The sequence below is a fragment of the Stenotrophomonas sp. ZAC14D2_NAIMI4_7 genome (genome assembly GCF_003086675.1).
In the GTDB taxonomy this organism is placed as follows: Bacteria; Pseudomonadota; Gammaproteobacteria; order Xanthomonadales; family Xanthomonadaceae; genus Stenotrophomonas.
Map to the genome: position 1 here is coordinate 1,871,125 of NZ_CP025995.1, position 57,671 is coordinate 1,928,795.

A 57,671-nucleotide genomic window follows, 5' to 3' on the forward strand; every position below is an offset into this window, starting at 1 on the left:
GGCTGACCGGGACTGTCAGCGGCATGGATGCCGCTGCCAAGCCCCCATGGGTGAGGGCGCTTTGCTTGCGAAGCACTGCTTCGCAAGCGCCCGAACGCACAGCCGCCAGCGGCTGGGCCGGACCCCGGAGGGGGGTTTACGGCGTGTCCCGGGCAGCCTCACCTACCCGGGCCCCGCAGCCAACCAGCAGTCAGCCGACAACGCTTTGAACCTTACAGCGCTTCGAAAATACCCGCCGCGCCCATGCCGGTGCCGATGCACATGGTCACCATGCCGTACTTCTGCTGGCGACGGCGCAGGCCGTGCAGCAGGGTGGCGGTACGGATCGCGCCGGTTGCGCCCAGCGGGTGGCCCAGGGCGATCGCGCCACCCAGCGGGTTCACCTTGCTCGGGTCCAGGCCGCAATCGCGGATCACCGCCAGCGACTGCGCGGCGAAGGCTTCGTTCAGTTCGATCCAGTCCAGCTGGTCCTGGGTCAGACCGGCCTGCTTCAGTGCCTTCGGAATCGCGGCGATCGGGCCGATGCCCATCACTTCCGGACGCACGCCGGCCACCGAGAAGCTGACGAAGCGGGCCAGCGGGGTCAGGCCGTAATCCTTGATCGCCTGTTCCGAGGCCAGCAGCACCGCGCCGGCACCGTCGCTCATCTGCGAGGAGTTGCCGGCGGTGACCGTGCCGCCGAACTGGCCGTTGCGGAACACCGGGCGCAGCTTGGCCAGGCCTTCGGCCGAGGAGTCCGGGCGCGGACCTTCGTCGGTGTCGGCGACCTTGTTGCGGGTGATGATGCGCTGGCCATCGGCCAGGTCCGGCAGGTGCGAGACGATCTCGTACGGGCTGATCTCATCCTTGAACTCGCCGTTCTGGATGGCGGCCATGGCCTTCTGGTGCGAGGCCAGGGCGAAGGCGTCCTGCTCTTCGCGCGAGACCTTCCACTCTTCGGCCACCTTCTCGGCGGTGATGCCCATGCCGTAGGCAATGGCCACGTGGTCGTTGTCGAACACGCTCGGCGCCATCGCGATCTTGTTGCCCATCATCGGCACCATCGACATCGATTCGGTGCCGCCGGCCAGCATCAGGTCGGCGTTGCCCAGGCGGATCGCATCGGCAGCCTGCGCCACGGCCTGCAGGCCGGAGGAGCAGAAGCGGTTCACGGTCTGCGCGGCGATGGTGTTGGGCAGGCCGGCCAGCAGCACGCCGATGCGCGCCACGTTCATGCCTTGCTCGGCTTCGGGCATGGCGCAGCCGATGATGGCGTCATCGATGCGGTTCACGTCCACGCCCGGGGCCTGGGCGACGACGCTGCGCAGCACGTGCGCAAGCATGTCGTCGGGGCGGGTGTTGCGGAACATGCCCTTGGGCGCCTTGCCCACCGGAGTACGGGTGGCGGCGACGATGTAGGCGTCCTGGATTTGCTTGGTCATTGCAGTGATCTCTTGAATAGGATTTGTAGAGTCGAGCCATGCTCGACTGCCACATCAGGGTGTGCCCACCAAGGTGGGCACCTACCAGAGGCGGAGGTGTGTCCACCAAGGTGGGCACCTACCAGAAGCAGGTAATCAGTTACGCAGCGGCTTGCCGGTCTTCAGCATGTGCGCGATGCGGGCCTGGGTCTTTTCCTGCTGGGCCAGTTCAACGAAATGCTTGCGCTCCAGGGTCAGCAGCCATTCTTCGTCCACCAGGGTGCCGCGGTCGACCTTGCCGCCGCACAGCACGGTGGCGATGCGCTCGGCAATCTCGTAGTCGTAGGGGCTGATGAAGCGGCCTTCCAGCATGTTGACCAGCATCATCTTGAAGGTGGCGATGCCCACGTCACCGGCCACCTGGATGCGGCGTGCGGGCAGCGGCGGGCGGTAACCGGCTTCGGCCAGCGCACGCGCTTCGGCCTTGGCGATGTACAGCGCCTCGTAGCTGTTGAATACCACCTTGTCGGTGCTGCGCAGCAGGCCCAGTTCCTTGGCGTTGACTGCCGAGTTGGACACCTTGGCCATCGCCACGGTCTCGAAGGTCTTCTTCAGTTCGGCGAACACATCACCGCCCGGGCCAGCGGCCTGCGAGGCGCGCACGGCCAGTTCCTTCAGGCCGCCACCGGCCGGCAGCAGGCCCACGCCGGCCTCGACCAGGCCGATGTAGCTTTCCAGGAAGGCCACGGTCTTGGCGCTGTGCATCTGGAACTCGCAGCCGCCGCCCAGGGCCAGGCCACGCACCGCAGCCACCACCGGCACCAGCGAGTACTTGATGCGCTGGCTGGTGCGCTGGAAGTTGGCGACCATTTCTTCGAACTGGTCGACCTTGCCGGCCTGCAGCAGGCCCAGCGCGCCGGCCAGGTCTGCACCGGCGGAGAAGGGTTCCTTCTGCTGCCAGATCACAAGGCCCTGGAAGTCCTTCTCGGCGCGGCTGACGCATTCCTGCAGGCCATCAAGCACCTGGTCGGACACGGTGTTCATCTTGGTCTTGAAGCTGACCACGGCAATGCCATCGCCGTCGTGCCACATGCGCAGGCCGTCGTTCTCGAACACAGTCTCGCCCGGCGCGAACTGCTCGCCCAGCAGCGGATCGGGGAAGCGCTGGCGCTGGTACACCGGCAGCGACGAACGCGGCAGCTTGGCGTTGCGCGACGGGCTGTAGCTGCCTTCGGCGGCGTGCACGCCGTCGCGGCCATCGAACACCCAATCCGGCAGCGGGGCGCTGCTCATGCTCTTGCCAGCGACGATGTCATCGGCGATCCACTGCGCCACCTGCTTCCAGCCGGCGGCCTGCCAGGTTTCGAACGGGCCCAGCGACCAGCCGTAGCCCCAGCGGATGGCCAGGTCGACGTCGCGCGCGGTTTCGGCGATATCGGCCAGGTGGTAGGCGCTGTAGTGGAACAGGTCGCGGAAGGTCGCCCACAGGAACTGCGCCTGCGGGTGCTGGCTCTCGCGCAGCTTGGCGAACTTTTCGGCCGGGTTTTTGATCTTCAGGATCTCGACCACCTCCGGGGCGGCGGTGCGATCGGCGGCGCGGTAGTCCTGCTTTTCCAGGTCCAGCACCACGATGTCCTTGCCGACCTTGCGGAAGATGCCGGCGCCGGTCTTCTGGCCGAGCGCGCCCTTGGCGATCAGCGCGTCCAGCCACTTCGGCGACTTGAAGAATTCATGCCAAGGATCGTTGGGCAGGGTGTCGCCCATGGTCTTGATGACGTGGGCCATGGTGTCCAGGCCGACCACGTCGGAGGTGCGGTAGGTAGCCGACTTCGGGCGGCCCACCAGCGGGCCGGTCAGGCCGTCCACTTCATCAAAGCCCAGGCCGAACTGCTGGGTGTGGTGGATGGTGGACAGGATCGAGAACACGCCGATGCGGTTGCCGATGAAGTTCGGGGTGTCCTTGGCGTACACCACGCCCTTGCCCAGGGTGGTGACCAGGAACGCTTCCAGACCTTCCAGCACGGCCTTGTCGGTGGTGGTGGCCGGAATCAGTTCGGCCAGGTGCATGTAGCGCGGCGGGTTGAAGAAGTGGACGCCGCAGAAACGGTGGCGCAGCTGCTCGGGCAGCACGGCGGCCAGCTTGTTGATGCCCAGGCCGGAGGTGTTGGAGGCCAGCACCGCGTGGTCGGCCACGAACGGGGCGATCTTCTTGTACAGGTCCTGCTTCCAGTCCATGCGCTCGGCAATGGCCTCAATGATCAGGTCGCAGTCCTTCAGCTGTTCCAGGCTGGTTTCGTAGTTGCCCGGGGTGATGGCTTCGGCCAGCGACTTGCTGGCCAGCGGCGCCGGGCTCAGCTTGCCCAGGTTGGCGATTGCCTTCAGCACGATGCCATCGGCCGGACCTTCCTTGGCAGGCAAGTCGAACAGCACGGTATCGACGCCGGCGTTGGTCAGGTGGGCGGCGATCTGGGCACCCATGACGCCGGCACCCAGCACGGCGGCGCGGCGGACTAGCAGGGAATTGGACATGGTGTAGGGCCTTTGTTGGTCAGCAGTTACTGGGTGGAATCAATGGAAGCGGGCAGGGCGCTGTCGCGTGCGGCGGCGCGGAACCCGGCTTCGGCGAAATGGATCAGTTCGTGGGCGGCATGGGCACGATGCGCCGCTTCGGTGACACCGGTGGGTCGCTTGATCAGCCCGAAGTCGGCCATGGCGTAGGTAAGCGAGCCGGCCAGGAAATCCAGCCGCCAGTACAGCTCTTCCTTGCTCAGGCCGGGCACGCATTCGGCAATGGCCTTGCCGAACGCGCGCAGCACGTGGCCGTAGTGGTCGGACAGGAACTTGCGCAGGTTGTCGTTCTTTTCGGCGTAGGCGCGGGCGATCACGCGCACGAAAGCGCCGCCGCTCTGGCGGTCCTGGGCCATGGCCAGTGCCGGTTCCACGAAGGCGGCCAGCACCGGGCGCAACTGGCCGGGGTGTTCGTTGCGGGCGCGCTCCAGCTGGGCCAGGCGCGCGGCGGTCATCTCGTCCATGCGGCGGCGGAACACCTCGTTGACCAGGTTTTCCTTGGAGCCGAAGTGGTAGTTCACCGCCGCGATGTTCACGTCGGCCTGGCTGGTGACCTGGCGCAGGGAAGTGCCGGCGAACCCGTGCTGGGCGAACAGCTCCTCGGCAGCACCGAGGATCCGGTCCTTGGTCGAGAAGTGGGCGGGTTTGGCCATGGGGCGGCGGACCTTAATCAAACGATTGTTTGATACTAGGTCCAGACGGGGGCGTATGGCATTTTGCAGTGCAGCAAAACCGCCGGGCCGGTTACAGGGCATTCACCCGAAGGACCGGGGTCGGATCCCCGAAGGGGCTCCGACCCCTGGCGGGCAGGGGCGTGGGGTCAGAGCCCCTGCGGGGGTCCGACCCCGGCCGCCAGCCATGGGCTGGCACTACTACGCGGGATCTTTTACAATCCGCGCACGTTTATCAGGCTAAGCCCGCGTCCCGACGCGGGTTTTTTTCATGTTACCCTTCGGGCCATCAGCGGCCCGATTCCATTGGAGACATCCCATGGCGCTGGAGCGCACCCTTTCGATCATCAAGCCGGACGCCGTTGCCAAGAACGTCATCGGCGAAATCTACGCCCGCTTCGAGAAGGCCGGCCTGAAGGTCGTGGCCGCCAAGTACAAGCAGCTGTCGCGCCGTGAAGCCGAAGGCTTCTACGCCGTGCACCGCGAACGTCCGTTCTTCAACGCGCTGGTCGAGTTCATGATCTCCGGCCCGGTGATGATCCAGGCCCTGGAAGGCGAGAACGCCGTCCTGGCCCACCGCGACCTGCTGGGCGCCACCAACCCGAAGGACGCTGCGCCGGGCACCATCCGCGCCGACTTCGCCGATTCCATCGATGCCAACGCCGCCCACGGCTCGGACTCGGTCGAGAATGCCGCCATTGAAGTGGCCTACTTCTTCGCCGCGACCGAAGTCGTTTCGCGCTGAGAGTGATGCCGTGAACGAGGTCGTACAGTCCCCCGCCATCCAGCCGCTGCCGAAGTCGGCACCCACGGCTGGCAAGCAGAACCTGCTCGACCTCGATCGCGCGGGCCTGGAACAGTTTTTCGTCGAAAAACTCGGCGAAAAGAAATTCCGTGCCCATCAGGTGATGAAGTGGATCCACCATCGCTACGTCACCGATTTCGATGAAATGACCGATCTCGGCAAGGTCCTGCGCGCCAAGCTGCAGGCCCATGCCGAGGTCGTTGTTCCCAACATCGTGTTCGACAAGCCCTCCGCCGACGGCACCCACAAGTGGCTGCTGGCGATGGGCGTGGATGGCAAGAACGCCATCGAGACCGTGTACATCCCCGACAAGACCCGCGGCACGCTGTGCGTGTCCTCGCAGGTCGGTTGCGGGCTGAACTGCACGTTCTGCTCCACCGCGACCCAGGGCTTCAACCGCAACCTGACCACCGCCGAGATCATCGGCCAGGTGTGGGTGGCCGCGCGCCACCTGGGCAACGTGCCGCACCAGATGCGCCGCCTCACCAACGTGGTGATGATGGGCATGGGCGAGCCGTTGATGAATTTCGACAACGTCGTGCGCGCCATGAGCGTGATGCGCGACGACCTGGGCTACGGCCTGGCCAACAAGCGCGTGACGCTTTCGACGTCCGGGCTGGTCCCGCAGATCGATCGCCTGTCCGCCGAAAGCGACGTGTCGCTGGCCGTTTCCCTGCATGCGCCGAACGATGCGCTGCGCGAAACGCTGGTGCCGCTGAACAAGAAGTACCCGATCGCCGAGCTGATGGCCTCGTGTGCCCGCTACCTGCGCGCCAACAAGCGCCGCGAGTCGGTCACCTTCGAGTACACCCTGATGAAGGGCATCAACGACAAGCCCGAGCATGCGCGCGAGCTGGCCCGTCTGATGCACCAGTTCGACAACGCAGTACAGGCCAGGGACTCGGGCAAGGTGAACCTGATTCCATTCAACCCGTTCCCGGGCACCCGCTACGAGCGTTCCGAAGAAGCGCATATCCGCGCCTTCCAGAAGATCCTGCTGGACAGCAACGTGCTGACCATGGTCCGCCGCACCCGTGGTGACGACATCGACGCGGCCTGTGGCCAGTTGAAGGGCCAGGTGATGGACCGCACGCGCCGCCAGGCAGAGTTCAACAAGACGCTGCAGGCAGGGAAGGGGAGTGATGCAGCGGCCTGACCGCCGGTTGCCGGCCCTGTTCGCAGGCATGCTGGCAGTGGCTGCCAGCGGCTGTACCACCACTTCTGAAATTCCCCACGGCCCCGGCGACGTGGCCCCGGTGCGCACCGTGCGCGACGACCCCAACGTGCGCCAGCAGTTCAAGTACGACGACATGCTGGCGCTGGCCGCCCGTGATCTGCAGGTCGGCAACCTGGACCAGGCCGAGCGCAAGACCCGGCAAGCGCTGAAGATCCAGCCCAATGGCGTGGATGCGCTGATGCTGCAGGCCGGGGTGGACGACCGCCGTGGCCGCCAGCAGCAGGCCGGCGAAGGCTTCCGCCGCGCCGCCGAACTGGCCCCGCAGCGCGGCGATGTGCTGAACAACTACGCCGCCTGGCTGTGCCAGCACGGCCAGGCCGCCGAATCGCTGGTCTGGTTCGACCGCGCCCTGCAGGCGCCGGGCTATGCCACCCCTGCCGCGGCACTGGCCAACGCCGGGGGCTGTGCGCTCGATGCCGGCCAGGTCGAGCGTGCCGAACGCGACCTGCGGACCTCGCTCCAGCATGCCCCGCAGAACCCGGTGGCGCTGGAAGCGATGGCCCAGCTCAGCTTCCGCCAGGGCCAGTACATGGCCGCGCGGGCCTTCGCCGAACGTAGGATTGCGGCTGCACCGGCCACGCGTTCCGTGTTACAACTTGCGTCTGACATCGAAGCGCGACTGGGCGATCGGGCGGCATCTGATCGCTATCTGCAGCGGATTCGACAGGAATTTCCGCAGGATGCGGGCTCCTAAACTCCAGGGTTGATGCATTGTGATTGATGACCAGACTGTGAGCGCTCTCGATACTGCGGCCGGCTGCGGCACCCGCCTGCGCCAGGCCCGCGAGGCGGCCGGACTGACCCTTGAAGACGTTGGTGCGCGCCTGCGCATGCCCGTCCAGGTGGTGAAGTCGCTGGAAGAAGAGCAATGGCAGAAGCTGGGCGCGCCGGTGTTCGTGCGCGGCCAGCTGCGCAGTTATGCGCGCCTGCTGAACGTGGATATCAGCCAGCTGCTGGAACAGGCCCAGGTGGGTCCGGTGGTGCCGCCCACCCTGGTCAGCCACACCCATACCCCGCGTGCGCGCCGCATTGCCGAAAACCTCGGCCGCCGTGCGCTGTACGTGGGCATTACCGCCGTACTGGCGGTGCCGGTGTGGTTCGCCACCCGTGGCCACTTCGACGACAGCGCGCCGGCGCCCAGCACCGCCTCGCTGGATGCCATTCCGGCCGCCGTGCCGGTCACCCCGCCGGTGGCAGGCAGCGATGCCGCCGTGGCCAGCGCGCCGGTGGCCGCCCCGGCCACCAAGCCGGCCGCGCCGTACGTGGCCTCGCTCACCCCGGTGCCGCGCCCGGCTCCGGCCGCTGCGCCGGCCGCCGCCGCCAACCTGGACATGCAGTTCAGTGGTGACAGCTGGGTGGATATTGCCGGCCCCGATGGCGGCACGGTCGAGAAGGCCCTGATCAAGGCCGGCGAGCGCCGCAGCTTCACCCCAGGCCAGGTAACCCGCGTCACCCTGGGCAATGCCTCGGCGGTGCAGGTTCAGCAGAACGGCGCTATCGTCGATCTGAGCCCCTACCAGCGAGCCAACGTGGCCCGCTTTCAGGTATCCTCTGAAGGCTCCGTTGTCCCGGTTTCACACTGAGACGCGGTTTCACCACCTTCGATAATCCCAATGGTCCCTCCCGATGGGCGGGGCGAGAGTACGCATGGCGATCGACGATCTGCTCGACGAGCACGAACAAAGTGAACGCGTCCGCAGCTGGCTGCGGAGCAATGGCGCCAGCATCATCGGTGGCGTAGTCATCGCCATCGGTGCCATTGCCGGCTGGCAGTGGTGGCAGCAGCAACAGGGCGGCAAGCTGGCCTCGGCCAATGTCGAATACCAGAAAGCCCTGGTGGGCCTGGAACAGAACAAGCTGGACGACGCCGCCAAGGCGGTGAAGGCGCTGGAGGCTGGTCCGTCCAGCATCTACGGCGATCTGGCCGCCCTGCAGCTGGCCAAGGCCCAGGTGGACGCGGGCAAGAACGAAGAAGCGCTGGCCACCCTGCGCGCGGTCAAGGTTGAAGGCGACCTGCAGCGCGTGGTCGACCAGCGCGTGGCGCGCCTGCTGGTGGCTACCGGCAAGAGCGATGAGGCCATCAAGCTGCTGGGCAGTGCCACCGACAGCAGCAGCCTGGAAATTCACGGCGATGCGCTGCTGGCCCAGGGCAAGCGCGATGCCGCGCGCGAACAGTATGAGAAGGCGCTGAAAACGCTGGACGTGGCAGCGCCGCAGCGGCGCCTGCTGGAAACCAAGGTTATGGACGCTGGCGGCACCGTCGCCGCCCCTGCGGAGTCGGTTTGATGAGTCAGAAGGTCATGATCACGCGCGTCGCTTCCGTGCTGCTGCTCGGTATGGCGCTGTCCGGCTGCAGCACCATGAAGGGCTGGTTCGCCGGTAAGGATGCCGCCGCCAAGAAGGCGCAGGAGCCGGCCGAGCTGGTGAAGTTCGAGCCGACCGTGAAGGTCAACAAGGCCTGGTCGGTGAACCTGGGCAAGGGCGAGCAGCGCATTGGCGTGCGCCAGGGCCCGGTGGTGGCCAATGGCCACGTGTTCGCCGCGGCCATTACCGGCGGCGTTCATGCCATCGACCTGCAGACCGGCAAGAAGGTCTGGACCTGGGAACCGACCAAGGAAAAGAAGAAGCCGAAGCTGCGCCTGTCCGGCGGCCCCGGCGTGGGTGAAAACCTGGTGGTGATCGGCACGCTGGACGGCCAAGTCATTGCTCTGGACATCAACGACGGCAGCGAAAAGTGGCGCGCCCGCGTGCCCAACGAAGTCATTGCCGCCCCGGCCGTGGCCAACGGCCTGGTGTTCGTGCGCAGCAACGATGGCCGGGTGACCGCCTTCGATGCCGGCAACGGCACCCAGAAGTGGTTCAACCCCAGCGAGCTGCCGGCGCTGACCGTGCGTGGCAACGCGCCGGTGGTCACCGGTCCGGGCGTGCTGTTCATCGGCAAGGATGACGGCGCCGTGTCCGCGCTGGCCATGCAGGATGGCCGCACCCTGTGGGACCAGAGCCTGGCCAGCGGCGAAGGCCGTACCGAGCTGGAGCGCATGGCCGACGTCGACGGCGCCCCGGTGCTGGAAGGCAATACGCTGTATGTCAGCAGCTTCAAGAACCAGACCATGGCCATCGAAGGCCCGACCGGTCGCCCGCTGTGGGCGCGTGACCACGGCGGTGCCGGTGGCGTGGCGGTGTCTTCGGGCAATGTGTTCGTAACCGACAACAAGGGTGGGGTGTTCGGCCTGGACAAGACCAGTGGCGCTGCCATGTGGTCGCAGACCGCACTGGCTCGTCGCTCGCTCACCGGCCCGGCCCTGCAGGGCGATTACGTGGTGGTGGGTGACTACAAGGGATACCTGCACTGGCTGCAGACGTCCGATGGCGCACTGGCGGCGCGGGCCAAGAGCGGCGGTGACGCCCTGCTGGCCCAGCCAATCGTGGCCGACGGATTGCTGCTGGTGCAGAACGTTGATGGCAAGCTGACCGCCTTCCGGTTGGCCAATTAATACGGAGTAATCGCGATGCTGCCTTTGGTCGCCCTGGTTGGACGGCCGAATGTCGGCAAGTCAACCATTTTCAATGCGTTGACCCGCACCCGTGACGCCCTGGTCCATGACCAGCCCGGCGTCACCCGCGATCGCAACTACGGCGTGTGCCGTCTGGATGAAGACAACCACTTCCTGGTGGTCGACACCGGCGGTATTGCCGAAGAAGAGGAAGGCCTGGCTGGCGCGACCACGCGCCAGGCCCGTGCCGCCGCGGCCGAAGCCGATCTGATCCTGTTCGTGGTGGATGCCCGTGAGGGCACCTCGGCCATGGACGATGAGATCCTGGCCTGGCTGCGCAAGCTCTCGCGCCCCACGCTGCTGCTGATCAACAAGATCGACGGCATCGACGAGGACAACGTGCGTTCGGAATTCGCCCGCTACGGCTTCGGCGAAATGCTGACCGTATCGGCCGCCCATCGCCAGGGTCTGGACGACCTGCTGGACGAAGTGATCCAGCGCCTGCCCGAAGAGGGCAGCGGCGAAGAGCTGGACAACGACCCGAACCGCATCCGCATCGCCTTCGTCGGCCGCCCCAACGTGGGCAAGTCGACCCTGGTGAACCGCATCCTGGGCGAAGAGCGCATGATCGCCTCGGACGTACCGGGCACCACCCGCGATTCGATCGCGGTGGACCTGGAGCGTGACGGCCGCGACTACCGCCTGATCGACACCGCCGGCCTGCGCCGCCGTTCGCGCGTGGACGAAGTGGTCGAAAAGTTCTCGGTGGTCAAGACCATGCAGTCCATCGAGCAGTGCCAGGTGGCCGTGCTGATGCTGGACGCCACCGAAGGCGTGACCGACCAGGACGCCACCGTGCTGGGCGCGGTGCTCGATGCCGGCCGTGCGCTGGTGATTGCCATCAACAAGTGGGATGGCCTGACCGAGTACCAGCGCGAGCAGGCCGAAACCCTGCTGTCGCTGAAGCTGGGCTTCGTGCCGTGGGCCGAATCGGTGCGCATCTCGGCCAAGCATGGCTCGGGCCTGCGCGAACTGTTCCGTGCCGTGCACCGCGCGCACGAATCGGCGAACAAGACTTTCACCACCAGCGAAGTGAACAAGGCGCTGGAAGTGGCGTACGAGACCAACCCGCCGCCGACCATCCGCGGCCATGTCTCCAAGCTGCGTTACGTGCACCCGGCCGGTTCCAACCCGCCCACCTTCATCGTGCACGGCACGCGCCTGAAGGAGCTGCAGGAATCGTACAAGCGCTACCTGGAAAACTTCTTCCGCAAGCGCTTCAAGCTGATCGGCACCCCCGTAAGCTTCATCTTCCGCGAGGGTACCAACCCGTACGAGGGCAAGAAGAACGTCCTCACCGAGCGGCAGGTCAAGGCCAAGCGTCGCTTGATGAAGCACGTCAAGGGCAAGTGATCCAAGAAAAGGCGGCCGCAGGGCCGCCTTTTTTGTTTGCGGGGGTCAGATCCCTTTTCGCAGAAAAGGGCTCTGACCCCGGGGCAGTCCCGCACGTAGCGTCTGCGCGATAATGCCGCCATGAGCATTCCCGAGCGTTCCCCGCAGCAGGCGCACGCGCGCCTGGCCCATGGCGCGGTGCTGATCGATGTACGCGCTGCGCACGAACGTGCCGGTGGCATGGCCGAAGGCGCGCGCGGCGTGGCCAGGGACGATCTGCTGGCCGACCCCGCCGCACACCTGCCTGCCCGCGATCAGGAAATCCTGCTGATCTGCCAGACCGGCAAGCGCTCGGCCGATGCGGCGCAGGCGCTGATCGCGGCGGGGTATTCGAACGTGGCTTCCGTGACGGGCGGCACCGTGGCCTGGCGCGAGCAGGCGCTGCCGCTGGTGCAGCCGCTGCTATCGGCTCCGGATCAGGATTTCTACGACCGCTATTCGCGCCACCTGCTGTTGCCGCAGGTGGGCGAGGCCGGCCAGCGTCGCCTGCAGCGGTCGCGCGTGCTGGTGCTGGGCGCCGGTGGGCTGGGCGCACCGGCCAGCTTCTATCTGGCGGCAGCCGGGGTAGGGCACCTGCGTCTGGTCGACCACGACCACGTGGAGCGCAGCAACCTGCAGCGGCAGATCGTGCATACCGAAGCCAGCGTGGGTCAGGCCAAGGTGGAATCGGCGCGCGAGCGTCTGCTGGCGCTGAACCCGAGCATCGACGTGGAGGCCGTGCGCGAACGGGTCACGTCCGAAAATATTGATCGCCTGCTGCAGGGCGTGGACGTGGTGCTGGATGGCTCGGACAACTTCCCGCTGCGCTATCTGCTCAACGATGCCTGCATCAAGCACGCCGTGCCGTTGGTGTATGCGGCCATCGAGCGCTTCGACGGCCAGGTAAGCGTGTTTGATGCCGGCCGCCAGCGTGGCGTGGCGCCGTGCTACCGCTGCCTGTTCCCGGAACCGCCACCGACGGAGTTCGCGCCGAACTGTGCCGAGGCCGGTGTGCTGGGCGTGCTGCCCGGCCTGGCCGGGGTGCTTCAGGCCACCGAGGTGCTGAAGCTGCTGCTGGGCATTGGCGAGCCGCTGGTCGGGCGGTTGCTGCGGTTCGATGCGCTGGGGCTGCGGTTCCGTGAAAGCCGCATTGCGCCGGACCCGACGTGCCCGGTGTGCGCGCCGGGTGGGGTGTTCCCCGGGTATATCGATTACGCCGCGTTCTGCCGGGGCGGGTGAACGATCCGCCGGGCATGGCCCGGCGCCACCGCGCGGTCGATTTCGGAACGATGATGGGTATTGATCCCGCCATCGTTCCGTTTTCGGCACAATCAAACGCAACGCACATGCTATTGCCGTCCCCCAACTTCCCCTATCGTTGACTCCATCAACGCATCTGGGGAACACACCGCATGGCGGTAGAAGCAGCGACCAGCGAACTGGTCAAGGTCGTCGCCCTGTTGGGCGCAGCGGTGGTCATGGTGCCGCTGTTCCGCAGGCTGGGCCTGGGCTCGGTACTGGGCTATTTCACCGCCGGCCTGGCCATCGGCCCGTTCGGGCTCGGGTGGTTCTCCGACCCGCAGGCGATCCTGCACACCGCCGAGCTGGGCGTGGTGATGTTCCTGTTCGTCATCGGCCTGGAAATGCGGCCGTCGCATCTGTGGAGCCTGCGCAAGGAAATCTTCGGACTGGGCACGCTGCAGATCGTCACCTGTGCGCTGGTGCTGACCAGCATCGCCAAACTGTTCGGGCTGCCCTGGCAGGTCGCCTTCATCGGCGCTACCGGCTTCGTGCTTACGTCCACCGCAGTGGTGATGCAGCTGCTGGCCGAGCGCGGCGACATCGCGCTGCCGTCGGGGCAGAAGATCGTGTCCATCCTGCTGTTCGAAGACCTGCTGATCGTGCCCCTGCTGGCCCTGGTGGCGTGGATGGCGCCCAGCGCGGGCAGTGCCGACGGTGAGGGCTCGCGCTGGTTGTCGGTGGCCATCGGCGCCGGCGCCATCATCGGCCTGGTGCTGGTTGGCCGCTTCCTGCTGAACCCGCTGTTCCGCCTGCTGGCCGAAGCCAAGGCGCGCGAAGTGATGACCGCCGCCGCGCTGCTGGTGGTGCTGGGCGCGGCGCTGCTGATGCAGCTGTCGGGCCTGTCGATGGCGATGGGCGCGTTCCTTGCTGGCGTGCTGCTGAGCGAATCGACCTTCCGCCACCAGATCGAAGCGGACATCGAACCGTTCCGCGGCATCCTGCTGGGCCTGTTCTTCCTGAGCGTGGGCATGGCGCTGGACCTGGGTGTGGTGGCCGGCAACTGGCCGCTGATCGTCGGCCTGGTGCTGGCGCTGATGGCCGCCAAGGCGCTGTGCATCTATGTGGTGGCGCGCCTGATGGGCAGCGACCACGCCCAGGCGCTGGACCGGGGCGTGCTGATGGCGCAGGGCGGCGAGTTCGCCTTCGTGCTGTTCAGCGCCGCCGCCAGCGCCGGCGTCATCAACATGGACATCAATGCCAACTTCACCGCCGTGGTGGTGTTGTCGATGGCCCTGACCCCGCTGGTGGTGCTGGTCTACAAGCGCGTGGCGCCCAAGCCGGAGGTGAGCCTGGAAGGCGTGGACACCGCCGATGGCCTGTCCGGCAGCGTGCTGATGATCGGCTTCGGCCGCTTCGGCCAGGTGGCCAGCCAGTCGCTGCTGGCCCGCGACGTGGACGTGACCATCATCGACAACGATGTGGAGATGATCCACAACGCTGAGCGCTTCGGCTTCAAGATCTATTACGGCGACGGCACGCGTCTTGACGTGTTGCACGCCTCCGGCGCTGCCACCGCACGTGCCATTGCGGTGTGCGTGAACAATGCCGAGGATGCCGACCGCATCGTGGAACTGGTCGCACACGAATTCCCGCAGGCCAAGCTGCTGGTGCGCTCGTTCGACCGCGAGCACTCGCTGCGGTTGATCCATGCCGGCGTCGACTTCCAGATTCGCGAAACCTTCGAATCGGCCCTGCTGTTCGGCCAGGCCGCGCTGATGGAACTGGGTGCCGACGAAGAAGATGCACAGGAGATCGCCGAGCAGATCCGCGAGCGCGACGCCGAACGCTTCGAACTGGAAATGGCTGGCGGCAGCCTGCGCGCCGGTGCGCACATGGTGTTCGGCAGCGCATTGCCGGGCGTGCCGACCCCGACGCCGTTCACCGCACCCAAGCGCAAGGCGCGTACGTTGAATGCGGACCAGGTGCCGGAAGAAGAAGAGGAATGAGGGGGAGGGGTCGGAGCCCTTTGCCTGCGGCAAAGGGATCCGACCCCATGCGCCCCGGGGTCGGATCCCTTTCCAACGGAAAGGGCTCTGACCCCGTCATCGCTGGGGTTCAGCGTTTTGCGATCCTTCTTCCGCCCTTTCTTCCAAAGCGACGGCGATCGATGTACGCCTGCGCCACGGGAAGTCGTCGGCCAACGAAGGATTCCGGAAGCTGCTCGAGCGGCAGGCACGACAGAACGTCGATTCCGAAATTATGGAAGGCATCGGTCCCGACGCGGCTTGCAGTCAGGGCGATGATTTCCCCAAGAAGCGGATAGAGCTGGGCTCTTGCGTTGCTCGTTTCTTCGGTCAGTTTGAGGATGAAAGCCCTCATGACGTCCAACGCCAAGTGGGCTTGGGCCACATGGATGGTATTGCGCTTGCTTGGAAGGCTGTGGAGATTGCAGAGGCGGCTGCGCATGCAGTCGAACGGGTGCATCACCCGTAGTGACGATCCGGCGAAGTAGAGATCGGTGATCTCGATCGCCCTTTCCTTCAAGCGGTCTTCGTCTTTGCCAGCGCAGCCAATGATGTGGCTCAGGTAGTCAATTTCGGCGGCGATGTCGGATTGGCGGAAGATGGTGATCTTCGCGCTGTTGGGCGTGTTCTCAAACGGCTGCGGAAAATGGATTTCCGTCCGCATCCGCTTTTCCGCCGTGGCGATCTCCAGAAACGCGTGATGCTCCAGTGCATCAGCGGCCGAGCCCAGGAAATCCACGTCCACAGTGACGCCGCCGGCCAATGCTGTCGGCAGCGGAACATCCAGGGCATTTACCCAGAGTGCGAGGGCCTGCCCGCCCACGAGCAGTGCCGGGGTGGGCGGTAGGAGGAGTGCCTCGGTTGGCAACTCCAGATCATTCACCGGAACTTATGCGGCCACGCGATCTTGCCGCCGTTCTCCCTGACCTTGAAAACGACAGGCATGGGGCGGGCGGGGTCATTCTTGTAGGCCGCCATTTCACGCGCACGACGCGCGTCGTCCAGGGCCTTGAGGCTCTGGCGTGCGTCGGCAGGCTTGTGAATTTTGGCGCCCATGGAAATTTTCCTCGCCAGCGGCCAGACAAATATGGAAATTCTGAAAAGAAGTCTGCTCACCCAGCCCGAATGCCGCTCCGGCGCCGCCGGAGCGGCATTCGGGCTGGGTGAGGGCAATTCGCATCTAAGACAGTGTAATCAACATACGCCGCAGAATGCCCCCATGCAAGTCCGCCAGAATCGGGTTAAGGCCCGGTTCTCTTGGGATTGCGGACTCCACTGCAGCCCTCGAAGCGGTGGGCGAGGGGGCCTGAATCAGGGACAATAGCGTCCCCGCCGCCGCCTGCCCCCGCATTCGATGAACGATTCCGTCGCAACGCCTCCTGCCCGCATCCTCGATGGCCGCCGTATTGCCGAGGATCTGCTCGACAGCCTGAAGGTGCGCGTTGACGCCCGCGTCGCCGCCGGCGGCAGCCGCCCGGGCCTGGCCGTGGTGCTGGTGGGCGGTGACCCGGCCTCGACCGTGTACGTGCGCAACAAGCGCCGCGCGGCGGAAAAGGTCGGTATTGAAGCCTACGACTACGATCTGCCGGCCGGCACCACCGAGGCCGAGCTGCTGGACCTGATTGACCAGCTGAACGCCGACCCGAAGATCAACGGCATCCTGATCCAGCTGCCGCTGCCGGGCATTCCCGATGCACGCCGGCTGATCCAGCGCATCGACCCGCGCAAGGACGTGGACGGCTTCCACCCGGAAAACGTCGGCCACCTGGCCCTGCGTGAATTCGGCCTGCGCCCCTGCACCCCGCGCGGCATCACCACGCTGCTGGGCCACACCGACCAGCCGGTGCGCGGCCGCAACGCCACCATCGTGGGCGTGAGCAACCACGTGGGTCGGCCCATGGGCCTGGAGCTGCTGATTGCCGGCTGCACCGTAACCAGCTGCCACAAATTCACCCCCAAGGACGTGCTGGAACAGGCCGTACGCAACGCTGACATTCTGGTGGTGGCCGTGGGCCGCCCGGGCATCGTGCCGGGTGAGTGGGTGAAGCCGGGCGCGGTGGTGATCGACGTGGGCATCAACCGGTTGGATGATGGCCGCCTGGTGGGTGACGTTGGGTTTGAAGCCGCCGCCGAGCGCGCGAGCTGGATCACCCCGGTGCCGGGTGGCGTGGGCCCGATGACCGTGGCCACGTTGATGCAGAACACGCTGGAAGCGGCGGAAGCCCTGAGCTGACCCGCGCTTGGTAGGTGCCAACCTTGGTTGGCACGATCTGCCCGGCGTCTGGGCCCAGATAGGGTGCGGGCGTTTGTCGGTTTGTGCCAACCAAGGTTGGCACCTACCAACGGCGGTTCCTGGACGGTGAGGCCGGCGCATGACCCGTTCCTGGTAGGTGCCAACCTTGGTTGGCACACATCCATCAGGTCCATCGGCCCATCTGGGGTACCGGTGCCCGACGGATCGTGCCAACCAAGGTTGGCACCTACCAAAGGCGGTTTTCCGGTTGGGTTGATCACACGCGGTTCCGATTGGGGGTGATCTTGCCGCCGGCCCGGATGGCCCCCTGAACCGATCGTTGCCCGCGCGACACTGCGTCGCATCCACCCCCTCCCAACGGGCGTGAAAAAGGGGTAAAATGTCGCGCTTCCCCACATCTCGGGTATGCCGATGCTGCGCATCCAGGCTGAAGCACTCACTTACGACGACGTCTCGCTCGTCCCCGCCCACTCGACCATCCTGCCCAAGGACGTCAACCTCGAAACGCGGTTGACTCGCGACCTGAAGCTGAAGCTTCCGATCCTGTCCGCAGCCATGGATACCGTCACCGAAGCCCGCCTGGCCATCGCCATGGCCCAGCTCGGCGGCATGGGCATCATCCACAAGAATCTCAGCCTGGAACAGCAGGCCGCGGAAGTGGCCAAGGTCAAGAAGTTCGAGGCCGGTGTCATCCGCGACCCGATCACCGTCGGCCCGGAAACCACCATCCGCGACGTGCTGGCCCTGACCCAGGCGCACAACATCTCCGGCGTGCCGGTGGTGGGCAGCGACGGCCTGCTGGCCGGTATCGTGACCCACCGCGATATGCGCTTTGAAACCGAGCTGGACGATCCGGTCCGCCACATCATGACCAAGAAGGATCGCCTGGTCACGGTGAAGGAAGGCGCCGCCAGCGATGAAGTGCTGCAGCTGCTGCACCGCAACCGCATCGAAAAGGTGCTGGTGGTCAACGATGATTTCGCCCTGCGTGGCCTGATCACCGTGAAGGACATCCAGAAGAACACCGACTTCCCCAACGCTGCCAAGGATCTGTCGACCCGTCTGCTGGTCGGCGCTGCCGTCGGCGTGGGTGGCGATACCGATCGCCGCGTGGAAGCGCTGGTTGCCGCCGGCGTGGACGTGATCGTGGTCGATACCGCGCACGGCCACTCGCAGGGCGTGCTGGACCGCGTGGCCTGGGTGAAGAAGAACTTCCCGCACGTGCAGGTCATCGGTGGCAACATCTGCACCGGCGAAGCCGCACTGGCGCTGCTGGACAGCGGCGCGGACGCAGTGAAGGTGGGCATCGGCCCGGGCTCGATCTGCACCACCCGCGTGGTTGCCGGCGTGGGCGTGCCGCAGGTCACCGCCATCGATCTGGTGGCCGAAGCCCTGCAGGACCGCATCCCGCTGATCGCCGACGGTGGCATCCGCTACTCGGGCGACATCGGCAAGGCGCTGGCCGCCGGTGCCTCGACCATCATGGTCGGCGGCCTGCTGGCCGGTACCGAGGAATCGCCGGGCGAGACCGAGCTGTACCAGGGCCGTTCGTACAAGAGCTACCGCGGCATGGGCTCGCTGGCCGCCATGGAAAAGGGGTCGAAGGACCGCTACTTCCAGGACGCCGCCACCGCCGACAAGCTGGTGCCGGAAGGCATTGAAGGCCGCGTGCCGTACCGCGGCCCGGTGGGCGGCATCATCCACCAGCTGATGGGCGGCCTGCGCGCCACCATGGGCTACGTGGGCTGCGCCACCATCGACGACATGCGCAGCAAGCCCAAGTTCGTGAAGATCAGCGGCGCCGGCCAGCGTGAGAGCCACGTCCACGACGTGACGATCACCAAGGAACCGCCGAACTACCGCGCCTGACGCGGGCCGGGCAAAGAGGAACGAGGAAGCTGATTCCCGTTCCTCTTTTTCCATCTGCTGCTGCAAAACTGATTTCGTTTTCCCTACTGCATTGCCAGGGCGCCATGACCAACATCCATAACGACAAGATCCTGATCCTCGATTTCGGCGCGCAGTACACGCAGCTGATCGCCCGCCGCATCCGCGAGCTGGGCGTCTACTGCGAAATCTGGGCCTGGGACCACAACCCGGCCGAGATCGCCGCGTTTGGCGCAAAGGGCATCATTCTGTCCGGTGGCCCGGAATCGACCACGCTGCCGGGCGCCCCGGCCGCGCCGCAGGAAGTGTTCGACAGCGGCCTGCCGATCTTCGGCATCTGCTACGGCATGCAGACCCTGGCCGCGCAGCTGGGCGGTGCCACCGAAGCGGCGGACCAGCGCGAGTTCGGCCACGCCGAAGTGAACGTGATCAACCCCGATGCGCTGTTCAAGGGCCTGAGCGACCACGGCGGCGAGCCGAAGCTGAATGTCTGGATGAGCCACGGCGACCACGTCTCCGTTGCGCCGCCGGGCTTCACCATCACCGCCACCACCGACCGCATTCCGGTGGCCGCCATGGCCAACGAAGAAAAGCGCTGGTACGGCGTGCAGTTCCACCCGGAAGTGACCCACACCCTGCAGGGCCAGGCGCTGCTGCGCCGCTTCGTGGTGGATGTGTGTGGCTGCCAGACCCTGTGGACCGCCGCCAACATCATCGACGACCAGATCGCCCGCGTGCGCGAACAGGTTGGCGATGACGAAGTGATCCTGGGCCTGTCCGGCGGCGTCGATTCGTCGGTGGTGGCCGCGCTGCTGCACAAGGCCATCGGCGAAAAGCTGACCTGCGTGTTCGTGGATACCGGCCTGCTGCGCTGGCAGGAGGGCGACCAGGTGATGGCGATGTTCGCCGAACACATGGGCGTGAAGGTGGTGCGCGTGAATGCCGCCGATCGTTACTTCGCCGCGCTGGAAGGCGTGAGCGACCCGGAAGCCAAGCGCAAGATCATCGGCAACCTGTTTGTTGAGATCTTCGACGAAGAGTCGAACAAGCTGAAGAACGCCAAGTGGCTGGCGCAGGGCACCATCTACCCGGACGTGATCGAGTCGGCCGGCAGCAAGACCGGCAAGGCGCATGTGATCAAGAGCCACCACAACGTGGGCGGCCTGCCGGAGCACATGAAGCTGGGCCTGGTGGAGCCGCTGCGCGAGCTGTTCAAGGACGAAGTGCGCCGTCTGGGCGTTGAGCTGGGCCTGCCGCGCACCATGGTCTACCGCCATCCGTTCCCGGGCCCGGGCCTGGGCGTGCGTATCCTGGGCGAAGTGAAGCGGGAGTACGCCGAACTGCTGGCCAAGGCCGATGCCATCTTCATTGATGAGCTGCGCAAGGCGGACCTGTACGACAAGACCAGCCAGGCGTTTGCCGTGTTCCTGCCGGTGAAGTCGGTGGGCGTGGTGGGCGATGCGCGTGCTTATGAGTGGGTGATTGCGCTAAGGGCCGTGGAGACGATCGACTTCATGACCGCGCACTGGGCGCATCTGCCGTATGAGTTCCTGGGGACGGTGAGCAACCGGATCATCAATGAGTTGCGGGGGGTGTCGAGGGTTGTCTATGACATCTCGGGGAAGCCGCCGGCGACTATTGAGTGGGAGTAATACAACATTGGCGCTGACTGTTTACCCGCAGCGCGAAGGTGCACCTAAGCCCGCGCCACTGCGGGCTTTTTTTACAGTTTCGCGCGGCGCGCCGCCGGCTAACAATTCGCATCGCTAAGCCGTTTTTTCATGTCATGATGAATGGGATTGGATGCTTCTATGTCATGAGAAGTCGCCAACAGCCCAGAAGACGCAGGACAAGACATGAGCTCCCCAAAGAATGACAGCAACCTGGCGGCCAAGCCGAGAGGGGAGGCTGTACGCCCATGAACGCAGTAGAAATCGAACTAGCCATCACAGATCTCGCGGAGCGGCCCTTCGACCCCGCAGAGTTCCCCTATTTATTCCTTGAAGCCTTTGGCAACAAGGCAACGACCATCAAGCGCTTGCGCGCGGGGGCGTCGAATAAGTCCGACCTCGGCGGTGTTCTCCAGACCAGCAACATCCATATTCTGGCCTGTGACGCTGGGCGGGTGACGCAGACATTGGCTGCCCTTAAGGCCAGTCCCGCGACGGCCAAGGCCAAGGCGAAGTTCATCCTTGCCACCGACGGCTCGGACTTCGAGGCCGAAGACCTGACCAGCGGCGAGACCGTCGCCTGCGCCTTCAAGGACTTCCCGGACCACTTCGGCTTCTTCCTGCCGCTGGCGGGCATCAGCACCGTCCGCCAGATCAGCGAAAACGCCTTCGACATCCGTGCCACCAGCCGCCTGAACCGACTTTACGTCGAACTGCTGAAAGACAACCCCGAATGGGGCACGGCGGAGCGTCGCCACGACATGAACAAGTTCATGGCGCGGCTGATCTTCTGCTTCTTCGCTGAGGACACCGACATCTTCGTCGGCAAGGGACGCTTCACCGAAACCGTCGCGCAGATGAGTGCCAGGGACTCGTCGAATACGCACGAGGTTCTCGCCACACTGTTCCGCGCCATGAACACGAAGCGCGAGGACCGGGCAGCAGCGAAGATTTCCCGATGGGCCGAAGACTTCCCATACGTCAACGGGCAGTTGTTCTCTGGTGGCGACGAGGTGCCGCGATTCAGCAAGATCGCCCGGTCCTATCTGCTGCATGTCGGCGGATTGGACTGGACCAAGATCAACCCGGACATCTTCGGCTCGATGATCCAGGCCGTTGCCGAGGACGAGGAGCGCGGCGAGCTAGGGATGCACTACACCAGTGTCCCCAACATCCTGAAGGTACTGAATCCGCTGTTCCTCGACGACCTGCGGGAGAAGCTGGAGGAAGCGAGCGATAACGCTCGCATGTTGCTCAACCTGCGCAAGCGCATCGCCAAGATCAGGGTCTTCGACCCGGCCTGCGGTTCGGGCAATTTCTTGGTCATCGCCTACAAAGAAATGCGAGCCATCGAAGCCGAGATCAATCAGCGGCGCGGTGAGCCAGATCGTGCATCAGAAATTCCGCTTACCAACTTTCGCGGGATCGAACTACGCGACTTCCCGGCAGAGATCGCCCGCCTTGCGTTGGTCATAGCAGAGTATCAGTGCGACGTGCTGTACCGGGGCCAGAAGCTGGCGCTGGCTGAGTTTCTGCCCTTGCGCAACGAGAACTGGATTACCTGCGGCAATGCACTACGGCTGGACTGGTTGAGCGTCTGCCCGCCGACGGGGACGGACGTGAAGGTGCAGGCTGACGACCTCTTTCAGACGCCGCTCGACCAAGCCGAGATCGACTTCGAGAACGAAGGAGGCGAGACCTACATCTGCGGCAACCCACCTTATCTTGGATCACGCGACCAGAAGGATGAACAAAAGGCAGACCTGCGGCTTCTCTTCGACAAACGACTCCCAAACTGGAAGTCACTCGACTATGTCGCCGGATGGTTCGTTAAGGCGGCGGACTACTCCACAAAGACAAAGTCGATTGCCGCCTTCGTTTCTACCAACTCCATTTGCCAAGGCTTGCAAGTCCCGGTTCTCTGGCCGGAAATCTTCGCAAGTGGTTGTCAGATCGAGTTTGCCCACACATCCTTCCGGTGGGCCAATCTAGCCAGTCACAATGCAGGCGTGACTGTTGCGATCATTGGCATTACCTCGGACCCACGTAGCCCGCGCCGCTTGTTTTCGCTGGACGACACTGGACAAACCATTGAGCGCCAGTGCGCGCATATCAATGCTTACTTAGCAGTCGGCGAAAGTGTCATTGTGGAAAAGGCTAGCCGCCCGCCCGACTCTCGCGGCGACATGACGTTCGGGAACATGCCACTGGATGGCGGTCACTTGCTTCTCTCGCGGGACCAGCGCGATGGACTGCAACTTACACCAACTCAACAGCGCCGCTTTGTCCGTCGCATCTACGGCTCCGCTGAGTTCATTCGTGGCCTAGAGCGTTACTGTCTCTGGATTAACGACGAGGATTTGGCAGAAGCGCAAGGAATCCCGCCGATCGCTCAACGCATTGAGGATGTGCGCAGGATGCGTCTCAATGGTGGCGCGACCGCCAAGGAACTCGCGGATAGACCGCATCAGTTCCAGAGAACGATTATTGGAAAACAGTCAACGCTAATCGTGCCTCGGGTCTCATCTGAAACGCGGGAGTATTTGCCATGCGGTTATGAGCCAAGTGGATCAATCGCTTCTGATGCGGTCTGTGCCATGTATGACGCGCCTCTCTGGAATATGGCGCTGATCGCCTCGCGCCTTCACATCGTTTGGATTGGAGCGGTGTGCGGCAAGATGAAAACCGACTTTCGCTACTCCAACACTCTCGGCTGGAACACCTTCCCGATCCCGATGCTAACCGACAAGAACAGGGCTGATCTCACGCGCTGCGCGGAGGACATCCTGCTGGCGCGGGAGCACCACTTCCCCGCGACCATCGCGGACCTATACGACCCTAAGAACATGCCCGCTGACCTGCGCGCCGCCCATGACCGCAACGACGAAGTGCTGGAGCGCATCTACATCGGTCGACGTTTCAAGAACGACACCGAGCGGCTGGAAAAGCTGTTTGACCTCTATACCAAGATGACCGCTTCGGCTGCACCGGCCAAGGGCAAGAAGCGCAAAGCGGGAGCCAACGCATGAGCGACAAGATCAAGTCCGTACCGTCCGTTTCCGTCACCTACGCCCGAAACGGCGCATCGACCAAAGCCAATGCGCTTGGAATGCGACCCATGCAGGAGAGGGCCTACGAGAAGCGGGGCGAGCAATACCTGCTCATCAAGTCGCCGCCCGCGTCGGGCAAGAGCCGAGCGCTGATGTTCGTGGCACTCGACAAGCTCAAGAATCAGGGCTTGAAACAGGCCATCATCGTTGTGCCGGAGAAGTCCATCGGTGCCAGCTTCAATGACGAGCCGCTGTCGAAGTACGGCTTCTGGTCCGACTGGCACGTCGAACCCAAGTGGAACCTGTGCAATGCGCCAGGCAACGACAACGGCGGCAAGGTCAAGGCGCTGGGCGCATTCCTCGAAGGCGACGACAAGGTGCTGGTCTGCACCCATGCGACATTCCGCTTCGCGGTCGATGCCTACGGCGTAGAGGCGTTCGACGACCGACTGATTGCGGTCGATGAGTTCCACCACGTTTCGGCCAACCCGGATAACAAGCTCGGCTTGCACCTGGGGCAGTTCTTCGCGCGGGGCAAGACGCACATCGTTGCCATGACCGGCTCCTACTTTCGTGGCGACGCCGAGGCCGTGCTCGCACCGCAGGATGAGTCGAAGTTCGATACCGTCACCTACACCTACTACGAGCAGCTCAACGGCTACGAGTACCTCAAGCAACTCGACATCGGCTACTTCTTCTACAGCGGGCCTTACGTTGATGACATCCTCAATGTCCTCGATCCCGCCGAGAAGACCATCATCCACATCCCGAATGTCAATTCGCGCGAGAGCACGAAGGACAAGATGCGCGAGGTGGAACACATCATCGAGGCACTGGGGGAGTGGCAGGGCATCGACGCCGCCACCGGCTTCCAGCTCGTCAAGCGTCCAGATGGCCGCGTGCTACGCATCGCTGATCTTGTCGATGATGATGCTGCCAAGCGTGACCGCGTGTCCACCGCGCTCAAAGACCCGGCGCAGAAGAACAACCGGGACTATGTGGACATCATCATCGCGCTGGGCATGGCGAAGGAGGGCTTCGACTGGATTTGGTGCGAACACGCCCTGACCGTTGGCTACCGCGCCAGCCTGACCGAGATCGTTCAGATCATCGGCCGTGCAACCCGCGACGCGCCTGGTAAGACCCGCGCGAGGTTCACCAACCTGATCGCCGAGCCGGACGCGGCCGAGGAAGCTGTCACCGAGGCCGTCAACGATACGTTGAAGGCCATCGCAGCCAGCCTGCTGATGGAGCAGGTTCTTGCTCCGCGCTTCGAGTTCAAGCCCAAGAACCCCGACAGCGGCCCGACGCCTGGATTTAACTACGGCGAGGGTGGCTACGACGCGGACCGTTGCAATGTCGGTGTCAATGAGCAGACAGGGGCTTACCAGATCGAGATCAAGGGCCTCGCCGAGCCCAAGAGCAAGGAGGCGGCGCGAATCTGTCAGGAAGACCTGAACGAAGTCATTGCGGCCTTCGTGCAAGACAAGCCCACCATCGAGCGCGGCCTGTTCGATGAGGAGCTGGTACCCGAGGAATTGACGCAGGTTCGCATGGGCAAGATCATCAAGGACAAGTATCCCGAGCTTGACGCCGAAGATCAGGAGGCCGTGCGTCAGCACGCCATTGCTGCCCTCAACCTCACGCAGCAGGCCAAGCGGCTAGTCACCGAAGGTGAGAGCGACGGGTCACCCAACACCGCCCTGATCGACGGCGTGCGCCGCTTCGCGATGGACGTGCGCGAGCTGGACATCGACCTCATCGACCGCATCAACCCCTTCGGCGAAGCCTACGCCATCCTCGCCAAGACTATGAGCGAGGACAGCTTGAAGCAGGTTGCGGCGGCCATCTCGGCCAAGCGCACGAGCCTGACGCCGGACGAGGCGAAGGAGATGGCTGTTCGCGCCGTTCAGTTCAAGAAGGAGCGCGGACGCATTCCTGCACTCGATTCCCAGGATGCCTGGGAGCGACGCATGGCCGAAGGCGCGGCCGCCTTTATGCGATTCAAGGCGGAGGGGCGCTATGAGTAACTCCGATCTTGACGAACTCGCTGCGGAGCTTGCCGAGTTCGCACCGCCCGAGGCGAAGGGCGGACGGCCAGCCAGTGAGGAGCGCGTCATCGCGGGCTTCGAGGAAATCCAACGCTTCACCGAGAAGCACGGGCGTGCGCCGCAGCATGGTGAGGATCGCGACATATTCGAGCGCCTCTACGCCGTGCGCCTGGACCGCTTGCGTACGCTCCCGGAATGCCGCGCCCTGCTTGAGCCGCTGGACTATCAGGGCTTGCTTGCCGCTGCGCCAGCCACTGCTGTTCCGGGAGATGAGGCCATCGATATCGACGACCTGGCTGCCGAGTTGGCGGGCGTAGCCGAGGCGGACGACATCACGGTCCTACGCCATGTCCGCACCGGCGCCGACAAGCGCGCAGCCGAGGAGATCGCGGATCGCAAGCCCTGCGAGGACTTCGAGACCTTTCGACCCTTGTTCGAGCGCGTGCAAGCGGAGGTCAAAGCCGGTATGCGCCAGTCCCAGCCCATCGAAGCGGGCCGCCGCGCGATTGAGGCCGGGGACTTTTTCGTTCTCGATGGCATCACGCTCTACGTTGCCGAGGTCGGCGAGCCATTGAAGACCACCGCCGGGGAAGTGGACCGCCGCCTGCGCCTTATCTTCTCCAACGGCACCGAGAGCAATCTGCTGCTGCGCTCGCTCCAGCGAGCGTTCTACAACGACCCCGCCGCGCGGCGGCTGGCCTCGCCCGAGAGCGGGCAACTCTCCTTCGGCGGAGAGCTTGAAGCCGATGATGTCGAAAGCGGCACGATCTACGTCCTGCGCTCCCTCTCCGATCATCCCTATGTCGCGCAGCACCGCGAGATCATCCACAAGGTCGGCGTGACCGGAGGCAGGGTGGAGACGCGCATCGCCAACGCCGAACACGACTCCACCTACCTGCTGGCGAAGGTCGAAGTGGTGGCAACCTACAAGCTCGCAGGCGTCAACCGCACCCGGATGGAGAACCTGTTCCACAGACTGTTCGCGCCCGCGCGGTTGAACATCACGATCAACGACCGCTTCGGTCATCCTGTGCAGCCTGAGGAATGGTTTCTCGTTCCGCTGTTCGTGATCGACGAGGCCGTTGCACGTATCAAGGATGGCAGCATCACCGGCTACGTCTACGACCCTAAGGCCGCGAAGCTAGTGAAGGCGGCGGAGGGGGCGGGGCGCATGAGCAGCGGAGCTATCTACTAGCCTCTTGCTGCCGTCGGAGAGGATAGGGATGCAGCAGTGGACGACACGATGGTTCTTGACGAACGAATCTTGACGACGAGGCCCAGCCATGACCGTGCTTGATGACATCCTGAATTGGTCGCGGGATCGCCCTGCATGGCAGCGGGACGCCCTGCGGCGGCTTGTCGAGATGGGAGAGCTTACCGAGGACGACATTGCCGCCCTGACAGAAATTTGCAAGGCCGCTCATGGGTTAGCCGAGGCGCAAGGCGGCGTACCGCTGGATGCAGCGTACCTCCCAAACAGGAATGCAGCGCAAGGCGCTGTAGCCCTTGAATCCATCGTTCACCACGAGGGCGTCAATGCCCTCGCACAAGACCAGACCCTAAAGTTCGGCCCTCGTCTTACCGTCGTCTATGGCGACAACGGGGCGGGCAAGACCGGTTACACCCGTATTCTCAAGACAGCTTGCCGGGCGCGCGGGAGGGAGCAGATTCTTGGCAACGTCGCGGCGGGCGCGGCGCCGCCCCGTCAAGTCGTCGCCATAAAGTACCGTGTTCAAGGCGATCCGGAGGCGAGGGAATGGGCCGGTCAGGCAGACGACAACTTCATTGCGCGCGTGAGCGTCTTCGACACGCAGAGCGCATCGGTCTATCTCAAGGAAAAGACAGATGTTGCCTTCCGGCCCTTCGGCCTGGACCTGTTCGACAAGCTGGTTCAAGCGGCCAAAGCCGTTCGCACACGAATCGAAGCAGAGCAACGGGCGCTTGGCGAGAGCGCCATATCCGACCTGCTGCCATTGGTACCGCAGGGCACCGCCGTAGCGAGGCTCCTCAACGGCCTGAGCGTTCTCACAGAGACGGAGCACGTCAAGACTCTCGCAACACTGACGGACGACGAGGCCGCCAAACTCGCGTTGCTGGAGAAGTCCATTCTCGATTTGCAGGCGGCTGACCCTGCGAAATTGCTCCAGCAGCTCAAGCTGCGTGGGGCGCGCGTCCAAGCCCTCTGCCAGCACGTCCAGTATGTCGACGCCGCGCTTTCTAACGAGTCCGTGTCCGCCATCTTCGACGCGCGGGCGGAGTGGCGACGTAAGAAGGAAGAGGCTGATCGCCTGCGTACAGCGACGTTTCCTGTCGGGCTTCTGCCGGGCACCGGCTCCGATGCTTGGAAGGGCCTTTGGCAAGCGGCAAGCATCTTCTCGCAGGAAGCGGCATATCCCGGTCAACCGTTCCCGGTTGTTGGTGAGGCCGCGCAGTGTGTCCTGTGCCAGCAGGGCCTAGACCACGATGCCAGTCATAGGCTGGGGCAATTCGCCGCCTTCATCGCCTCCACGACGGAGCGCGAACTGCGCGACGCGCGCGAACTACATGATCGGCAGCGAAAGGCTATCGCCGCGCTCGTCGTGCGCCCCGAAGCTGTCCAAGACACCATCAATGACCTCAGCATAGAGAATGAAGCCCTCGCTGGCCGAATCGACGCGGCGCTTGCCGCCGCTGACGCGCGTCGCCAAGCGGTGATGGCGGCATTGGAGACAGATTCCGAGTTTCCGCAGGACAATCCGGCAGTCGCATCCGTCCTCCCTGACATCACGACACTCTCGGCGCAGCTTGACGAGCGCGTGAAGGCGTTGAGCGGAGACGCTACCGCCGAGAAGCGAAGGCAACTCAATGCCGAGGCGGCAGAGCTGCGCGCGCGGGTCCTCCTCGCCAAGCATGAGAATACCGTGTTGCAGGAGATCGACCGTAAGAAGCGGCTTGCTGCCTATGAACAGTCCAAGAGCGACACCGCCACGCAGGCCATCACAAGGAAGAGTAGTGAAGTGACGCGTGCTGTCGTCACGCAGAAGCTCAAGGACACCTTCCAGAAGGAGTTGCAGGGCCTCGCGTTCCGGCACATCGAAGTCGAGTTGCAGGAAGCCGGCGGCGCGGAGGGTGTTCTTTATCACAAGCTAGGGCTAACGCGCGCGCCGGGCGTTCAACTTCCGAAGGTCGTTAGCGAAGGCGAGCAGCGTTGCCTATCCATTGCTGCGTTTTTCGCCGAACTGAGCACTGCTGACGATCCATCGGGAATCGTCTTCGACGATCCCGTGTCCTCGCTCGACTACCGCTGGCGCGAAGGCGTCGCCCTCCGTCTCGTCGAAGCCGCCAAGACAAGGCAAGTCATCGTCTTCACGCATGATGTCGTCTTTCTTCTCTGGCTAAAGCAGTTTGCGGAGGAACAGCAGGTCGAGCAACTTGACCAACATATTAGACAGCTTTCGGCGGGCGCGGGGGTCTGCACCGAGGAACTGCCGTGGGTTGCGATGCCCATCAGGAAGAAGATTGGATACCTCAATAGCGAGCATCAAGCCGCTGCCAAGCTGTCCCGTGACGGGCATCAGGATGCTTACGAGAAAGAGGCCAAAAACATCTATGGCCTCTTGCGTGAAGCGTGGGAGCGCGCTCTTGAAGAAGTGCTCTTGTGCAAGATCGTTGAGCGGTATCGGCCCGGCGTCCAAACACAGCAGATCGCAAAGCTTGCGGATGTCACCGAAGAAGACTGCCGGCAGGTTGATGCCGCCATGAGCAAATGCTCCCGATGGCTGCGCGGTCACGATCAGGCTGCTGCTGCTCGTGCCCCGGTCCCAGGACCGGACGAATTGAAGGCCGACATCGACGCGCTCGACAGCTGGGTGAAAGCCATCAACAAGCGCCGTGGTTGAGGTCAGCGGTCTCGTTCGAGCCATGGCGTATTGATGGAGGAGAACGAAGCGCGGTTTAAACGAGTGATGTTCCCCGGCCGCCGGTATGGATGAACGCCAGGAGCGCAGGGCCTAACGAAGCTGTACAAAGCCGTCTTGGTCCCGCGGCTATTGTCAAGAGTATCAATCCGGCCTAACCTCCCGACAAGCCCACTCAACCAACCCCCGGCAAGCCAGAAACAACCCATCAACCACTCCCTCATCCAAATGCCGCTCCGGGTCCGCAGCCACCCGGCAGCGGTCCGCGGCATGCAGTACCTCCAGCACCGTCAGCGCCCCCACCATCGCGCGCTCACTCCTGGCGAGGCTGACTCGCCGTCCAGGCGACACATCGTTCTCCGGCCAAGGCAGTCCGTCCGCGCCTTCGCAGCGACGGATGCGCTTGAGGATGCCAATGAGGGAGTTGAGGTCGGGCGGCGGGGTGTCGTCGTTGATGGGCTCAACGGCGGTGTACGAGGAGAAGTTCTCGGAATCGTTCATGGCGTCGGTTTCCCTGGCTGGGCGTGACAGCGCCACCGCGTAAGCGGGGTGGCGGACGATGCGTGGCTGCAAACCGGGACGAAGCAACGAATGACCGGTGGGTCCGAAGACCCCCACGCACCGCCCGCCATAAAGGCCGACGGATTGCCCGCCGGCACCGGTTTAAGACGGTGCCGACGGGCAAGCGTAAACAACAGTCGTTGCTCATCGCGGGTTTGCAGACCCGGAGCCACCCGTTGTCGGTGGCGCGCCATGGTGTTTACGCCGCCGCTCCGAATGCCAATAGAAATTCCCGAAGAAATCGCAGGAATCGAGAGCGAACAACTATTGTGGCACGCACCACTCGTGCAGCACGCGACATCGCCAGACGCATTCGCGCAGGCACTCTGCTGATTGCGAATTAAACTGGCGCAATCGCCCACGCCACAAGCGAATAGCGCGACAGCCTTCTTAACACCCCTTTCGGCTCAAAATCGGATGGCGACGCTGCCCGACCACCCGCCCACCTCAAAAATCGGTTCAATCACGACACCGCCAGCAGGCAGCGCTCCTTAACGAACACCATCCTCAACCGCGCCCGCATTCTCCACCAGCAACTCAATCATCGCCCGCGCCGCCGCCGACTGCCGCCGATGCGGCGCATAGATCACCGAGAACGGCCGCGATCTTCCCCGCAACTGCGGCAGCACCTCAACCAGCTCCCCACGCAGCAGCCGCTCCCGCACGATGAACTCATAGCTCTGGCAGATCCCAATCCCCTGTTCGGCCAGCGACACCACGCCCAGCACATCATCAGAAGTCTCAATTGACGACTGCGGCACCCAGTCCACGTCCCGTCCGCCATCCCGAAACACCCACGGCGCCAACCGCCCAGTCCGCGGCATCACGAACGGCAGGCACAGGTGCTGCTGCAGGTCGTCCAGCGTCTGCGGCGTGCCCCGGCGTTGCAGGTAGTCCGGCGCGGCCACCAGCAGCAGCGGCGCGTCTTCCAGCTTTCGCGCCACCAGCCCGCTGTCCGGCAGCTGGCCCAGGCGGATGGCCAGGTCGAAGCCTTCGGCCACCAGGTCCACGTTGCGGTTGGTGATGTTCAGTTCCACCTGCACCTGCGGGTACTGCTGCGCAAAGCGCGCCAGCACGGGCGGCAGCCGGTAGTGGCCATAGGTGGTGGGCACGCTGAGGCGCACGCGGCCGGCCAGCGCGCCGTCCTGGGCCAGTACGTCGCGCTCGGCGTCGTCCAGCAGGCTGAATGCGGTGCGCACCTGTTCCCGGTAGAGCCGCCCGGCGTCGGTCAGGCCCACGCGGCGGGTGGTCCGCTGCAGCAGCTGCCGGCCCAGCCGCGCTTCCAGGCGGGTGACCGCGCGGCTCAGCACCGAGGGCGTGGTGGACAGCGCCACCGCGCCGGCCGTGAACGAGCCGTGCTCGACCACCGCCAGGAATACCTCCACATCGCCCAGGTAGTCGAACTTGCGGCTCATTTAGCTCTCCGGGGAACAGATGTTTTGCGATGGGGTCAATTTATCGCCGCTGGGGCGATGAATAAAGTGGCGGGCATTCCCCGATAGGAGCTCCCCATGAACCTGATGACCCGGCTGGCCGCAGCGCTGGCCCTGACCGTGGCCGCGACCGGCGCACACGCCGCCAACGTGCTGGTGGTGCTGTCCGACGAAAACCACCTGGACCTGAAGGACGGCAAGGTGCTGTCCACCGGCTTCTATCTCAACGAGTTGATGCAGCCGGTCAAGCTGCTGCTGGACGCCGGCCACGAGGTGACCTTCGCCACGCCGCAGGGGCGGGCGCCGACGGTGGATGCGTCCTCGGTGACGGCGGCGTACTTCGGCAACGACGCCGCGCAGCTGACGCTGCACAAGGATCTGCTGGAGAAGCTGGCGCTGACCTCGCCGACGGCTTCGCCGGTGCTCAGCTTGGCGCGCGTGGAGCAGCAGGGCTACGCGCGCTTCGATGCGGTCTATATCCCCGGTGGCCACGCGCCGATGCAGGACCTGCTGAAGAGCCCGGCGCTGGGCCGCTTGCTGGCCGACTTCCACCAGCGCAACAAGACCACCGCGCTGGTCTGCCACGGGCCGATCGCGCTGCTGTCCACGCTGCCGGATGCGGGTGGTTTCGTGGCGAAGCTGCAGGCCGGTGCGATGCCGGCCATGCCGAAGTGGATCTACAGCGGCTACCAGATGACGGTGATCAGCAACCAGGAAGAAGAGCAGGCCAAGCCGATGCTGGGCGGCGGTGAGATGAAGTTCTACCCGCAGACTGCATTGCAGCGGGCGGGTGCGAAGTTCAGCAGCAACACCACGCCGTGGACCGGGCATGTGGTGGTGGACCGCGAGCTGATTACCGGGCAGAACCCGGCTTCGGCGCTGGAGGTGGGGCAGCGGTTGGTGGAGCGGTTGAAGTAGAGCGGCTTCTTACCGTGGATCTTTCACAGGTCCTTTTCTACTGTTGATGATCTCTACGAGCTGCGGATGCTTCTGCTCGAAATCCCTCTTCTCCTCTTCTGCTTGTCGTGCATTTTCATAGTCCCCAATGGACCGGATACTTCCATCGCCATGCCTTTGGGCGCAGGCCTCGTCTGCACTACAAAGACTCTTGTATTGCCGCACGAGGCTCTCAATGTCTTCGTCGGAGTACAGGCGGCGCAGGTCGTAGAAAGCGGGGTCTCTAACGGGCATGTGTCCATCATCCTTGCGGTCGTGAGGGTCTAGGGAAGTCTGGCCGGTCCAGTCTTAGCCCATGTTTGCATCAAAGTAGGCGCGCAACTCGCTGAGATTGGCCATCCCTATGTTGCTGGATCGGGCAAACGACATCAGTCGCTCTTTCTCCGAGGCGCGTTCAATTGCCTGCGGGTCTCCCGATGCCTTGGCGTCCGCGAGCTCGGTGCGCGCTTCGATGATGAATGATTCCAGTCGGCCCACCAGTGCATTGATTGCGTCGTCAAATGGCATCAATGAAACTTCCAGAGAGCGTTCTGCTGATCGATTCAGAACTTGCTGCAATCGCTCGATATGCTCCGGGTAGTCTTTGAGCAGTTCACGAAGCTCTGTAGGGATTGGGGGAGGGGGCATGGGCATTACTGGCATCCATTAAGGGGTCCGTAGCCTGTGCCAGGAGCGGACCAGGAAACCGGGGGCAGGTCATTGCAGCTGGCAGGTGCAAAGTTCAGCAGCAATACCACCCCGTGGACTGGGCATGTGGTGGTAGACCGGAAGCTGATTACCGGGCAGAACCCGGCTTCGGCTGGAGGTGGGGCAGCGGTTGGTGGAGCGGTTGAAGTAGGGCGGCCCATGGGTAAGGGACTGTTCGGTTGCTGGAGTCGATCTGCGCTCGCTGGTTGCTGTCCTTGGGGCCGTTTTTTTGACGGGACGCGATGGGGAGAGCATCCACGCATGGCGTGGATCTACTGCCGTTCAGTGCGGCGGAGGGCATCCACGTTACCTGATGTTGGCGTCAAAGTAGGCGCTCAGCTCGCTGAGATCTGCCAGGCCAATGTTGCTGGACCTGGCAAAGGACATCAGCCGCTCTTTCTCTTTGGCTCGCTCAAGCGCCTGTGAGTCGCGTGCTGCCGTAGCGGCTGCTATTTCAGCGCGGGCTTCACTCTTGAAGGCAGTAAGGCAGTCTTCCAACAGCCAGACAGCAGCCTCAAACGGAGGGGCGTAATTCTGTCGCCCGTCGCTCACTGAAATGAGAGCCTCCTGCAGCTGTTTGATGTGCTCCGGATAGTCCTTCAGCAGTTCCCGGAGCTTCGCCGGTACCGGTGGGTCGGTCAGAGCCATGGTGGTCACCTTGAGGTTCTTGCTTTCCCGCGCTCTGCAGCTTGGCAAGCAGTGAACTGCTCTTGAGCGTCTGCTGCTCGATGATGTGATGGTCCTGAAGATGCGTGCGGTAGTTAGGCATGATCAGGTTGTTTCTCTAATTGCCGATACTGCCGGTTCAGCGGTTCACAACGTCTTCGAATCAGAGGCCGTTGGACTTCCTGGGCGTGACGATTCCGGCAGCCTCCACGGCATCTTTGAATGTGCGGTCGCAGAACACCCCTCCATGGAACGCCAATCTGAACACGTGGGCCGAATCCAGAATCTCACGCTTGAACGCCAGCCGGACATCACCCGTGAGCCCGTAATACTTTCCGGCTTCAAACTCATCACTAATCTCGATGTCGAGTGTAGACGCCTCCTCATCCAAGGCATCCAACATACGCACCACATCGCAGAGGTAGTAGGTGGGCCCCTTTGAACCGTCGGCCAAACGATAGTCGGTTTCGGCGAAAACGAATGCGTCGGGGTCGACCTCCTCCATCACCTGCTACAGGCGCTCGGAGACCAGCCAATAGCCACTCATCCCGCCTTCCAGATCCTCGGGAAATACACCCTCGCGAGGGTGATAGACCAAGCGTGGGGTCTCGCGCAGTAAGTAGGGCGTCCTCGTTCTCAAAGACTACGCCATGCCCCTTGCCGCCTCGGAAAACATCCGGCTGCAATTGGTAGAACTCGCCTTTCCGAGGCTGATTGGTAGATGTCGATTCCATGCGTTGGGTCCGGTCCTGTCGCTGCGTTATCGGACGTTGTCTCGAGTAGCCTACCCCTGAGCCCGCTGGCGTGCCAAATTGCATCTCGGTGGGAGAAATGAGCCAATGCGTGGGGCCCGTAGGCTACAGCCAGTAACCAAAGAAACAGAAGCCAGGTGCTGAGATCGAGGGTGTGGCAGAGACTCCGCTCAGTGCGCGCTGATCACGACATCGACCGCTGGTTGGATCACCCTGAAGCGGACTGGACCGGCCAGCTTGTCGTAGACACCCGACGTCCCGCGCGCATTGGCTGGTCCAATGGCGTTTGCCAGACGGACGAGGGGGCGGTGGCCCTTCGGGGCTGGTCCGTAGCCGGAACGATCGGATCTGATGCGGATGCGTGAAGGGCATCCACGCGTGGCGTGGATCTACACTGTGGCTCCGTCCCAAGGAGTCTTGCCCATGTTCACCGGAAAGGTCGCGGTAGTCACCGGTTCCACCAGCGGTATCGGTCTTGGCATTGCCACCGCTCTGGCCCGGCAGGGGGCCGACATCGTGCTCAATGGCTTCGGCGATGCGACGGAGATCGAACGCATCCGGTCCAGCCTGGCGAACGAGTTCGGGGTGCGAGTGGCGCACGATGGTGCCGACCTTTCACGCGGCGAGGCGGTGCGGGAAATGATCGCCTGTGCTGTCGCAACGATGGGCCGCATCGACATCCTGGTGAACAACGCTGGCATCCAGCACACCGCTTCGATCGAGAAGTTTCCCATAGAAAAGTGGGACGCGATCCTGGCGCTGAATCTATCGGCGGTGTTCCATGCAACGGCGGCGGCCTTGCCGCACATGAAGCAACAGGGATCGGGCCGCATCATCAACATTGCGTCGGTACACGGGCTGGTGGGCTCGGTGAACAAGTCGGCCTATGTGGCGGCCAAGCACGGCGTGGTCGGGTTTACCAAAGTGACGGCCCTGGAGAACGCGGGCAGCGGCATCACCGCCAACGCCATCTGCCCCGGCTGGGTGCGCACGGCGCTCGTGGAGCGGCAGATCACCGCGCTGGCGGAGCGGGAAGGGACCGATCAGGAGGCCGCCGCGCGTGAGCTGCTGGCCGAGAAGCAGCCTTCGCTGCAGTTCGTGACGCCCGAGCAGCTGGGGGACATGGTGGTGTTCCTGGCCTCGGACGCCGCCGCGCAGATTACGGGCACCGCCCTTCCGATGGATGGGGGCTGGACGGCACGCTAGCGAGTGCACGAGTACGCCGCTGTCCTGGATTCCAGGTCGCCTGTCCCGATTCGGGGCGGGCATTTCGGCACAGGTCGGCCTAGCTGGGACAGGAAGTTGCTTCCTTGAAGCCGAGGGTGTACGGCTGACTATATGGATCGAGCTGTCGCGGCGTCCAGTACCGCAACGTCGCGCTGCAGGCTGGCCTGGATATCATTTGCCTTGGTCTGCTGCATATCCTGTACCTGAGCCAAGCGTTGATCTGCAGGCAACGAAAGTGCATCTTGCATCGGCATACTGGCCCTGTGGGCAGCCGGATCGGGGGAGGGGTGGCCGCATCGCCAGATGTGGAGAAACTGCCCTCTATTCATCGCATCGTTCCCAGTGCTGCACGCAATTCTTACATCGTCCTGCGCTGTGAAACCCTTGTCAGTGGCCATCAGCAGCAAGCTGGCACTCAGTCGGTCGCTGTGCTCATCCCACGATTTTCCAACGCTCGTGTCTAGGTCACGCACCCCATTCCGAATCTTGTCGAACAGTGCAGCGTCGATGTTTTTCGCGCTCTCCGTTTGACTCTTGTCCGGCGTTGGGTGGAACTCGGGCGAGGGATAGATGTGCTCGTGCGAGTCTCGGGTGTGTTGGAAGAGCCCTCGCGTCGGCGGCGTGGTGCTTGTGTCCCAATACTCTTGGGGGATTGTGGCCGTCTCTGCGGGTAAGGTGATTCCGTTGCGTTCAAGTAGGCGTTCGTCGAGCCTGAGGCGCTGCATGTCTAGCTGCAATTTTGGTTCTACACCCGCAACGGGGTGCGCATAAGCCCGATCATATGCAATGGCGCGGCTGACGGCGCCAGCTCCATAGTAATTTGGGTAGTCCGAGTCACCGTGGAATCCTATGCCGATGGTCTGACTTGCAGGGAGCCCCTGGGCACCGAGAGGCGGCTTGTTGAAGTAATATCTCTCTTGAGTGGCGACATTCTCCTCAGTCATGGAAAGTGTGCCGTCGCTATTGAAATTGAATCCCTCGCGTGGCTTGGCATGCCCTGGTCTTGTTAGATCATTTTCGATGAAATCACCAGTGCGGCTGATGCGCAGATTCATCATCGTAGTCAGATCGGCGGCAGGCTCTCTCTGGCGAACGCTGTCAACGAACGCGTTCCATCCGGCAATTTGAGCCTTTGCCTCATCTCGGCGATTGCTAGCTACCAGTTGCTCAATGGGAGCCGTGTAATCATTGGTTGGATTGTTGTCTTCCGCGATTCGCCTTGCAGATCTATCAAAATCCCGATAGGCGGCCGCCACTTCGACTTGATTAAAGGCGTGCTGGGTTTCGTGGCCCAGAACGAATGTCAGGTCCGCAGCTGCTTTGGAGTAGTGAAATGCTGCCGCCGGCTGATCCAGCGTTTTCGGCGGAATGCTCATGGTCTTGCTGCTGGGATTAAATGTTCCTCCAGCGATGGTTCCACTGAGCGGCGCGAAGTGCTCGAGCAGCATATGCGATCCGCCGCTGTCTCTGGACTGTCGATTGCTGTTGTCAACCGTCGTTACAGCGCGCTTCATCTCATTCGCGAGCGTCGGCGACCCATTGATGGTCGTTTGGAGGTTCGAGACCATGTCCTGCGATACGATGCAGTTCTGGCCATCGGAATCCGTATAGGTGCTATGAGCGAACCGAATGCTCATTTCCTGCAGCCGTAAGGCGCCACGTAGCCCTTGATCCAGCCCGGGTCCGGATGCCAAGCCGGGAAGTGTTACGACTCCTGTCGCCTTTTCGTATGTCCCGATCAACTGTCCCTGATTGCTCCGGCCGTGCGAAAATCCCGTCAAGTTGCCTGTCGCCGCCTGCTCGTTGAATCGCTGAGTCAGATCAGAATCACCGCTGATGGTTGCGCGCAACAGTGCCGCCTGCTCAGGTGTAACGCCCGCTTGATTTGAGTATTCAACGAGAATGGCTTGCAATTGCGCATTGGGAGATGTCATTCCTTCTACTCTCCGAATTTATGGATGCTCAGCGAGTTCACGCAGTCGCGCCCTGGTCTGCCCGCTACGGATGGAACGTGGTGCGGAATGATCTGAACGAGAACGTTGTTGCGCGTGTACCTGAGGGCCAGGATCCATCCGATCTCGCTGTAGGAGATTGGTTCTGGCTTGAAGCCAAAGGATTCTATCGAGGCTCTGTAAGAATCAAGCTCGAGTTCGCAAGGGGGATGTCTTTCATCAGCGCCTTCATTTGACTTCATCAGCGTCAATGCGGTGTTCGAGTTTTCGGAGAAGGATCTGTCGAAGGTGTAGGTAACGCTGTACTGCCAATCGCCACTGGGTAGCTTCAGCGTATAAAATCCCGATTTTCCGTCTATGTCGGGAGTGAGCTTCCTGCCGATCGCCTTTTGGATGTAATCGGGCGTCAGTTCTCTGAAGTCACTGGTGTTCTTTATCATTTCGAGAAAACGCTGGCCCAGCTCCTCGGCAGTGATTTCAGTTTGCGCTGTCATGCTCGATTCCGTCCTTTCGGTTCTTGCCTTCATGGCGACGTTTGCGTTGCATGCGGTTGCGACAAGAAGCAACGATGCAATCAGACATCTGTTAATTGCGCCCATGCTTGGCTCCTCCGTTACCTGAAGCGAAATTACTCTACTTCTCTCCGAAAGTGATGTTTCGCTGCGTCGGTGCGCAGTCTGGCTGGCAGCTTTCGGGGTCAGTTCGCCCGGCGTGTCCAGGTACGCCAGCAGAGAGGTCTCGGCTTGCTCGGCATTGCCCTTTGCTTGAGCATGCTCAAGCCATTCCCGGCATTCCTGGGCCAAGGCGTTGAGCGATGGATGGGGAATCAGCTTCATGTGCTCTCTGTCCTTGAGCGACGCCGCTACTTTGCGTCCATGGGCTCGGCTTGTGATGGGCCGAATGCATGTGCACTCAAGGTCCTGACACAGTCGCGTTCCGGTCGGTTGGCGGCGGATGGAAGGTGATGCGGAATGATCTGCACCCGAAGATTCTTCCGTGCGTAGTTGAACGCTACGATCCGACCAAAATGGTTGTAGGCAGGAGGCTCGGCAGCGAACCCCATGGCCGCCAATGAGGCTTGGTACCCCCGAAGCTCAAGCTCGCAGGGCGCGTTGCTTGCGTAGGCCGTCTCCCGGGACCTGATCAGATCGACCGCAATGTTCGAGTAATGCGGGTGAGCATCGTCGAAGTTGTAGACCACGCTGTACTGCCAGTCTCCATCAGGCATAAGCAGAGTGTAGAACCCGCTGCCATCTGCATCTGCATTGAAGGGGACACCCATGGCCCGTTGAATAGACGCTGCCGTCAGCTGACTGAAGCTCTCTGTGTGTTCCAGCAGTGCCAGAAAGCGCCGGCCCAGCTCCGCGGGTGTCAGACCCGTGTGGGCAGTGGCGCTCGATGATGCCACGTGCTGATCGGCTACGGCGCCGGCAGGGCGTGATGCCAGAAAAAGCGCCAATACTATGAAAGCAGTGCGGAGAATCTGCATGCTGGAACTCCATCTCCCCGGTTGTGATGCAACTTCCGTCTCGTGAAATGCCACGACGAATGCGTTGCGCAGGATCAGTCATCGCTGGGAGCAATGTCGAACGTTACGGTGCGGCCACAGGTCGGCTTGGCCAGGCGATCCACGGCAATGTGCACATACAACGTCAGCTGCGATTCGACCGGTTTGTAGAACATGATCCGGTCATCGTCACCGAAGGTGGGTACATACTTCTTGAACCGATCGGCCAGCAGCGGTGCCTTTAATTCATCAACGCTCAAACACAGGGTGGGTGGGTCGAGCGACAACCGCACAGTGTTCCCTTCGGGAACGAAGCTGGACCTCGATACTGTCCACGTGTAGGTGCCCGTGTCGAACTTACCCGTCGTGCCGCGTCGCTGCCCTTCGGCGTCGTGCGGAAGCGCGATGCCGAGCACACGCTGCACCCGGTCGGGCTCGGTGTCGGCATAGCGGCGCAAGGCGCGGGCCAGTGAATGCACCTGCTCGATAAGCCTGGACGCGCTGAGTGCAGGCCCGGGTTTCAGCGGGGGCTCCTCTTTTAACGTTAAAACGGGTCCGTGGACATCTGGGATCACGCTGTCGACGATCGCGGCCGCCTTGTCCTGCTCGCGCTGCACATCGGCGTTCGTTACGGGCGGGATAGGTTCCGGCCGTTGGGGCGGTGGCGCCTGCGCACCTGCGGGAATGGCCTGGGCCAGCACGCCTGCCAGTAGCAGCAAGACGCGGGGATGTAGATCGCGATAGCTGTCCATTGCTCGCTCACCAAACGCCGAATGCCCGCAGTCTAGCCCGAAGGATTGCAGAGCGGGGTGGGCGGCGTAGGTGAAGCTGCCTTGGCTGTACTTGGCCGGCACACTGTTAGAACACCGGCAGCAACCCCAACTCATACATCCGCATTTCCAGCGCATTCGCCGTTCGCACATGCTTCTTGTCGGCCAGCTTGAACGCCCCATCCACCGACACCACAATCGATCCCCCCGACGCGGGCAGAATCAATGCCGCCTGCGGCAATTCCGCCGCGCTCACTGCCCGGCGCACATACGCCATCCACCCCAGGCAGTGCCGCCCGGGGTAGCTTGCGCAGGCATCGTGGTAATTCACGAAGCGACCATTCAGCCGGTCGTAGACGTCGGCAAATGCGTAGCGGGTGCCCAGTTCGCTTGCCAGCACCGCCAGCATGATGCCGGCGATCCAACGGGTGGGGTTGGGCTGCACGTCGGCGGGCCGGTTGACGACCACGGTCATGGTGCCGACGCCCGGGCTGTAATTGACATTGATCAGCCCGGGCAGGGGTTGGCCGGTTGGCCGGTTCAACAGCGATGCACTGAACGTGCGCACGGTCGCCAGCTCCGCGCGCACCCGCAGGCGGTGCAGCACGGCCTGCGTATCGTCCAGCCGCAGTGGCACCTGACCGGGGGCGTTTACCTCGCAGTACCAGGTGTCGCTACCGGGAAAGCGCTGCAGCATCTCGATCAGCTGCAGGTAGGCGGCTTGATAATCGGTGTGGTGGTGTTTGGCAATCTGAAAGCGGAGAACGACGCTGATCATCCGCGCGGCCGGATGTCCTGACAGACCAGTTCGGCCAGGCTGCGGCAGGCCAGGAACAGGCCATCGACCATGCCTTTGCTCAGGTGCCGATCGGGTGTGGCTACGGCGCGGCAGCGCTCTGCGGCGTGCAATACTTCGGCCACGGTGAGTAGACCGGCGGCGGCGCGGTCGATACGGGCCAGGGCCATGCGGCGGCCAAGGGGCAGGTGTGTTTCCGGCCAAGGCTGGCCGTCGGCGCCTTCGCCCGCACGGATACGGTCGAGGCAGCCGAGCAGGGTGCTGAGGTCGGGCGAGGGGTTTTCGTCGTCGTTGATGGAATCAGCGGGGGCGCTGAAGGGCAGGGCGTTCGGTGCGGTCATGGCGTCGGCTTCCGTGGCAGAGGCACAGCAGCGCCACCCGCGCGGGGCGGGGTGGCGGACGGTACGTGGCTGCAAACCGGGACAGACAGTTGCCATAGACCGGCGGGTCCGAAGACCCCCACGCACCGCCCGCCATAGACGGCCGACGGATTGCCCGCCGGCACCGGTTAAGGACGGTGCCGACGGGCAAGCGTAAACAACTTCTGTCTCGGGTTTGCATGCCCGGCCACCCGTTGTCGGTGGCACGCCATGTTGTTTACGCGTGCACGCTCGGTTCAATCAGAAAAATCCGAAACGTGCTGATGCATCGAGAGAGCGGGAACGATTGTCGCATGCACGATCAGTGGCACATGCGACACGAGAGCGCTCGCCCGTGCCGCGTGCGGGGGTGGCGCGACATGCGATGGCGCAAACAGCGCGGGAAACCCGGAGATGCGTGACGTTTTCCGCTTAAGAGGAGTTGTATGTGGCATGCCGCACGAGAGCGCGGCAGACAGAGCGCGTGCAGTGATGTGGCGCATCGGGCCGATTTGGCGTGCCGAATGCGTCAAGGGCCGCTGCGCTCGCCGGGCCATGCCCGGAGGCGCGATCACGCGGCGACCAACAACATCGGGTCGATCAGCGGAATCTCGCCGCTTTCGGGCATCGCAATGCTCTGGCTGCAGAACACAAACCCCAGCGGATTGACCGCCCGCACCCGCTCGCGCGGGACGCTTTCAATCTCGCCCACTTCATCCACGGCCAAGGCCAGCACCTCCGCGCTTGCCCGCACCAACAGCATCGCCGGGCAGGCGGACTCTATCGCAGCCAGCCCGCTGAGCCGGCGCAGGTCGATCACCTTCAGCGCTTCTTCTCGAACGGTGAGGCTGGGGTGGCCCTCGCCGCGTGCGCGATCGAAGGTTTCGGGGCCACGGATTTCGACAGCGGCCTGCACGTCCACGGCAAACCACTGCTCACCCGCGCGTACGGCCAGGAATTCGAAAAAGTCGTGCGACAACGGGGCCGGTTGACCGGCCGAAGGGGAAGGCGGCTGCAAGGGAAATCCGATGGAAGGGGCGCTGCTGATGCGCGGCAATGATGCCGTGCCGGATTGCCCGGATGTGTGCGCAGCAGATGAAGGCCGACGCACCCATTCAGCTGCTGCTGGGCATGTGCCCTGCGGGCGTCAGGTCTGGGCGTAGGGCGCCGCTTCCAGCTGCTGGGCCAGATCTGCCGCGCTGATCGGGCGGGACAGGGCAAACCCCTGGATCTCATCGCAGCCATAGGCCTGCAGCAGCGCCACCTGTTCCGGGGTCTCGGCGCCTTCGCCCACAGTGTTGTAACCCAGGCCGTGGGCCAGGCTGATGACTGCCTGCACCTTCAACTGGGCGCGTCTATCGGTGGCCAGCTCGTCGATCATCGACTTGTCCAGCTTGATGGTGTGGATGGGCAGTTCGGTGAGGTAGCCGAAGTTGCTGTAGCCACTGCCGAAGTCATCGATGGCCACGCGCACACCGGCTGTGGCCAACTGCTGCAGCTGCTCGCCGGGCAGGGAATCGGCACGCAGCCATTCGCCTTCGGTGATTTCGATTTCCACATCGCTGCAGGACAGCCCCTTGCACAGCAGCGCGGAAATGAAGGCATCGGCGATGCCCTTACGGGACACATCGCGCGCGGACAGGTTGATGGACAGGGTGAGTGTGAGGCCTTCGCGCCTCCATTGCGCCAGCTGGCTGAAGGCGTGTTCCAGCACCCAGGCGGTAACCCCATCCATCAGCGTGGTGCGCTCGAATACGGGAATGAACTCGGCCGGGCTGACCGCGCCCAGCTGCGGGTGGTTCCAGCGCAACAGCACTTCGGCCGCCACCGGGGCGAGATCATGGGCGCGAAAGCGCGGCTGGTAGACAAGGTGGAACTGGTCCTGCTGCAGTGCCTGCTGGCCGTCGGTGGCCAGCCGGTAGCTGCGCTGCAGGCGTTCATCGCGGCTGGGCGAGTACCAGCAGCAGGTGACCTGGCTGGCAAGGGCCGAGCCGAGCGCGATCATCATCTTGCGCAGCACGTCGTCGGCACTGTCACGGCCCAGGGCGGCCTCGCACAGGCCGGCATGGAACTGCGGCGCAAGCGGAATCGATGCCGCCATCAACGGGCGGATGAGATCGTCGTGCAGCAGGTGAACCAGCTGTTCGATGGCCTCGCGCGTGGGCAGTTCCACCACGAAGGCGAAGCGGGTGGCGCCCACGTGGTAGACCTGGGCCACGCCGTCGAGGGCCAGGTTGAGGCGTACCCCGGCACGGCGGATCAGTGCTTCCAGCGGCACCATGCCCAGCACCTGGCCGGCCTCGTGGGCGCGCGGTAGATCCAGGATGTCGATCATTACCGCGAAGCACGGCTGGCCCGGCGTGCGCACCGCGCGCGCGGCGTAGTCGATGGCGAACTGGTGGCGGTTGGGCAGGCCACTGACCGGATCGCGACGGCCGCTGAGGGTGCGCAGCTCCAGTTGGTTCATCACCGCCATGCCCAGCGTCTGCAGTTGCCGGCGGTCATCGGCGGAAAACTGCCGGGGCACGCTGTCCATCACGCACAGCGCACCGATGGGCACACCGTTGGCGGCCACCAGTGGCGTACCGGCATAGAAGCGCAGGTGCGGCGGCCCGTCCACCAGCGGCAGGCTGGAAAAACGCGGATCCACACGCAGGTCGTTGATGACCAGGCCGGCTTTGGAGCCGATGGTGTGGGCGCAGATGGAATCGCGGATATGCGATTCGGCCACGTCCAGGCCTTGGCGCGAGATCAGCCGCTGGCGGTCCACTTCTATGAGTGAAACGAAGGCCACCGGCGCGCGGAAGGTGCGCGCCGCCAGGTCGGTCAGCCGATCGAGCGAGGCGCCCGCGGCGTCGTCCAGGACGTCCAGGCTGCCCAGCGTCGACATGCGTTCTTCGGTACGGGTAGGGGCCATGTGCGTGTTCCGGTTGAACAGGGGCGCCATAGAGCCGAAGCAGGGCCGTGCAGGCGGCACGGCGGTGGTGACAGGGTTGCAGGTGTGGGGCGGTGCCGTTGTGCAGAAACGGCAAGCATCGCGTCAAGACGGGTTTTCGCGCCGCTGGCTGCGACGCCGGTACAGCACGGTGCGGTTGCGGCCGCCGTGCTTGGCGCGGTACAGCGCCTTGTCGGCCTGGCGGATGACCAGGTCTGCGTCGGCCTGTGTTTCAGGGTAATGGCTGATGCCGGCTGAAATGGTGACGTGTCCGACGGTGGGGAAGGCGTGCGCCTCGATCACGCTGCGCAGGCGCTCGGCCACCTGCAGCGCGGCGTCTGCGCTGACCTCGGGCAGCAGGGCGAGGAACTCCTCACCGCCCAGGCGGCACAGCACGTCCTGCGGCCGCGCGTTGGCACGCATGCACTGGGCGATGCCGGCCAGCACGTGATCGCCAGTGTCGTGGCCGTGCTGGTCGTTGACGTCCTTGAAGTGGTCCACGTCCAGGGTGATGACGCCGAACGGCACGCCCGAGGCATTCAATGCGCTGAGCGCGCGTTCGAGCCCGCGCCGGTTGAGCAGCTGGGTGAGGGGATCGGTGAGAGCGGCCTTGTCCAGCAGCCCGATACGCTCGTTGAGGTTGCGGAAGCTGATCAGCACGGCCTGCTTGAGTTGGGCGGCTTCGTGGTACCAGGAATTGACCGCCTTGACCTGGGTGATGGCGGCGCCGACATCGTGGTCCTGTGCGTGGCGGGCCAGTTCCTGCAAGGGCGAGGCGATGCGCCGCGAGCACAGCCAGATCAGCAGCAGGGTCAGCAGCCCCAGCGGCGCGGCATTGCGCAGCACCGTGCCCATCAGGCTGCCCATGGGGGCCACCGCAGCTTCGGCCGGGCGCTGGGCGACGATGCCCCAGCCAGCCGCGGGCACCGGCGCGAAGCCGGCCAGCATGTGCACGCCGTGGCGGTTGCGCGAGTGCAATGCGCCGGCGCGGCCCTGTCCCAGTGCCTCCACGGCGGCATTGCGGGTGGCGGCCTGGCCGACGCGGTCCGGGTCGGGGTGGTAGAGCACGGTGCCATCGCGGCTGACCACGTACAGGTACGAGCCATCGTCGTAGGGATGGGTGCCGAGCAGGCTGTGCAGCGCGTTGGGGTCGCGCAGGTGGATGGACGCGGTGATGTAGCCGGCATAGTCGCCGTCGGCGTTGAACACGGGGTGGGACAGGGTGACCACCAGGTTGCCGGTGTGGGCAACGAACGGATCGCTGACCATCGGCACCCTCTGCTGCAGCGCCTGCCGGTTGGCCGCGCTGGTGAGGGCCTTGCCCTGCAGCTCGGGCAGGGCCGGTGAGGTGCCCACCACTACGCCCTGGGCATTGACCGAGATCACGCTGTTGAAGGCATCGGTCTGCAGCTTGACCCGTTCCACTTCATCGTCGTGCGCCGCGGGCTGGGCGGCGTTGCGGCTGAGACGTTCGGCGCCGACCGCCAGTTGCTGCTGCGCGTTCAGCACGAAGTGCTGGGTGGACTGCGCCAGCGAGTGCGCGTACACCCGGTTGGCCTCCAGGCTCTTTTCAAGCAGCTGCTGGCGCTGTACCTGGTAGCTGGCCCAGACCGCATTGCCCAGCATGACCAGGGCAGAGAGTGCGGCAAGCGCGAGGATCAACCGTTGCAGGTTCACCCGCTGGATCGATGCGTTCACCCTGCGCCCCCTGGCGGTTGGTAGGGCGTCAGGTTACAAGCCGGGGGCAGGGGGGCGCGTGGGCAGGTGTTCACACTGCATCACTACAGCTTCATGCCCTCCCCCGATGCGATAGGTGTCTGGATTCCTACCCCTGGTTAAGTCTCTTGATGAGCTCCTTTGCAGATTCCAAACTGGCTCTGCGCACCTCGTCGCCCATTGATATCACCCGCGGTGACGATTTTAGAAAGTTCTTTGCACGAGCTTCCGAATTTCCACTTCGGGCTATTTTCTTTGCAATTCGAATCAGGTTTGAATCCTTGCCTAATCTGTCTCGCTTTAGGGAGCTCTCCATGAAGGCCCAGAATGAGTCGGAGTCAATTAATTTTTCGACTCGAGCCACTTCATTTGATTTGTTGTAGAAGTCGGGGATGTGTTGCTGGTTCTGGCTCACCCAGGTAAGAATATCTTCGTTGCGGCCATGGTCGAGGATGGATTTCATTAGGGTGACGCGCTTGTTAATGGGGATTTCTTGAGAGCAAGCGAGTTCACAGGCTGGAAGGAGGTCCAGCATCAACATAATGGATGTTCGTTCTATGTTTCCATGTATTAACTCGCCATGAGCAACGTGATTTCGAAGTATGGGGAAGTGGAAGGCGTAGTATTCATAGGACAGAAAGAAATTCATCTTTCCGGAGATGAGCTCAAGCTTCCGGTTGAGCGAGGAGAGGTCAAGCTCTTTCTCGCTTATGCCTAGCTCTCGACAGATATCTGAGAATATTCCTTCGATTTGAAGTGCTGCCATGCTTATGAAAGAAAGTAAGTCTCCTTTTGCGTAATGGTCGAGCAGACGCTCTATTACTTCTTTCCTGCTATGGAGTATGTGGGATCTCGCAATTAGTCTTTTTATTTTCAGATGCACGCTATCTTTATATTGTTCACTCCCTGTTATATAAATCTTGGAAAATTCAAAAAATTCGCTTTCATCTTCATTGAAAAGTTTTCGAATTTCATTGTGACTTCCTGCTCGGAGGTCTAGAAATTTGTTTGATAGTTCGTCGATATATCTAACGTCATAATTAAAGGCGCCGCCAAGCCTTCCGATTGCGTATGGGTAAGGTGTGTCGGGACGGGCGAACATGGTTGTGACCGGCTGTTGAATGGATGTACACCTGGCCAGCGTGTATGCCGTGATGTTCCGGGCTAGGAATTTGTTTATTTCCTCCTGGGCATTTAGGTTCTTGGCGCGGTAATACTCAAGTTTGTTTCTGTAATATCTCTTCTCTGCGCTTAGGATTCCGTTCTGAGTCTTTATCGATTGAATCTTCTGTAGTTCCGTGTCGATGTAATTCAAGTGCTTGTCAATGGAGCTTATGTCATTGATTGCTTGCCGTGCGATGATCGAGAATTCCCTGTCGGGATCGGCTCGAAGGTTGAGTGCATGCTCTGCGATCTGTTCGAATACATCGCCCTTTTCTTTTGATGCTATGTTGCCTTGTTGCTCTAAGAATTGTTTCTTAAGGGTGTCATCGCTGACGTCCCCTTCCTGTTCCAGAAGATGAATTGCAAATAGCCTAGAGAGTGCAATCCGGCTAAATTTAGTTGGATCGTTCTGTTTGAAGAAATCTATTCTTGCTTTGTTTAGTTCGGCTAGCGTTTTTATTATCACTTGGTCCGCTCGTGGTGATGCTTGGATGATTATTTTCTTCGCTTGCATTGGCCGTCAGCTCCCGGGGGGAGCGTGGGTTGAGCGGTAGAATAATCCATTTGGCGCTAAATGGCGCTGAGGCAGCGCTATCGCTATTGCCTTCGTGAGCGAACAACGAGGTGAGACGGACGCCATTGGTATGGAGTGTAGTTGGACCAGGTTGTCGATATATTGTTTCGATCTGACCAGGTTCTTCTATAGGTGGCGACTGCGGAGCTTGTCGCTCTGATTGCTCTGCTCCGCCTATTCGGTCGGTTGCAGTGAGGTGCAGTTTCGCATCTGAATTTAGTGGCACTCGCTGATGGTCTCGGCGGCCCGCGAACAATAGGGCCATCTGGGGAGTGAATGCTCGGCCCGTCGAGGTGGTGCCTTTCTGCCGGCGCAATGAGTGAGGTTGTCCATACTAGGTCGCTATTTGGGAGGGTGCGCGGTATGGCTGACCTTGTAGAGCGGATTCTCCCATTTTCTATTGGCGCTGGTTGTTGGAACGTCTTGCACACCTACGCGCTCGGCTAGTTCAGCTCGGGCCTAATTGTCAGTGGCGAGGCTTACTGCCTCCCATCGAGCGATGCCGGTGGTTAGGTCCTGCAACTTGCCGCGCACCAGTTCCACCGCATCACTGCCCAGCAGCAGGTGCGTAGGCGGTGCCTCGCTGTCGATCACCTGCAGCATGGCCTGCGCGGCTTTCACTGGATCGCCCAGTTGCTGGCCGCTCTTGGCCTCGCGCGCGTTGCGAATGGGGTCGAACAGTGCGTCGTAGTCGTCGATTGCACGTGGTGCACGCACCATGGAACGGCCGGCCCAATCGGTGCGGAACGAACCGGGCGCCACCGCGGTGACATGAATGCCGAACGCGGCCACTTCCTTGCCCAGCACTTCGCTGATGCCTTCCAGCGCGAACTTGCTGCCGCAGTACCACGCAATGCCGGGCATGGTGATGAAGCCGCCCATGGAGGTGATGTTGAGGATGTGGCCACGGCGGCGCGCGCGCATATGCGGCAGCACGGCTTTGATCAGCGCGGCGGGACCGAACACGTTCACTTCGAACTGGAGGCGCAGTTCGTCCAGCGTGGATTCTTCCAGGATGCCTTCGTGGCCGTAGCCGGCGTTGTTGACCAGCACATCGATGGCGCCGATCTCGGTTTCGATGGCGCTGACCAGCGCGTCGATGGCCTGCGTATCGGTGACGTCCAGCAGGCGCCCGAACGCACGGCCGGGGCCGAGGGTTTCAAAGTCGCTGCACGCCGCGGCGCTGCGCACGGTGCCGACCACGCGGTGGCCGGCAAGCAGCGCCTGCTGGGCCAGGGCACGGCCGAAGCCGCTGCTGACACCGGTGATGAGGAAGAGACGGGATGCTGTCATGGCGGAGGGCTCGTGTGAAGGAGCTTGCACGTTAGTGCTTGAGCCCGGCACCGCCCAGGCCTAAGCTTCGCCCGGTCTTGCCTATTTCTACGAGGGTGCGATGTCGCGCGATGAGCCGACCCAGCCGCAGGCGCAGGCGCGCATGGTGGAGCTGCTGCAGGCGCTGGCCGTGGACGAGGGCTATACGCTGACCGCGCTGCCGGGTGTGCGGCTGCTGCGCTCGGACCGGCCACTGGCGCGCACGCCGGTGCTGTACGACCCGGGCATCGTGATCGTCTGCCAGGGCGTGAAGCGCGGCTACCTGGGTGGGCAGGTTTACCAGTACGACCCGCAGCACTATCTGGCCGTGTCGGTGCCGGTGCCGTTCACCATGGAAACCGAGGCCACCGCCGAGGCGCCGCTGCTGGCGATCTACCTGCACCTGGACCTGCAGTTGGCCGCCGACCTGCTGATTGAACTGGGCGAGCGCGCGGGCAGCAGCGAAGCGCCCGCGCAGAGCATGATGGCCAGCCCGATGCAGGGCGCCCTGCAGGCCACCGTGCTGCGCCTGCTGGAAGCCTTGGCCGACCCGTTGGAAGCGGATGTGCTGGGGCCATCGCTGGTGCGCGAGCTGTACTTCCGCGTGCTGACCGGTGCGCAGGGCGCGGCCATGCGCGAAGCGCTGGCAATGCGCGGACGCTTCGGGCGCGTTGGCAAGGTGCTGCGGCATATCCACGCCGCGTACTCCACTGCGCTGGATGTGGATGCGCTGGCCGCCGAAGCCGAAATGAGCGTAGCCACCTTCCACGAGCATTTCCGCAGCATTACCGGCACGTCGCCCATGCAGTACGTGAAGTCCACTCGGCTGCACCAGGCGCGGCTGCTGATGCTGCGGCAGGCGATGACCGCCGAAGCGGCATCGCTGGCGGTGGGCTATGCCAGCCCCTCGCAGTTCAACCGCGAGTTCAAGCGGCTGTTCGGGTTACCGCCGGCTTCCGAAGTGGCACGCATGCGGCGCAGCTTCGCGCTGCCCGCGCCGGTGGAGGGGACGGTGTTTGTGTCGTCGCATTGAGGGGCGGGTACGCCCATCGCCGGTAGCGCGGCAATCAGCACCCCACCAGCCGATCCGCACTGACCGCCCCACGATGCTGGCTGCGGTACTCGGTCGGGCTGGCATCCACCAGCCCGCGGAAGTGTCGGCGGAACGATTCCTGCGACCCGAACCCGGCCTGTTCGGCCACCCATTGCAACGGCCGGTCGGTGGTTTCCAGCAGTTCGCGGGCAAACGCCACGCGCTCGCGGATGAGCCAATCGATGGGCGACAGGCCGGTGGCTTCCAGGAACTGCCGCTGCAGGGTGCGCTGGCTCAGCGCGGCCTGTTCGGCCAGGCTCGCCAGCGAATGTGCATCGCGGATATTGCGGCGCATCCATTCCATCAGTTTGGCCAGCCGCGTGGGTTCGCCATTGGGAATGGCACGGCTGACCCGCTGGCTGCGTTCGGCATCGCGCCAGGGTGCCAGCACCAGGCGCTCGGCCACCAGGTTGGCCACGCGCGCGCCGTAATCCTTGCGCACCATGTGCAGCATCATGTCCATGCCGGTGGCCGAACCGGCCGAGGTGATGATGTCGCCGGTATCAACGTAGAGCACGTCGTCGCGCACGTGCACGCGCGGGAACTCGCGGGCGAGGGTGTCGGTCAGCCGCCAGTGCGTGGTGGCCTGGCGGCCATCGAGCAGGCCGGCCCAGGCCAGCACGAACGCGCCGGAGCAGATGCTGGTGATGCGTGCGCCGCGCGCGTGGGCACGGATGAGCGCATCGAGCAGCGCCTGGGGTGGGCGCTCGCTGGGTTCGCGCCAACCCGGAATGACGATGATGTCGGCATCTTCCAGCGCATCGAGCGTGTAGGGCAACTGCACCTGCGCATTTCCGAGCATGCGCAGCGCACCGGGTTCGCCAGCGCAGACCTGGGTGCGGTACCAGGCCACGCCCAGTTCCGGGCGGATGGGCGCGAACAGACCGACGGCGCAACCGAACTCGAACAGCCCTTGGCCGTGGCAGGCCACGATGGCAACAGTGGGGGCGGCGGGTTCGCTGGGCATGGGGTGATGCTAGCGAGGTGCGGCGGCAAGCGCAGGGATGCGCGGGCATGTGGTGATGCCGCGGCGGCATATGGGGTAGGGGTCAGATCCCTTCCGCAGGAAGGGCTCTGACCCTGGTGGGGCGTGTGGGATGGCGTATGGGGTCAGAGCCCTTTCCTGCGGAAAGGGATCCGACCCCGGTCGGGGATGGATTGCGTGTGGGGTCAGAGCCCTTTCCTGCGGAAAGGGATCCGACCCCGGCTGCGTAACGTCATTACCAGCGGTCATGTGGCTGGCGCGATATGACGGTTGGGTGACGCGATTTCGCCTGTTGCCTGGCGGGCCGGGGCTCTTGAATGGAGGTGTGTCTCCGGCCCACCCCCAAGAGCCCCCATGCCTGCCGCCCACACGCCTGTCCTGAATACCCTTGCGGTTCTGATTGCGGCCACGCTGGCCGCTGCACCTGCCCATGCCGCTGATGCCGCCGCCGATGCACCGACCAGCGCGGCCAGCGTCACTTCTTCCAACCTGGCCGCGTCCACGCTGGATGCGGTGGTGGTGACCGGTTCGCGCACCAGCACGCGCACGGTGAAGAACAGTTCCACCCCCATCGATGTGATCTCGGCGGAGGACCTGGCCTCCACCGGCCAGGCCAATCTGCTGGAAGCGCTGCAGCGCAGCCTGCCGTCGCTCAGCCAGATTGGTGGCTACCAGAGCGACCAGGAAAGCCTGATCCGCGGCTACCAGCTGCGCAATCTGTCGCCGGGCTACACGCTGGTGCTGGTGAACGGCAAACGCCGCAATGCCAGCGCCTACGTGAGTGGTGCCAACGGGGGCGGTTACCCCGGCCATGCCTGGGCCGACCTGGCGCTCATTCCCGTGTCGGCCATCGACCATGTGGAGGTCCTGCGCGATGGTGCGTCGGCGATCTACGGTTCGGACGCCATTACCGGTGTGATCAACGTGATCCTGAAGTCACAGGCCCACGGCGGCGATGTGTCGGTGGAAAGCGGGCAGAGCTTCGATGGTGATGGCACCCGCACCAGCGTGCGCGCGAACGTGGGCCTGCCCTGGGGCCAGGACGGCTTCATCAACCTGTCCGGCGAAACCACGCGCCAGCACCATGCCATCCGTACCCGTCGCTATATCGATGGCTACCTGAGCTACCCGGCAGTGGACGCCAATGGCAACCTGGTGGCGCTGCGCCCGAACAACCGTCTGCCGGCCGGTGCATCGCCGAACCCGGCGGAGGCCACGCGCGATGCGGAAGCCAACACCATCCTCAGTTCGCCGTCCTACGCGCTGAAGGCCTTTGCGGTGAACGTGGGCCACGGCCTGGGCGAGAGCGCGCAGTTCTATGCCAATGCCACGGCCAGCGACCGCACGGCGCAGGCGATCCAGAACTTCCGCCTGCCGGCCACCATCTTCACTACCTACAAAGCGCCGGGCGTGTTGAGTGTGTTTCCCGATGGCTTCCTGCCGGTGCTGGAAACCAAGGAGAAGCAGTACACCGGCACGGCGGGGGCGAAGGGCCAGCTTGCGGGCTGGGACTACGACGCCAGCCTGACCGGCAACCGCAACACGGTGCGCACCTATACGCGCAATTCGGTGAACTATTCGCTGCCATATCCCGGCTCGCCCACCGATTTCTATGACGGCAAGCTGGACTACCAGCAGGGTATCGCCAATCTGGACCTGCGCCGTGGCTTCGATGTGGCGGCCCTTGCGTCGCCGCTGGAAGTGAGTGCCGGCGCCGAGTACCAGCACGAACAGTACGAGCGCGGCGCCGGGCAGTGGGAGTCGTACACCGGTTTCGGTGCGGCGGCGTTCGTGGGCTATTCCACCGCCGATGCGGTGAAGGCCACGCGCAACAGCAAGGCGGTGTATGCCGGTGCGGCCACCAACATCACCTCGCGCTGGTACCTGGACGCTGCCGCGCGTTGGGAAGATCACTCTGATTTCGGCACAGTGTCCACCGGGCGGCTGACCACGCGCTTCGACTTCACCGATGCGCTGGGCGTGCGCGCTACGGTCAGCAACGGCTTCCATGCGCCCAGCCTGGGTGCGCAGTTCTACCAGGCCACTGGCAGCTGCCCATGCGGCACCACGCTGGTGGCGCAGGTCGGCTCGCCGGCCGCCGTTGCGCTGGGCGCGACGCCGCTGAAGCCGGAAAAGGCCACCAACTACAGCCTGGGCGTGACCTGGGACCCCAGCCCGGGCTTCCATCTGGCGGTGGATGCGTACCAGATCGATATCCGCGGGCAGCTGGGGCAGTCCAGCCAGATTGGCTACAACGCGCAGGACCCGGCCCGCATCACCGACAACAGCGGCACCGTGCTGACCGCCGCGCAGAAGAACACCATTGATGCGCTGCTGGGCACGGCCGGTATCAGCATTCTGCCCGGCGACGCGTTCTACGCCAGCTACTTCACCAACGTAGGCGACACCCGCACGCGCGGCGTGGAGCTGACCCTGGAAGCAAACCAGGACACGGCGTGGGGCAAGCTGCGCTGGACGTACGCGGCCAACGTGGGCCGCACCACCATCCAGAAAGTGAGTGCGATTCCGGCGGCGCTGCAGGGCCTGCCCAATATCAACCTGCTCACCCGTTCCAGCGAATACGCATTGCGCTACCGCACGCCGCAGTACACCCAGGTGGCCGGATTGGGCTGGCAGAACGGGCGCTGGCGCTCGAACCTGGACTTCACCTACTACGGGCCGATCAAACGCCTGAACAACGGCGTGGCCTACACGCAGCCGCCGGTGCTGGTGACCAACATTTCCGGTGCGGTGGAGCTGGGCGCGGGCTGGAGTGCCGCGCTGGGGGTGAACAACGTGTTCGACAAGCGCACCCGCAAGGTGCCCGAGTACGCGCGCAGCGCCACCGACGTGGCCAGCATTGAAACCACCTGGGATACCGGTGATGTGCTGAGCACGGTGGGCGCGGTGTGGTATGCGCGGGTGGGTTATCGGTTTTGAGGTGAATGGCGATCGAGGAGAGTCGTGATGTCTTCTGTGGTGAACGTTGTTGCATTGGTGGGGTCGCCGACGGGGTCGGCGACATCGCGTACGTCATTGCTGGCGCGGCATCTGCTGGATGCGCTGCAGCAGCGGGTGCAGGCGCGGGTGGAGTGGGTGGAGCTGGCGCCGATCGCGCGCTCGCTGGGCCAGGCGCTGTCGCGCGATGAGGCCGAACCTGCGGTGGAGCAGGCGCTGCAGACCATCGAAGCGGCTGACCTGCTGGTGGTGGCTGCGCCGGTCTATCGCGGCTCGTATCCCGGTCTGTTCAAGCACCTGGTGGATTTCATCGGATTAGAGGCGCTGGTGGATACGCCGGTGCTGCTGGCCGCCACAGGCGGCAGCGAGCGACATGCGCTGGTGATCGACCACCAGCTGCGGCCGTTGTTCAGTTTCCTGCAGGCGCACACGCTGCCGATCGGGGTGTATGCCACGCCGGCCGACTTTGATGGCGAAATGATCAACAGCGCGGCGCTGCAGGCGCGCATTGTCCTGGCCGCTGAGCGGGCCAGCGGCCATTTGTCGGCGCAGGGCGTGGCGCTGCCGGTGGCGTTGCGCCGCATTGCCTGACATTGCCCGTGATGGCCATGACGCACAGCACTGTGCTTATGGCCAACACGCATCTGCATGGCCGGATCTGACCGCCGATTGTCGCGCACCGATGCAGTGGCGGCGCTCGGTCTCTCTAGCATCGAAGGTGACGCGGCAGGATCACGCCGCATCTGACGAGGACTTCACTGTGGCAGTAGACGCATCCCCCAAGCCCATCCTGTTCCTGCTGGATCGCCAGTTCGAGGATGGCCAGTTGCCCGGCCAGCGCTTCTTCTGCCGGCACAGCCTGTTGCTGGAAGGCGCGCTGTCCAGCATTGACGGTCTGGATGACCAGCTGGACGTGCGCCGGATCGGGTTCGCCCGGCCGCGCCGAGAGCTGATTGCCGAGATTGGTGAGCAGGACCAGTCGCTGCCCAAGCTGGTGCTGCCGCAAGGCATGCACAGCGAACACGCCAGTGGCGCGCACCAGGACCGCCAGGTGGTGTCCGGCGCCGCGCCGATCCTGGCGGCGCTGAATGCCCTGCTGGGCATTCCCGTGGCCCACCCCTGAGCGAGGACGCGCGCATGAGCTACCAGATAAGCGTATTGGACAAGAGCCCGGTGGCAGAGGGCGCAACGCCGGAGCAGGCGCTGCGCAACAGCCTGCAGCTGGCGCAGCGCGCCGAGCAGTTGGGTTACCACCGCTATTGGTTTGCCGAACACCACGCTGCGCCCACCCTGGCCAGCCCGGCGCCGGAAGTGCTGGCGGCCTGGGTGCTGGCGCAGACGCGGCGCATCCGCATTGGCAGCGGCGGGGTGATGCTGCGCCACTACGCGCCGTACAAGGTGGCTGAGAACTTCAACCTGCTGGCGGCGCTTGCGCCGGGGCGTGTGGATCTGGGCGTGGGCAAGGCCCCCGGCGGCCTGCCGGCCTCGACTGCGGCGCTGGCGGCGGGGCGACCGCCGTTTGCCGATTTCGACCAGCAGCTGCGTGATCTGGAGGGCTATCTGGCCGGCACCCGCGAAGACGCGCAGGCACGCCCGGTACCGCAGGTCGCATCCGAACGTTTCCTGCTGGGCGCAAGCCCGCACAGTGCACGTCAGGCCGCCGAACTCGGTTGGCGCTTCGTGTACGCGGCGCACTTCGACGGCGACCCGCGGCACATCGAAGCGGCGTTCGAGGCCTACCGCGCGCTGTCCACGCAACCGCCATTGCTGGCCACGGTGGCCTTCGCTGCGCCCACCGCCGAAGCGGCGGCGCGGCATATCGGCGCGCTGCGCGTGTACAAGCTGCACTTGGCGCCGGGGCAGACGGTGAACCTGCCCAGCCCGGAAGCAGCCGCTGAGTACGCCCGCCAGGTGGGTGTGGCCAAGTTCCGTATCGAGGAAACCGTCCCCAGCGTGCTGTCTGGCGATGCCGCACACGTACGCGCAGAGCTGGACGCACTGCACCGCCGCTTCGGCGTGGGCGAATTCATCCTGGACGCGCCGGTGGCCGACCTGGATGCACGCCTGACCTCCCTTGAACTGCTGTCGCCCGCACCGCGCGCGGCGGTGGCCTGACCTGCAGGAGATTCCCCCATGAGCACGACCCCGCGCCCCATTCCGTTCGGCATCATGCTGCAGGGCCCAGGCAGCCACATGCATGCGTGGAAGCACGCATCGAACCCGGCCGATGCCAGCGTGAATCTGCAGTTCTACATCGACATTGCGCGTACCGCCGAAGACAACGGCATCGCCTTCGGCTTCGTGGCCGATGGCCTGTACATCAACGAGAAGTCCATTCCGCACTTCCTCAACCGCTTCGAGCCGATTTCGTTGCTGTCCGCGCTGGCCACGGCGACGAAGAAGATCGGTCTGGCGGGGACGTTGTCCACCTCGTACAGCGATCCATTCACGGTGGCGCGCCAGTTCGCCTCGCTGGATCTGCTCAGTGGCGGCCGCGCGGGATGGAACGTGGTGACCTCGCCGCTGGAAGGGTCGGGCCGCAACTACGGCCGCCCGCACCCGGAACATGGACTGCGCTACCAGATTGCCGATGAGTATCTGGAAGTGGTGCAGGGGCTGTGGGATTCCTGGGATGACGATGCCTTCGTGCGCGAGCGCGACAGTGGCGTGTTCTTCGCACCGGAGAAGTTCCGCCGCCTGGACCACAAGGGGCGCTTCTTCCAGGTAGAGGGTCCGCTGAACATCCAGCGCTCGCCGCAGGGCCAGCCGGTGATCTTCCAGGCCGGCTCTTCCGACGATGGCATTGCACTGGCGGGCAAGTATGCCGACGCGGTGTTCACCCATTCGCCTTCGCTGGAGGAAACCCGCGCCTTCACCCAGAAGGTGAAGAATTCGGCGATTGCCCATGGCCGCAGCGCGGCGGACGTGAAGATCTTCCCCGGCATCGGCCCGATCGTCGGGCGCACCGCCGAAGAGGCCGAGGCCAAGTACCAGGCCATTGCCGCACTGGCGGGCCTGGACGATGCGCTGGCCTACCTGGGGCGCTTCTTCGACCACCACGATTTCAGCCAGTACGATCCGGATGCGCCGTTCCCGGAGCTGGGAGAGGTGGGCAGCAATTCGTTCCGCTCCACCACCGACCGCATCAAGCAGGATGCGCGCACGCAGGGCCTGACCCTGCGCCAGGTGGCGCTGCAGGCGGTGAGCCCGCGGCCGAACTTCATCGGTACGCCCGAACAGGTGGCCGGCGAACTGATCCGCTGGTTCGATGCCGGTGCCAGTGATGGCTTCATCCTGGGCTTTGCCGCGCAGCGCGAGGGGCTGGATGACTTCGTGAACCTGGTGCTGCCGATCCTGCAGGCGCGGGGTTACCACCAGCGTGAGCTGCAGGGGCAGACCCTGCGTGACAACCTGGGGCTGCCGTACAAGGCCAGCCGCCATGCGGTCGATACCGCGCCAGCGCGGAAGGTGGGGTAAGGCGATGAGCGGAGACATTTCGGTAGCGCCGGGCCATGCCCGGCAGATTTCCGCACCGACCGGCGTGCTGCCGGAGATCGCGGCGCGCGCTGCCGAGGCCATCGCGATCCG

At 63.8% G+C, this 57,671-nt stretch carries 46 protein-coding genes and 2 pseudogenes (1 of these 48 running past the window's edge); 26 read left to right on the forward strand and 22 right to left on the reverse strand.

Going from position 1 to position 57,671, the window contains the following annotated elements; all coding sequences use genetic code 11:
• Positions 1-212 precede the first annotated feature (212 nt).
• From C1922_RS08745 to C1922_RS08755, 3 genes are all read right to left on the reverse strand, one after another.
• The gene (locus tag C1922_RS08745; protein ID WP_108749393.1) at positions 213-1,421 is read right to left on the reverse strand and encodes an acetyl-CoA C-acyltransferase; all 1,209 of its coding nucleotides are present in this window, start codon (positions 1,419-1,421) and stop codon (positions 213-215) included.
• 135 nt (positions 1,422-1,556) lie between these two features.
• Complete coding sequence (locus tag C1922_RS08750) at positions 1,557-3,929, reverse strand: 3-hydroxyacyl-CoA dehydrogenase/enoyl-CoA hydratase family protein (protein ID WP_108749394.1); 2,373 nt, start codon at positions 3,927-3,929, stop codon at positions 1,557-1,559.
• Positions 3,930-3,955: 26 nt separating this feature from the next.
• Positions 3,956-4,621, reverse strand: a complete 666-nt coding sequence (locus C1922_RS08755; RefSeq protein ID WP_108749395.1) for a TetR family transcriptional regulator — start codon at positions 4,619-4,621, stop codon at positions 3,956-3,958.
• Between the two features lie 337 nt (positions 4,622-4,958).
• Here C1922_RS08755 and ndk point away from each other — a divergent pair, with 337 nt between their 5' ends.
• From ndk to C1922_RS08800, 9 genes are all read left to right on the forward strand, one after another.
• Positions 4,959-5,384 carry a nucleoside-diphosphate kinase gene (gene ndk, locus C1922_RS08760; RefSeq protein WP_108749396.1) on the forward strand — a complete coding sequence of 142 codons (426 nt, stop codon included), beginning with the start codon at positions 4,959-4,961 and terminating at the stop codon, positions 5,382-5,384.
• 10 nt (positions 5,385-5,394) lie between these two features.
• Positions 5,395-6,600, forward strand: a complete 1,206-nt coding sequence (gene rlmN / locus C1922_RS08765) for a 23S rRNA (adenine(2503)-C(2))-methyltransferase RlmN (RefSeq protein ID WP_107232307.1) — start codon at positions 5,395-5,397, stop codon at positions 6,598-6,600.
• Positions 6,587-7,375, forward strand: coding sequence for a type IV pilus biogenesis/stability protein PilW (gene pilW, locus C1922_RS08770; protein WP_108749397.1), 789 nt, complete (start codon positions 6,587-6,589; stop codon positions 7,373-7,375). Before rlmN ends, pilW begins: the two co-directional genes overlap by 14 nt.
• 19 nt (positions 7,376-7,394) lie before the next feature.
• A complete protein-coding gene (locus C1922_RS08775) occupies positions 7,395-8,264 on the forward strand; it encodes a RodZ domain-containing protein (protein WP_108749398.1) in 870 nt (289 codons plus the stop codon).
• 64 nt (positions 8,265-8,328) lie between these two features.
• Positions 8,329-8,967 (forward strand): tetratricopeptide repeat protein, encoded by a 639-nt coding sequence (locus C1922_RS08780; protein WP_108749399.1) that lies wholly within the window; start codon positions 8,329-8,331, stop codon positions 8,965-8,967.
• Positions 8,967-10,175 carry an outer membrane protein assembly factor BamB gene (gene bamB, locus C1922_RS08785; RefSeq protein ID WP_108749400.1) on the forward strand — a complete coding sequence of 403 codons (1,209 nt, stop codon included), beginning with the start codon at positions 8,967-8,969 and terminating at the stop codon, positions 10,173-10,175. Before C1922_RS08780 ends, bamB begins: the two co-directional genes overlap by 1 nt.
• A gap of 15 nt (positions 10,176-10,190) precedes the next feature.
• Positions 10,191-11,588, forward strand: coding sequence for a ribosome biogenesis GTPase Der (der, locus tag C1922_RS08790; RefSeq protein ID WP_108749401.1), 1,398 nt, complete (start codon positions 10,191-10,193; stop codon positions 11,586-11,588).
• A 120-nt stretch (positions 11,589-11,708) separates the two neighbouring features.
• Complete coding sequence (gene moeB, locus C1922_RS08795) at positions 11,709-12,845, forward strand: molybdopterin-synthase adenylyltransferase MoeB (protein WP_108749402.1); 1,137 nt, start codon at positions 11,709-11,711, stop codon at positions 12,843-12,845.
• Between the two features lie 173 nt (positions 12,846-13,018).
• Positions 13,019-14,854, forward strand: a complete 1,836-nt coding sequence (locus C1922_RS08800) for a monovalent cation:proton antiporter-2 (CPA2) family protein (protein ID WP_108749403.1) — start codon at positions 13,019-13,021, stop codon at positions 14,852-14,854.
• 109 nt (positions 14,855-14,963) lie between these two features.
• On the opposite strand, the gene C1922_RS08805 is transcribed toward C1922_RS08800, so the two are convergent.
• Together C1922_RS08805 and C1922_RS20355 are read right to left on the reverse strand one after the other, a co-directional pair.
• Positions 14,964-15,755 carry a hypothetical protein gene (locus C1922_RS08805; RefSeq protein ID WP_159091894.1) on the reverse strand — a complete coding sequence of 264 codons (792 nt, stop codon included), beginning with the start codon at positions 15,753-15,755 and terminating at the stop codon, positions 14,964-14,966.
• Entirely contained in the window at positions 15,752-15,928 is a 177-nt protein-coding gene (locus C1922_RS20355) for a hypothetical protein (RefSeq protein ID WP_159091896.1), read from the reverse strand. Before C1922_RS20355 ends, C1922_RS08805 begins: the two co-directional genes overlap by 4 nt.
• 298 nt (positions 15,929-16,226) lie before the next feature.
• Here C1922_RS20355 and folD point away from each other — a divergent pair, with 298 nt between their 5' ends.
• From folD to C1922_RS08840, 7 genes are all read left to right on the forward strand, one after another.
• On the forward strand, positions 16,227-17,105 hold the full coding sequence (gene folD / locus C1922_RS08810; protein ID WP_108749405.1) for a bifunctional methylenetetrahydrofolate dehydrogenase/methenyltetrahydrofolate cyclohydrolase FolD: 879 nt from the start codon (positions 16,227-16,229) through the stop codon (positions 17,103-17,105).
• 432 nt (positions 17,106-17,537) lie between these two features.
• Positions 17,538-18,995, forward strand: a complete 1,458-nt coding sequence (guaB, locus tag C1922_RS08815; RefSeq protein WP_108751537.1) for an IMP dehydrogenase — start codon at positions 17,538-17,540, stop codon at positions 18,993-18,995.
• A gap of 104 nt (positions 18,996-19,099) precedes the next feature.
• A complete protein-coding gene (gene guaA / locus C1922_RS08820) occupies positions 19,100-20,665 on the forward strand; it encodes a glutamine-hydrolyzing GMP synthase (RefSeq protein WP_005413109.1) in 1,566 nt (521 codons plus the stop codon).
• A gap of 266 nt (positions 20,666-20,931) precedes the next feature.
• Positions 20,932-23,712, forward strand: a complete 2,781-nt coding sequence (locus tag C1922_RS08825; RefSeq protein ID WP_108749406.1) for a DNA methyltransferase — start codon at positions 20,932-20,934, stop codon at positions 23,710-23,712.
• On the forward strand, positions 23,709-25,763 hold the full coding sequence (locus tag C1922_RS08830) for a DEAD/DEAH box helicase (protein ID WP_108749407.1): 2,055 nt from the start codon (positions 23,709-23,711) through the stop codon (positions 25,761-25,763). Before C1922_RS08825 ends, C1922_RS08830 begins: the two co-directional genes overlap by 4 nt.
• Positions 25,756-26,979, forward strand: coding sequence for a GIY-YIG nuclease family protein (locus C1922_RS08835; protein WP_108749408.1), 1,224 nt, complete (start codon positions 25,756-25,758; stop codon positions 26,977-26,979). Before C1922_RS08830 ends, C1922_RS08835 begins: the two co-directional genes overlap by 8 nt.
• Before the next feature lie 88 nt (positions 26,980-27,067).
• On the forward strand, positions 27,068-29,662 hold the full coding sequence (locus C1922_RS08840) for an AAA family ATPase (protein WP_108749409.1): 2,595 nt from the start codon (positions 27,068-27,070) through the stop codon (positions 29,660-29,662).
• Between the two features lie 162 nt (positions 29,663-29,824).
• Here the strand turns inward: C1922_RS08840 and C1922_RS08845 are convergent, their stop codons facing one another.
• Entirely contained in the window at positions 29,825-30,181 is a 357-nt protein-coding gene (locus C1922_RS08845; RefSeq protein WP_108749410.1) for a hypothetical protein, read from the reverse strand.
• 551 nt (positions 30,182-30,732) lie between these two features.
• Positions 30,733-31,656 carry a LysR family transcriptional regulator gene (locus C1922_RS08850; RefSeq protein ID WP_108749411.1) on the reverse strand — a complete coding sequence of 308 codons (924 nt, stop codon included), beginning with the start codon at positions 31,654-31,656 and terminating at the stop codon, positions 30,733-30,735.
• Between the two features lie 96 nt (positions 31,657-31,752).
• Between C1922_RS08850 and C1922_RS08855 the strand changes: the two genes are divergently transcribed.
• Complete coding sequence (locus C1922_RS08855) at positions 31,753-32,592, forward strand: type 1 glutamine amidotransferase domain-containing protein (protein ID WP_108749412.1); 840 nt, start codon at positions 31,753-31,755, stop codon at positions 32,590-32,592.
• Between the two features lie 327 nt (positions 32,593-32,919).
• On the opposite strand, the gene C1922_RS08865 is transcribed toward C1922_RS08855, so the two are convergent.
• Positions 32,920-33,264 (reverse strand): hypothetical protein, encoded by a 345-nt coding sequence (locus C1922_RS08865; protein ID WP_234413483.1) that lies wholly within the window; start codon positions 33,262-33,264, stop codon positions 32,920-32,922.
• Positions 33,265-33,327: 63 nt separating this feature from the next.
• Here C1922_RS08865 and C1922_RS20800 point away from each other — a divergent pair.
• Positions 33,328-33,469: pseudogene (locus C1922_RS20800) on the forward strand (type 1 glutamine amidotransferase domain-containing protein); the annotation flags it as partial.
• A gap of 155 nt (positions 33,470-33,624) precedes the next feature.
• Here C1922_RS20800 and C1922_RS08875 read toward each other — a convergent pair.
• Together C1922_RS08875 and C1922_RS08885 are read right to left on the reverse strand one after the other, a co-directional pair.
• Positions 33,625-33,966, reverse strand: coding sequence for a hypothetical protein (locus C1922_RS08875; protein WP_234413484.1), 342 nt, complete (start codon positions 33,964-33,966; stop codon positions 33,625-33,627).
• 181 nt (positions 33,967-34,147) lie between these two features.
• A pseudogene (locus C1922_RS08885) lies at positions 34,148-34,718 on the reverse strand (DUF1629 domain-containing protein).
• 441 nt (positions 34,719-35,159) lie between these two features.
• Here C1922_RS08885 and C1922_RS08890 point away from each other — a divergent pair.
• On the forward strand, positions 35,160-35,942 hold the full coding sequence (locus C1922_RS08890) for a 3-hydroxybutyrate dehydrogenase (RefSeq protein ID WP_108749415.1): 783 nt from the start codon (positions 35,160-35,162) through the stop codon (positions 35,940-35,942).
• A gap of 128 nt (positions 35,943-36,070) precedes the next feature.
• Here C1922_RS08890 and C1922_RS20520 read toward each other — a convergent pair whose 3' ends face one another.
• From C1922_RS20520 to C1922_RS08940, 11 genes are all read right to left on the reverse strand, one after another.
• Positions 36,071-37,897: an XVIPCD domain-containing protein gene (locus tag C1922_RS20520; RefSeq protein ID WP_199912242.1), complete on the reverse strand. Its 1,827-nt coding sequence runs from the start codon at positions 37,895-37,897 to the stop codon at positions 36,071-36,073.
• A gap of 5 nt (positions 37,898-37,902) precedes the next feature.
• Positions 37,903-38,751: a hypothetical protein gene (locus C1922_RS20360; RefSeq protein WP_159091898.1), complete on the reverse strand. Its 849-nt coding sequence runs from the start codon at positions 38,749-38,751 to the stop codon at positions 37,903-37,905.
• Between the two features lie 26 nt (positions 38,752-38,777).
• Complete coding sequence (locus tag C1922_RS08905; RefSeq protein WP_108749417.1) at positions 38,778-39,404, reverse strand: hypothetical protein; 627 nt, start codon at positions 39,402-39,404, stop codon at positions 38,778-38,780.
• Between the two features lie 74 nt (positions 39,405-39,478).
• Positions 39,479-40,174: a hypothetical protein gene (locus C1922_RS08910; protein WP_159091900.1), complete on the reverse strand. Its 696-nt coding sequence runs from the start codon at positions 40,172-40,174 to the stop codon at positions 39,479-39,481.
• 106 nt (positions 40,175-40,280) lie between these two features.
• Positions 40,281-40,970 carry an Imm52 family immunity protein gene (locus C1922_RS08915; protein WP_108749419.1) on the reverse strand — a complete coding sequence of 230 codons (690 nt, stop codon included), beginning with the start codon at positions 40,968-40,970 and terminating at the stop codon, positions 40,281-40,283.
• Positions 40,967-41,329, reverse strand: a complete 363-nt coding sequence (locus tag C1922_RS08920; protein WP_108749420.1) for a hypothetical protein — start codon at positions 41,327-41,329, stop codon at positions 40,967-40,969. The genes C1922_RS08915 and C1922_RS08920 overlap by 4 nt, the downstream gene beginning before the upstream one ends.
• A gap of 589 nt (positions 41,330-41,918) precedes the next feature.
• A complete protein-coding gene (locus C1922_RS08925; RefSeq protein WP_159091902.1) occupies positions 41,919-42,365 on the reverse strand; it encodes a chemotaxis protein CheW in 447 nt (148 codons plus the stop codon).
• 129 nt (positions 42,366-42,494) lie between these two features.
• A complete protein-coding gene (locus C1922_RS08930; protein ID WP_234413485.1) occupies positions 42,495-44,264 on the reverse strand; it encodes an EAL domain-containing protein in 1,770 nt (589 codons plus the stop codon).
• A 123-nt stretch (positions 44,265-44,387) separates the two neighbouring features.
• Positions 44,388-45,980 carry a sensor domain-containing diguanylate cyclase gene (locus tag C1922_RS08935; RefSeq protein ID WP_234413486.1) on the reverse strand — a complete coding sequence of 531 codons (1,593 nt, stop codon included), beginning with the start codon at positions 45,978-45,980 and terminating at the stop codon, positions 44,388-44,390.
• Positions 45,981-46,107: 127 nt separating this feature from the next.
• Positions 46,108-47,676: a hypothetical protein gene (locus C1922_RS20365; RefSeq protein WP_159091904.1), complete on the reverse strand. Its 1,569-nt coding sequence runs from the start codon at positions 47,674-47,676 to the stop codon at positions 46,108-46,110.
• Between the two features lie 519 nt (positions 47,677-48,195).
• Positions 48,196-49,029 carry an oxidoreductase gene (locus tag C1922_RS08940; RefSeq protein ID WP_108749423.1) on the reverse strand — a complete coding sequence of 278 codons (834 nt, stop codon included), beginning with the start codon at positions 49,027-49,029 and terminating at the stop codon, positions 48,196-48,198.
• 100 nt (positions 49,030-49,129) lie between these two features.
• Here C1922_RS08940 and C1922_RS08945 point away from each other — a divergent pair, with 100 nt between their 5' ends.
• Complete coding sequence (locus C1922_RS08945; RefSeq protein ID WP_108749424.1) at positions 49,130-50,080, forward strand: AraC family transcriptional regulator; 951 nt, start codon at positions 49,130-49,132, stop codon at positions 50,078-50,080.
• Positions 50,081-50,114: 34 nt separating this feature from the next.
• On the opposite strand, the gene ftrA is transcribed toward C1922_RS08945, so the two are convergent.
• Complete coding sequence (gene ftrA / locus C1922_RS08950; RefSeq protein WP_108749425.1) at positions 50,115-51,107, reverse strand: transcriptional regulator FtrA; 993 nt, start codon at positions 51,105-51,107, stop codon at positions 50,115-50,117.
• A 372-nt stretch (positions 51,108-51,479) separates the two neighbouring features.
• Between ftrA and C1922_RS08955 the strand changes: the two genes are divergently transcribed.
• The 6 genes from C1922_RS08955 to C1922_RS08980 form a co-directional block, all read left to right on the forward strand.
• A complete protein-coding gene (locus tag C1922_RS08955; RefSeq protein WP_108749426.1) occupies positions 51,480-54,065 on the forward strand; it encodes a TonB-dependent receptor in 2,586 nt (861 codons plus the stop codon).
• 27 nt (positions 54,066-54,092) lie between these two features.
• Positions 54,093-54,674 (forward strand): FMN reductase, encoded by a 582-nt coding sequence (gene msuE / locus C1922_RS08960; RefSeq protein ID WP_108749427.1) that lies wholly within the window; start codon positions 54,093-54,095, stop codon positions 54,672-54,674.
• Between the two features lie 169 nt (positions 54,675-54,843).
• The gene (locus tag C1922_RS08965) at positions 54,844-55,206 is read left to right on the forward strand and encodes a DUF3088 family protein (RefSeq protein ID WP_108749428.1); all 363 of its coding nucleotides are present in this window, start codon (positions 54,844-54,846) and stop codon (positions 55,204-55,206) included.
• Positions 55,207-55,220: 14 nt separating this feature from the next.
• Complete coding sequence (locus C1922_RS08970) at positions 55,221-56,198, forward strand: MsnO8 family LLM class oxidoreductase (RefSeq protein WP_108749429.1); 978 nt, start codon at positions 55,221-55,223, stop codon at positions 56,196-56,198.
• 18 nt (positions 56,199-56,216) lie between these two features.
• Positions 56,217-57,560, forward strand: coding sequence for an LLM class flavin-dependent oxidoreductase (locus C1922_RS08975; protein ID WP_108749430.1), 1,344 nt, complete (start codon positions 56,217-56,219; stop codon positions 57,558-57,560).
• Positions 57,561-57,564: 4 nt separating this feature from the next.
• Positions 57,565-57,671: the beginning of a M20 aminoacylase family protein gene (locus tag C1922_RS08980; RefSeq protein WP_108749431.1), read on the forward strand. Its footprint extends 1,114 nt past the window's final position; 107 of the gene's 1,221 nt are visible here — the first part of the coding sequence; it begins with the start codon at positions 57,565-57,567; the stop codon falls past the right edge of the window.

Excerpts from the sequence above, each read along its gene's own strand:
- C1922_RS08745 (WP_108749393.1), bottom strand. The coding sequence starts at position 1,421 with ATGACCAAGCAAATCCAGGACGCCTACATCGTCGCCGCCACCCGTACT.
- bamB (WP_108749400.1), top strand. The coding sequence starts at position 8,967 with ATGAGTCAGAAGGTCATGATCACGCGCGTCGCTTCCGTGCTGCTGCTC.
- C1922_RS08755 (WP_108749395.1), bottom strand. The coding sequence starts at position 4,621 with ATGGCCAAACCCGCCCACTTCTCGACCAAGGACCGGATCCTCGGTGCT.
- C1922_RS08940 (WP_108749423.1), bottom strand. The coding sequence starts at position 49,029 with ATGACAGCATCCCGTCTCTTCCTCATCACCGGTGTCAGCAGCGGCTTC.
- guaA (WP_005413109.1), top strand. The coding sequence starts at position 19,100 with ATGACCAACATCCATAACGACAAGATCCTGATCCTCGATTTCGGCGCG.
- C1922_RS08865 (WP_234413483.1), bottom strand. The coding sequence starts at position 33,264 with ATGCCCATGCCCCCTCCCCCAATCCCTACAGAGCTTCGTGAACTGCTC.
- C1922_RS08975 (WP_108749430.1), top strand. The coding sequence starts at position 56,217 with ATGAGCACGACCCCGCGCCCCATTCCGTTCGGCATCATGCTGCAGGGC.
- C1922_RS08945 (WP_108749424.1), top strand. The coding sequence starts at position 49,130 with ATGTCGCGCGATGAGCCGACCCAGCCGCAGGCGCAGGCGCGCATGGTG.
- C1922_RS08825 (WP_108749406.1), top strand. The coding sequence starts at position 20,932 with ATGAACGCAGTAGAAATCGAACTAGCCATCACAGATCTCGCGGAGCGG.
- C1922_RS08910 (WP_159091900.1), bottom strand. The coding sequence starts at position 40,174 with ATGGACAGCTATCGCGATCTACATCCCCGCGTCTTGCTGCTACTGGCA.
- folD (WP_108749405.1), top strand. The coding sequence starts at position 16,227 with ATGAACGATTCCGTCGCAACGCCTCCTGCCCGCATCCTCGATGGCCGC.
- C1922_RS08800 (WP_108749403.1), top strand. The coding sequence starts at position 13,019 with ATGGCGGTAGAAGCAGCGACCAGCGAACTGGTCAAGGTCGTCGCCCTG.
- C1922_RS08845 (WP_108749410.1), bottom strand. The coding sequence starts at position 30,181 with ATGAACGATTCCGAGAACTTCTCCTCGTACACCGCCGTTGAGCCCATC.
- C1922_RS08955 (WP_108749426.1), top strand. The coding sequence starts at position 51,480 with ATGCCTGCCGCCCACACGCCTGTCCTGAATACCCTTGCGGTTCTGATT.
- C1922_RS08850 (WP_108749411.1), bottom strand. The coding sequence starts at position 31,656 with ATGAGCCGCAAGTTCGACTACCTGGGCGATGTGGAGGTATTCCTGGCG.
- C1922_RS08840 (WP_108749409.1), top strand. The coding sequence starts at position 27,068 with ATGACCGTGCTTGATGACATCCTGAATTGGTCGCGGGATCGCCCTGCA.
- C1922_RS08830 (WP_108749407.1), top strand. The coding sequence starts at position 23,709 with ATGAGCGACAAGATCAAGTCCGTACCGTCCGTTTCCGTCACCTACGCC.
- C1922_RS08835 (WP_108749408.1), top strand. The coding sequence starts at position 25,756 with ATGAGTAACTCCGATCTTGACGAACTCGCTGCGGAGCTTGCCGAGTTC.
- C1922_RS08920 (WP_108749420.1), bottom strand. The coding sequence starts at position 41,329 with ATGACCGCACCGAACGCCCTGCCCTTCAGCGCCCCCGCTGATTCCATC.
- ndk (WP_108749396.1), top strand. The coding sequence starts at position 4,959 with ATGGCGCTGGAGCGCACCCTTTCGATCATCAAGCCGGACGCCGTTGCC.
- C1922_RS08855 (WP_108749412.1), top strand. The coding sequence starts at position 31,753 with ATGAACCTGATGACCCGGCTGGCCGCAGCGCTGGCCCTGACCGTGGCC.
- guaB (WP_108751537.1), top strand. The coding sequence starts at position 17,538 with ATGCTGCGCATCCAGGCTGAAGCACTCACTTACGACGACGTCTCGCTC.
- C1922_RS08905 (WP_108749417.1), bottom strand. The coding sequence starts at position 39,404 with ATGCAGATTCTCCGCACTGCTTTCATAGTATTGGCGCTTTTTCTGGCA.
- msuE (WP_108749427.1), top strand. The coding sequence starts at position 54,093 with ATGTCTTCTGTGGTGAACGTTGTTGCATTGGTGGGGTCGCCGACGGGG.
- C1922_RS20520 (WP_199912242.1), bottom strand. The coding sequence starts at position 37,897 with ATGACATCTCCCAATGCGCAATTGCAAGCCATTCTCGTTGAATACTCA.
- C1922_RS20355 (WP_159091896.1), bottom strand. The coding sequence starts at position 15,928 with ATGGGCGCCAAAATTCACAAGCCTGCCGACGCACGCCAGAGCCTCAAG.
- pilW (WP_108749397.1), top strand. The coding sequence starts at position 6,587 with ATGCAGCGGCCTGACCGCCGGTTGCCGGCCCTGTTCGCAGGCATGCTG.
- C1922_RS08970 (WP_108749429.1), top strand. The coding sequence starts at position 55,221 with ATGAGCTACCAGATAAGCGTATTGGACAAGAGCCCGGTGGCAGAGGGC.
- C1922_RS08890 (WP_108749415.1), top strand. The coding sequence starts at position 35,160 with ATGTTCACCGGAAAGGTCGCGGTAGTCACCGGTTCCACCAGCGGTATC.
- C1922_RS08780 (WP_108749399.1), top strand. The coding sequence starts at position 8,329 with ATGGCGATCGACGATCTGCTCGACGAGCACGAACAAAGTGAACGCGTC.
- C1922_RS08875 (WP_234413484.1), bottom strand. The coding sequence starts at position 33,966 with ATGGCTCTGACCGACCCACCGGTACCGGCGAAGCTCCGGGAACTGCTG.
- C1922_RS08915 (WP_108749419.1), bottom strand. The coding sequence starts at position 40,970 with ATGATCAGCGTCGTTCTCCGCTTTCAGATTGCCAAACACCACCACACC.
- ftrA (WP_108749425.1), bottom strand. The coding sequence starts at position 51,107 with ATGCCCAGCGAACCCGCCGCCCCCACTGTTGCCATCGTGGCCTGCCAC.
- C1922_RS08750 (WP_108749394.1), bottom strand. The coding sequence starts at position 3,929 with ATGTCCAATTCCCTGCTAGTCCGCCGCGCCGCCGTGCTGGGTGCCGGC.
- C1922_RS20365 (WP_159091904.1), bottom strand. The coding sequence starts at position 47,676 with ATGCAAGCGAAGAAAATAATCATCCAAGCATCACCACGAGCGGACCAA.
- moeB (WP_108749402.1), top strand. The coding sequence starts at position 11,709 with ATGAGCATTCCCGAGCGTTCCCCGCAGCAGGCGCACGCGCGCCTGGCC.
- der (WP_108749401.1), top strand. The coding sequence starts at position 10,191 with ATGCTGCCTTTGGTCGCCCTGGTTGGACGGCCGAATGTCGGCAAGTCA.
- C1922_RS20360 (WP_159091898.1), bottom strand. The coding sequence starts at position 38,751 with ATGAAGCTGATTCCCCATCCATCGCTCAACGCCTTGGCCCAGGAATGC.
- C1922_RS08930 (WP_234413485.1), bottom strand. The coding sequence starts at position 44,264 with ATGGCCCCTACCCGTACCGAAGAACGCATGTCGACGCTGGGCAGCCTG.